The 56865-nt window shown below is 73.7% G+C and carries 51 protein-coding genes (1 of these 51 only partly in view); 24 read left to right on the forward strand and 27 right to left on the reverse strand.

Annotation, left to right across the window (positions count from 1 at the left end):
• Positions 1-54 precede the first annotated feature (54 nt).
• Genes F2B26_RS01070 through F2B26_RS01080 form a run of 3 tightly spaced genes read right to left on the reverse strand, consistent with a single transcriptional unit; the run spans position 55 to position 2701 of the window.
• Entirely contained in the window at positions 55-744 is a 690-nt protein-coding gene (locus tag F2B26_RS01070; RefSeq protein WP_159805516.1) for a type 1 glutamine amidotransferase, read from the reverse strand.
• Positions 741-1241, reverse strand: coding sequence for a ribonuclease E activity regulator RraA (rraA, locus tag F2B26_RS01075; protein WP_201292553.1), 501 nt, complete (start codon positions 1239-1241; stop codon positions 741-743). The genes F2B26_RS01070 and rraA overlap by 4 nt, the downstream gene beginning before the upstream one ends.
• Before the next feature lie 5 nt (positions 1242-1246).
• The gene (locus F2B26_RS01080; protein ID WP_159805520.1) at positions 1247-2701 is read right to left on the reverse strand and encodes a GuaB1 family IMP dehydrogenase-related protein; all 1455 of its coding nucleotides are present in this window, start codon (positions 2699-2701) and stop codon (positions 1247-1249) included.
• A 124-nt stretch (positions 2702-2825) separates the two neighbouring features.
• Between F2B26_RS01080 and F2B26_RS01085 the strand changes: the two genes are divergently transcribed.
• From F2B26_RS01085 to pflA, 4 genes are all read left to right on the forward strand, one after another.
• The gene (locus tag F2B26_RS01085; protein WP_159805522.1) at positions 2826-3428 is read left to right on the forward strand and encodes a DUF4126 domain-containing protein; all 603 of its coding nucleotides are present in this window, start codon (positions 2826-2828) and stop codon (positions 3426-3428) included.
• Positions 3429-3563: 135 nt separating this feature from the next.
• Entirely contained in the window at positions 3564-5444 is a 1881-nt protein-coding gene (dxs, locus tag F2B26_RS01090) for a 1-deoxy-D-xylulose-5-phosphate synthase (protein WP_159805524.1), read from the forward strand.
• A 101-nt stretch (positions 5445-5545) separates the two neighbouring features.
• Positions 5546-7423 (forward strand): pyruvate formate lyase family protein, encoded by a 1878-nt coding sequence (locus F2B26_RS01095; protein WP_159805526.1) that lies wholly within the window; start codon positions 5546-5548, stop codon positions 7421-7423.
• 99 nt (positions 7424-7522) lie between these two features.
• Positions 7523-8407: a pyruvate formate-lyase-activating protein gene (gene pflA / locus F2B26_RS01100; protein WP_159805528.1), complete on the forward strand. Its 885-nt coding sequence runs from the start codon at positions 7523-7525 to the stop codon at positions 8405-8407.
• A gap of 97 nt (positions 8408-8504) precedes the next feature.
• Here the strand turns inward: pflA and F2B26_RS01105 are convergent, their stop codons facing one another.
• From F2B26_RS01105 to F2B26_RS01125, 5 genes are all read right to left on the reverse strand, one after another.
• Complete coding sequence (locus F2B26_RS01105) at positions 8505-10622, reverse strand: 3-hydroxyacyl-CoA dehydrogenase NAD-binding domain-containing protein (RefSeq protein WP_235929425.1); 2118 nt, start codon at positions 10620-10622, stop codon at positions 8505-8507.
• Entirely contained in the window at positions 10619-11839 is a 1221-nt protein-coding gene (locus tag F2B26_RS01110; RefSeq protein WP_159805530.1) for a thiolase family protein, read from the reverse strand. The genes F2B26_RS01105 and F2B26_RS01110 overlap by 4 nt, the downstream gene beginning before the upstream one ends.
• Positions 11840-11940: 101 nt before the next feature.
• Positions 11941-13206: a ribonuclease D gene (locus F2B26_RS01115; protein ID WP_159805532.1), complete on the reverse strand. Its 1266-nt coding sequence runs from the start codon at positions 13204-13206 to the stop codon at positions 11941-11943.
• Between the two features lie 124 nt (positions 13207-13330).
• The gene (locus F2B26_RS17615; protein WP_159805534.1) at positions 13331-13858 is read right to left on the reverse strand and encodes a helix-turn-helix transcriptional regulator; all 528 of its coding nucleotides are present in this window, start codon (positions 13856-13858) and stop codon (positions 13331-13333) included.
• A 40-nt stretch (positions 13859-13898) separates the two neighbouring features.
• Positions 13899-14477: a DUF3000 domain-containing protein gene (locus F2B26_RS01125; RefSeq protein WP_235929426.1), complete on the reverse strand. Its 579-nt coding sequence runs from the start codon at positions 14475-14477 to the stop codon at positions 13899-13901.
• Positions 14478-14593: 116 nt separating this feature from the next.
• Here F2B26_RS01125 and gnd point away from each other — a divergent pair, with 116 nt between their 5' ends.
• Positions 14594-16039 carry an NADP-dependent phosphogluconate dehydrogenase gene (gene gnd / locus F2B26_RS01130; protein ID WP_159805538.1) on the forward strand — a complete coding sequence of 482 codons (1446 nt, stop codon included), beginning with the start codon at positions 14594-14596 and terminating at the stop codon, positions 16037-16039.
• Positions 16040-16072: 33 nt separating this feature from the next.
• On the opposite strand, the gene F2B26_RS01135 is transcribed toward gnd, so the two are convergent.
• The gene (locus F2B26_RS01135; protein WP_159805540.1) at positions 16073-17059 is read right to left on the reverse strand and encodes a lipid II:glycine glycyltransferase FemX; all 987 of its coding nucleotides are present in this window, start codon (positions 17057-17059) and stop codon (positions 16073-16075) included.
• A gap of 136 nt (positions 17060-17195) precedes the next feature.
• On the opposite strand from F2B26_RS01135, the gene F2B26_RS01140 reads away from it, so the two are divergent.
• Positions 17196-18452 carry a carboxylate--amine ligase gene (locus F2B26_RS01140; protein WP_159805542.1) on the forward strand — a complete coding sequence of 419 codons (1257 nt, stop codon included), beginning with the start codon at positions 17196-17198 and terminating at the stop codon, positions 18450-18452.
• 27 nt (positions 18453-18479) lie between these two features.
• On the opposite strand, the gene F2B26_RS01145 is transcribed toward F2B26_RS01140, so the two are convergent.
• Positions 18480-18965 (reverse strand): hypothetical protein, encoded by a 486-nt coding sequence (locus F2B26_RS01145; RefSeq protein WP_159805544.1) that lies wholly within the window; start codon positions 18963-18965, stop codon positions 18480-18482.
• A 66-nt stretch (positions 18966-19031) separates the two neighbouring features.
• Between F2B26_RS01145 and zapE the strand changes: the two genes are divergently transcribed.
• On the forward strand, positions 19032-20123 hold the full coding sequence (gene zapE / locus F2B26_RS01150; protein ID WP_438939154.1) for a cell division protein ZapE: 1092 nt from the start codon (positions 19032-19034) through the stop codon (positions 20121-20123).
• Between the two features lie 54 nt (positions 20124-20177).
• On the opposite strand, the gene treZ is transcribed toward zapE, so the two are convergent.
• From treZ to F2B26_RS01185, 7 genes are all read right to left on the reverse strand, one after another.
• Entirely contained in the window at positions 20178-21959 is a 1782-nt protein-coding gene (gene treZ, locus F2B26_RS01155) for a malto-oligosyltrehalose trehalohydrolase (protein WP_159805546.1), read from the reverse strand.
• Entirely contained in the window at positions 21956-24463 is a 2508-nt protein-coding gene (treY, locus tag F2B26_RS01160; protein ID WP_159805548.1) for a malto-oligosyltrehalose synthase, read from the reverse strand. Before treY ends, treZ begins: the two co-directional genes overlap by 4 nt.
• Positions 24460-26700 (reverse strand): glycogen debranching protein GlgX, encoded by a 2241-nt coding sequence (gene glgX / locus F2B26_RS01165; protein ID WP_159805550.1) that lies wholly within the window; start codon positions 26698-26700, stop codon positions 24460-24462. The genes treY and glgX overlap by 4 nt, the downstream gene beginning before the upstream one ends.
• Positions 26701-26782: 82 nt before the next feature.
• On the reverse strand, positions 26783-27574 hold the full coding sequence (locus F2B26_RS01170; RefSeq protein ID WP_159805552.1) for a transglutaminase-like domain-containing protein: 792 nt from the start codon (positions 27572-27574) through the stop codon (positions 26783-26785).
• Between the two features lie 73 nt (positions 27575-27647).
• On the reverse strand, positions 27648-28445 hold the full coding sequence (locus tag F2B26_RS01175; protein WP_328698640.1) for an amino acid ABC transporter ATP-binding protein: 798 nt from the start codon (positions 28443-28445) through the stop codon (positions 27648-27650).
• Entirely contained in the window at positions 28442-29428 is a 987-nt protein-coding gene (locus tag F2B26_RS01180) for an amino acid ABC transporter permease (RefSeq protein WP_159805554.1), read from the reverse strand. Before F2B26_RS01180 ends, F2B26_RS01175 begins: the two co-directional genes overlap by 4 nt.
• 4 nt (positions 29429-29432) lie before the next feature.
• On the reverse strand, positions 29433-30356 hold the full coding sequence (locus F2B26_RS01185) for an ABC transporter substrate-binding protein (protein ID WP_159805556.1): 924 nt from the start codon (positions 30354-30356) through the stop codon (positions 29433-29435).
• A gap of 199 nt (positions 30357-30555) precedes the next feature.
• On the opposite strand from F2B26_RS01185, the gene glsA reads away from it, so the two are divergent.
• A complete protein-coding gene (gene glsA, locus F2B26_RS01190; RefSeq protein WP_159805558.1) occupies positions 30556-31518 on the forward strand; it encodes a glutaminase A in 963 nt (320 codons plus the stop codon).
• 28 nt (positions 31519-31546) lie between these two features.
• Here glsA and F2B26_RS01195 read toward each other — a convergent pair whose 3' ends face one another.
• Both F2B26_RS01195 and F2B26_RS01200 read right to left on the reverse strand, forming a co-directional pair.
• Positions 31547-32956, reverse strand: coding sequence for an NAD(P)/FAD-dependent oxidoreductase (locus F2B26_RS01195; RefSeq protein ID WP_159805560.1), 1410 nt, complete (start codon positions 32954-32956; stop codon positions 31547-31549).
• A gap of 130 nt (positions 32957-33086) precedes the next feature.
• Complete coding sequence (locus F2B26_RS01200; protein WP_159805562.1) at positions 33087-33365, reverse strand: metal-sensitive transcriptional regulator; 279 nt, start codon at positions 33363-33365, stop codon at positions 33087-33089.
• 102 nt (positions 33366-33467) lie between these two features.
• On the opposite strand from F2B26_RS01200, the gene F2B26_RS17785 reads away from it, so the two are divergent.
• From F2B26_RS17785 to F2B26_RS01220, 5 genes are all read left to right on the forward strand, one after another.
• Positions 33468-33584, forward strand: a complete 117-nt coding sequence (locus F2B26_RS17785; protein WP_499679444.1) for a DUF8730 family Cys-rich protein — start codon at positions 33468-33470, stop codon at positions 33582-33584.
• Positions 33581-35257: an FAD-dependent oxidoreductase gene (locus F2B26_RS01205; protein ID WP_328698641.1), complete on the forward strand. Its 1677-nt coding sequence runs from the start codon at positions 33581-33583 to the stop codon at positions 35255-35257. The genes F2B26_RS17785 and F2B26_RS01205 overlap by 4 nt, the downstream gene beginning before the upstream one ends.
• A gap of 195 nt (positions 35258-35452) precedes the next feature.
• Entirely contained in the window at positions 35453-36670 is a 1218-nt protein-coding gene (sqr, locus tag F2B26_RS01210; protein WP_235929427.1) for a type III sulfide quinone reductase, selenoprotein subtype, read from the forward strand.
• A 25-nt stretch (positions 36671-36695) separates the two neighbouring features.
• Entirely contained in the window at positions 36696-37010 is a 315-nt protein-coding gene (locus F2B26_RS01215; RefSeq protein ID WP_159805568.1) for a TusE/DsrC/DsvC family sulfur relay protein, read from the forward strand.
• Between the two features lies 1 nt (position 37011).
• Positions 37012-37530, forward strand: a complete 519-nt coding sequence (locus F2B26_RS01220) for a DsrE/DsrF/DrsH-like family protein (RefSeq protein ID WP_159805570.1) — start codon at positions 37012-37014, stop codon at positions 37528-37530.
• An 84-nt stretch (positions 37531-37614) separates the two neighbouring features.
• On the opposite strand, the gene F2B26_RS01225 is transcribed toward F2B26_RS01220, so the two are convergent.
• A complete protein-coding gene (locus tag F2B26_RS01225) occupies positions 37615-39651 on the reverse strand; it encodes an NAD(+) synthase (RefSeq protein WP_159805626.1) in 2037 nt (678 codons plus the stop codon).
• Positions 39652-39884: 233 nt separating this feature from the next.
• Here F2B26_RS01225 and F2B26_RS01230 point away from each other — a divergent pair, with 233 nt between their 5' ends.
• Positions 39885-41141, forward strand: a complete 1257-nt coding sequence (locus tag F2B26_RS01230; protein WP_159805572.1) for a methyl-accepting chemotaxis protein — start codon at positions 39885-39887, stop codon at positions 41139-41141.
• 94 nt (positions 41142-41235) lie between these two features.
• A complete protein-coding gene (pcp, locus tag F2B26_RS01235; RefSeq protein ID WP_235929428.1) occupies positions 41236-41877 on the forward strand; it encodes a pyroglutamyl-peptidase I in 642 nt (213 codons plus the stop codon).
• Positions 41878-41970: 93 nt separating this feature from the next.
• Here the strand turns inward: pcp and F2B26_RS01240 are convergent, their stop codons facing one another.
• Positions 41971-43248 (reverse strand): glycosyltransferase, encoded by a 1278-nt coding sequence (locus F2B26_RS01240; RefSeq protein ID WP_235929429.1) that lies wholly within the window; start codon positions 43246-43248, stop codon positions 41971-41973.
• Positions 43245-45467 carry a glycoside hydrolase domain-containing protein gene (locus F2B26_RS01245; protein ID WP_235929430.1) on the reverse strand — a complete coding sequence of 741 codons (2223 nt, stop codon included), beginning with the start codon at positions 45465-45467 and terminating at the stop codon, positions 43245-43247. The genes F2B26_RS01240 and F2B26_RS01245 overlap by 4 nt, the downstream gene beginning before the upstream one ends.
• Positions 45468-45558: 91 nt before the next feature.
• Between F2B26_RS01245 and F2B26_RS01250 the strand changes: the two genes are divergently transcribed.
• Positions 45559-46476, forward strand: coding sequence for an aldo/keto reductase (locus tag F2B26_RS01250; RefSeq protein ID WP_159805578.1), 918 nt, complete (start codon positions 45559-45561; stop codon positions 46474-46476).
• Positions 46477-46500: 24 nt separating this feature from the next.
• Here the strand turns inward: F2B26_RS01250 and F2B26_RS01255 are convergent, their stop codons facing one another.
• The gene (locus F2B26_RS01255) at positions 46501-46998 is read right to left on the reverse strand and encodes a YbaK/EbsC family protein (protein ID WP_201292554.1); all 498 of its coding nucleotides are present in this window, start codon (positions 46996-46998) and stop codon (positions 46501-46503) included.
• A gap of 351 nt (positions 46999-47349) precedes the next feature.
• Between F2B26_RS01255 and F2B26_RS01260 the strand changes: the two genes are divergently transcribed.
• Positions 47350-47550 (forward strand): hypothetical protein, encoded by a 201-nt coding sequence (locus F2B26_RS01260; protein WP_159805580.1) that lies wholly within the window; start codon positions 47350-47352, stop codon positions 47548-47550.
• Here the strand turns inward: F2B26_RS01260 and F2B26_RS01265 are convergent.
• Positions 47547-48686: an App1 family protein phosphatidate phosphatase gene (locus tag F2B26_RS01265; protein ID WP_159805582.1), complete on the reverse strand. Its 1140-nt coding sequence runs from the start codon at positions 48684-48686 to the stop codon at positions 47547-47549. The two genes, F2B26_RS01260 and F2B26_RS01265, sit on opposite strands and share 4 nt — an antisense overlap.
• Positions 48687-48812: 126 nt before the next feature.
• A complete protein-coding gene (locus F2B26_RS01270) occupies positions 48813-49262 on the reverse strand; it encodes a CGNR zinc finger domain-containing protein (RefSeq protein WP_159805584.1) in 450 nt (149 codons plus the stop codon).
• A 49-nt stretch (positions 49263-49311) separates the two neighbouring features.
• Here F2B26_RS01270 and F2B26_RS01275 point away from each other — a divergent pair, with 49 nt between their 5' ends.
• Both F2B26_RS01275 and F2B26_RS01280 read left to right on the forward strand, forming a co-directional pair.
• Positions 49312-50193, forward strand: a complete 882-nt coding sequence (locus F2B26_RS01275) for an EamA family transporter (protein ID WP_159805586.1) — start codon at positions 49312-49314, stop codon at positions 50191-50193.
• Between the two features lie 24 nt (positions 50194-50217).
• Positions 50218-51267, forward strand: a complete 1050-nt coding sequence (locus F2B26_RS01280) for a threonine aldolase family protein (RefSeq protein ID WP_159805588.1) — start codon at positions 50218-50220, stop codon at positions 51265-51267.
• A gap of 60 nt (positions 51268-51327) precedes the next feature.
• On the opposite strand, the gene F2B26_RS01285 is transcribed toward F2B26_RS01280, so the two are convergent.
• Both F2B26_RS01285 and F2B26_RS01290 read right to left on the reverse strand, forming a co-directional pair.
• A complete protein-coding gene (locus tag F2B26_RS01285; RefSeq protein WP_438939155.1) occupies positions 51328-53103 on the reverse strand; it encodes a DEAD/DEAH box helicase in 1776 nt (591 codons plus the stop codon).
• 139 nt (positions 53104-53242) lie between these two features.
• Positions 53243-53665, reverse strand: coding sequence for a CoA-binding protein (locus F2B26_RS01290; RefSeq protein ID WP_159805590.1), 423 nt, complete (start codon positions 53663-53665; stop codon positions 53243-53245).
• 85 nt (positions 53666-53750) lie between these two features.
• Here F2B26_RS01290 and F2B26_RS01295 point away from each other — a divergent pair, with 85 nt between their 5' ends.
• The 5 genes from F2B26_RS01295 to F2B26_RS01315 all read left to right on the forward strand — a co-directional run.
• Positions 53751-54332 carry a CDP-alcohol phosphatidyltransferase family protein gene (locus F2B26_RS01295; RefSeq protein ID WP_159805592.1) on the forward strand — a complete coding sequence of 194 codons (582 nt, stop codon included), beginning with the start codon at positions 53751-53753 and terminating at the stop codon, positions 54330-54332.
• Between the two features lie 44 nt (positions 54333-54376).
• Entirely contained in the window at positions 54377-55255 is an 879-nt protein-coding gene (locus F2B26_RS01300) for a DUF881 domain-containing protein (RefSeq protein WP_159805594.1), read from the forward strand.
• Positions 55252-55584 (forward strand): small basic family protein, encoded by a 333-nt coding sequence (locus F2B26_RS01305; RefSeq protein WP_159805596.1) that lies wholly within the window; start codon positions 55252-55254, stop codon positions 55582-55584. Before F2B26_RS01300 ends, F2B26_RS01305 begins: the two co-directional genes overlap by 4 nt.
• Positions 55581-56351 (forward strand): DUF881 domain-containing protein, encoded by a 771-nt coding sequence (locus F2B26_RS01310; RefSeq protein WP_159805598.1) that lies wholly within the window; start codon positions 55581-55583, stop codon positions 56349-56351. Before F2B26_RS01305 ends, F2B26_RS01310 begins: the two co-directional genes overlap by 4 nt.
• A 104-nt stretch (positions 56352-56455) precedes the next feature.
• Positions 56456-56865, forward strand: partial view of an FHA domain-containing protein gene (locus F2B26_RS01315; protein ID WP_159805600.1) — the 5' portion only. Its footprint extends 55 nt past the window's final position; 410 of the gene's 465 nt are visible here — the first part of the coding sequence; its start codon is at positions 56456-56458; its stop codon lies beyond the right edge, outside the window.

Raw genomic sequence — 56865 nt, forward strand, 5'->3', positions numbered from 1 at the left:
CGACGCCGAGCCGGGCGAGGGCGGCGACCTGGGCCCGTGCGTCGGGCGACGCGGTCATCCGCGCGCCCGGACCTGCTCCCCGAACAGCCCGAGCGCCGTGGTCGCGGCGGGTGTCAGCCGGGGGAGCACCCGGGCCCCGTCGGCCGCGATCTGCGCGCGCTGCTCGGCATCGACGAGGTCGTCGGGCGTCGACAGCCACAGGTCGAGCATGGGGGCGTCGACCTCGAGGTGGAACTGCAGGCCGAGCGCCGACCCGATCCGGAACGCCTGGACCTGCGTCGTCGGGTTGCTGGCCAGCAGGGTCGCGCCGTCCGGCAGCTCGACCTGGTCGACGTGCCAGTGCAGCACCTCGGGACTGGCGCCGAGCGGTGCGAGCACCGGGTCGTCGCCGACGAGCTCGATCGGGGCGAACCCGATCTCGGTGCCGGCGCGCCGCAGCAACCGGGCCCCGTGGGCGAGGGCCAGCAGCTGCGCGCCGAGGCACACCCCGAGCGTCGGCACATCGGCGGCGACGGCCTGGGCGAGCAGCGCCCGCTCGGCGGCCAGGCCGGGGTGGTGCGCGTCGTCGTCGGCGTCGCTGGGCCCGCCCATGACGACCAGACCCGCGATCTCGTCGACCGCGGGGAGCCGCGGGTGCTGCTCGTCGAGCACCGTGCGGACCCGGTAGGGGTGGTCCAGCGCCGCGGCGACCAGGCCGGGTCCCTCGGTGGGGGCGTGTGTGAGGACGAGGACGGGGCGGCTCATGCGAGACCGATCTCGGCCGGCGTGACCTGCGCAGGCAGCACGACGACGCCGTCGTCGTCGGACACGACGAGCGCACCGGGGGTGAAGCGCGCGCCACCGAACTCGACGACCACGTCGCGGCTCCCGACGCCGTCCTTGGCGGACTTGCGCGGGTTGGTGCCCAGCGCCTTGACCCCGAGGTCGAGGGTGGCGAGCACGGCGCTGTCGCGCACGGCGCCGTGGATGACGACCCCGGCCCAGCCGTGCGCGACCGCGGCGCCGGCGATCATGTCGCCCATCAGCGCGGTGTGCAGCGACCCGCCGCCGTCCACGACGAGCACGCGGCCCGCGCCGGGCTCGTTGAGCGTGGCCTTGACCAGGCCGTTGTCCAGGTGGCAGGAGATCGTGACCGCCGGGCCGGCGAACGCGCGACGTCCGCCGAGCTGACGTAGCTGCAGGTCGCAGGACTGCAGGTCGTCGCCGTAGCGGTCCACGAGGTCGGCCGTGGCCAGGAGCACGCCGATCACCACCCTTCCGGGAGCGGACGCCCCTCGTCGTAACCGGCCGCCGACTGGATGCCGACGACGGCCCGCTCGTGCAGCTCGGCCAGGGTGCTCGCGCCCACGTAGGTGGCGGCCGAGCGCACCCCCGAGGTGATCGCGTCGAGCAGGTCCTCCACGCCGGGCCGGCGCGGGTCGAGGTACATCCGCGAGGAGGAGATGCCCTCCTCGTAGAGCCCCTTCCGGGCCCGTTCGAACGGCGAGCCGCCTCGGGTGCGGGCCGCCACGGCGCGGGCCGAGGCCATGCCGAACGACTCCTTGTAGAGCCGGCCGGTGCCGTCGTCGTGCAGGTCGCCGGGGGACTCGTGGGTACCGGCGAACCAGGACCCGATCATCACCTGCGAGGCACCGGCGGCCAGTGCCAGGGCGACGTCGCGGGGGTGACGCACCCCGCCGTCGGCCCACACGTGCCCGCCGAGCTCACGTGCGGCGGCCGCGCACTCGAGCACCGCGGAGAACTGCGGGCGACCGACCGCCGTCATCATGCGCGTCGTGCACATGGCGCCGGGACCCACCCCGACCTTGACGATGTCCGCACCGGCGGACAGCAGGTCACGCGTGCCCTGCGCGGTCACCACGTTGCCGGCGACGACAGGCACCTGCGGGTCGAGCGACCGGACGGCGGCGAGCGCGTCGAGCATCTTGCGCTGGTGCCCGTGCGCGGTGTCGACGACGAGCACGTCGACACCGGCCTCGAGCAGCTCGGCCGCCTTGGCCGTGACGTCGCCGTTGATCCCGACGGCCGCCGCGACCCGCAGCCGACCGGCATCGTCGAGCGCCGGGGTGTAGATCGACGAGCGCAGCGCGCCGATGCGGGTGAGCACTCCGACGAGCGCCCCGTCGCGGACCACCGGGACGAACCGCCGCCGGGTGGCGTGCAGCCGATCGAAGGCCGCCTCCAGCCCGCGCGTGCCGCCGTCCTCGAGCACCGCCAGGTCGAGGGTGGTCGGCTGGGCCGCCATCACCTGCCCGACCTGCGTGAACCGGTCGACGCCCTGGCAGTCGGTGTCCGTGACCACCCCGACGGGCCGGCCGTCGGCGACCACGACGGCCGCACCGTGCGAGCGCTTGCCGATGAGGGTGAGCGCCGTGTGCACGGTGTCGTGCTCGGTGACGACCACCGGCGTCTCGACGACGGTGTGCCGTCCCTTGACCGAGGCGACGACCTCGGCCACGACGTCGCCGGGCACGTCCTGGGGCAGCACGGTGATGCCGCCGCGGCGGGCGATCGTCTCGGCCATCCGACGGCCCGCGACGGCGGTCATGTTGGCCACGACCACCGGGATCGTCGTGCCGGTGCCGTCGGTGGTCGACAGGTCGACGTCGAAGCGGGAGGTGACCTCCGAACGCGACGGGACGAGGAAGACGTCGCCGTAGGTGAGGTCGGTGGTGGCCTCGTGGCCGGGCAGGAAGCGCATTGCACCAATCGTACCGGCGACCTGCTCGACGCACCCTGGTGCGGGGGACCGGTTCCGCCGTCGGCGCACGACCTCGTCGCCCGCCCGCCCCCGCGTGCGCCCACGCCCCCGCTACCCTCACGCCATGGTGGCGCTCACGGGTCTCGGCCTGTCCGCAGCGGCGGGGCTCAACGCCTACATCCCGTTCCTGGTGATGGCCCTGCTCGCACGGTTCACGACGGTGGTGGTGCTGCCTCCCGGCTTCGAGTGGATGACGAGCTGGTGGGCGCTCGGCATCGGCGCGCTGCTGCTGGCCTCCGACGTGCTGCTGGACAAGATCCCCGCGGTCGACTCGCTCAACGACGCCGTCCAGACGGTGCTGCGACCGGCGACGGGCGGGCTCGTGTTCGCAGCCAGCCAGGCCGCGGCCCAGCTCGAGCACTCCACGTGGATGGGGGAGCACCCGTGGGTCGGTGTGCTGGCCGGTGTCGTGGTCGCCGCACTCGTGCACTCGGTGAAGGCAACGGCGCGACCGGTGGTCAACGTGGCCACCGGGGGCCTGGGCGGCCCGGTCGTCAGCGCGGCCGAGGACGGCGTGAGCCTGGGCGTGTCGGTCGTCGCCGTGCTGGTCCCGGTGCTCGTCGTGCTCGTCATGGTGGCGATGGTCGCGGCGGGTGTCTGGGTGCTGCGCCGGCGGGCCGCTCGACGGCGGGCGGCGCAGCAGCCACCGCAGGGGACCAGCTCCTGACGGGGACGGTGCCGACGCGGTGCTGCCCGGTTCGACCGGACCGGACGGCCTGCGCCGTCTAGAGTGGGACGACCCGGGACGCTTCGGTCCCGTGACCCGTACGGCGCGGGTGCCGTACGTGGAGGAGGGACGGGCGTGGGACTGCTCGAGGGCATCCGTTCGCCGGCGGACGTGCAACGGCTGTCGGGCCGGCAGGTGGGACGTCTGGCGGACGAGATCCGCGCGTTCCTGGTCGACCAGGTCTCGCGCACGGGCGGGCACCTGGGCCCGAACCTCGGCGTCGTCGAGCTGACGATCGCGCTGCACCGCGTCTTCAGCTCACCGCGCGACACCTTCGTGTTCGACACCGGGCACCAGTCGTACGTGCACAAGCTGCTCACCGGGCGCACCGACTTCTCGGGCCTGCGCAAGCGGGGCGGGCTGTCCGGCTACCCCTCTCGTGCCGAGTCCGAGCACGACGTGGTGGAGAACTCGCACGCCTCGACGGCGCTGTCCTGGGCGGACGGCATCGCCCGAGCGAACGCGATCACCGGGCAGGACGACCGTTCGGTCGTCGCGGTCATCGGTGACGGGGCGCTCACCGGCGGGATGGCGTGGGAGGCCCTCAACAACATCGCCGACGGCGACGACCGGGGCATCGTCATCGTGGTCAACGACAACGGGCGCTCGTACGCGCCGACCATCGGCGGCCTGGCCCGGCACCTGGACGCGTTGCGCACCGCCCGCGGGTACGAGTCGATGCTCGAGTGGGGCAAGTCGACCCTGCGCCGCTCGGGCCCACCCGGACGGTTCGCCTACGACGCGCTGCACGGGCTGAAGAAGGGCATCAAGGACGTCGTCGCGCCGCAGCAGGGCATGTTCGAGGACCTCGGGCTGAAGTACATGGGTCCGGTCGACGGGCACGACGAGCCCGCGGTCGAGCGGGCGCTGCGGCTGGCCAAGGCGTACGGCGGGCCGGTGATCGTGCACGTCATCACCCGCAAGGGGAAGGGCTACTCACCCGCCGAGCAGGACAGCGCCGACCGGTTCCACGCCGTGGTGCCGATCCACCCGGAGACCGGGCTGCCGCTCGCACCCTCGCGCTTCGGCTGGACCGCCGTGTTCGCCGACGAGATCGTGCAGATCGCGCGCCGCCGCCCCGACGTCGTCGCGCTCACCGCGGCCATGCTCCAGCCGGTCGGGCTGGCGGGGTTCGCGGCCGAGTTCCCCGAGCGCGTCGTCGACGTCGGCATCGCCGAGCAGCACGCTGCGACGGCCGCGGCCGGGATGGCGTTCGCCGGGCTGCACCCGGTGTTCGCGGTCTACGCGACGTTCCTCAACCGGGCGTTCGACCAGGTCCTCATGGACGTGGCGCTGCACAAGGCCGGGGTGACCTTCGTGCTCGACCGTGCCGGGCTCACCGGTGACGACGGCGCGAGCCACAACGGGATGTGGGACCTCGCGCTGCTGTCCCTGGTGCCAGGTCTGCGGCTGGCCGCCCCGCGCGACGAGCGGACGTTGCGCGCGGCGCTGCGCACGGCGGTCGACGTCGACGACGCCCCGACCGTGGTCCGCTACCCGAAGGGCGCCCTCGGCCCGGAGCTGCCCGCCGTCGACGAGCTCGACGGGGTGGACGTGCTGGCACGGCACGAGGGCCGGGCCGACGAGCCCCGGGTGCTCGTGGTCGGCATCGGCTCGATGGCGGCGACCGCGCTCGGCGTCGGCGAGCTGCTGGCCGCGCACGGTCTCGGGGTGGAGGTCGTCGACCCGTGCTGGGCCCTGCCGCTGCCCAGTGCGCTGGTCAAGCTGGTGGGTGAGCGCGACTACGTGGTGACGATCGAGGACGGCCTGGTCGAGGGCGGGATCGGGACGTTGGTCGGTGCGGTCGGGGCCCGCACGGGCACCCGGGTGCAGTCGTTCGGGGTGCCCCGACGGTTCCTCGACCACGCCAGCCGGGACCAGCTCGTGGCCGAGCTGCACCTGGGCCCGCACGAGATCGCAGGCCAGGTGCTGGCGGGGCTCGCCGACACCGACTGAGCCGACCAGTCGGGCCTTTGGTCCCGCGCGCGGGCCCAACGTCCCGGTCGTGCGAGCCGCCCGCTCCGTAGGGTCGAGACGGACCCCGACCTGGAGCTGCGATGAGCATCGACCTCACAGGGACGGCCGTCGCCGCCGCCTGGGCCGGCTTCGCCGCCGGCCCGTGGCAGGAACAGATCGACGTGCGCGACTTCGTGCTGCGCAACGTCGCGCCATCGTCATGCCGCGACGTGCCCCTCGCAGGGCCCTCCACCCGGGTCGCAGCCCTCGTGCAGCGCACCTCGGGTGAGGTCGGCGACTGGGTGGCCGAGCTCATCGTCGGGCTGCCCGCACAGGTCTGGCGCACGCTCGGCTCGCACAGCGCCTTGTCGCAGGAGTTCGACGACATCGCGCCGCAGGTGGTCCGCGCGGCCCGTGCGGCGCACCTGGTCGACGGGCCGGCCGACGGGGGCGGGCGGGTGCTCGGGGACGTGCGTCGGGTCGCCCTGTACGGCGTGGGGACACTGGCCGCGGCGAAGCGGGCCGAGCGCAACGACCTGGACCTGGTGGCCAGCACCGAGCAGGTGGTGCGGCAGCGGGCCGACCTCGCCGAGCAGCTCATCGGGCTGACGCGGCTGGCCGAGCTCGGTGACCTCGCCGGGGTGGACCTCACCCAGCCGGCCAGGACGGCACGGGAGGCCGCGCAGTGGATGCTGCTCGCCTACCTCGCCGGGATGGTGGAGCACCAGACGGCCGAGACGGCCTGGGGCCGCAACGCGGCGTTCCTCGACGTCTACATCCAGCGGGACCTGGTCAGCGGCACGCTCACCCCGGCCAGCGCGCAGGAGATCTGCGACGACCTCGTGCTCGTGCTCGGCATGGTCGGGCGGCTGCGCGCGTGCCGGCCGGTGGTGCTCACGCTGGGCGGGACCGCCGAGGACGGGCGGCACCTGGTGACCGACACCTCGATGCGGTTCCTCCAGGCGTTCCGCAACGTGGCGGACGGTCCGCTGCCGGCCCTTGCCGTGCTGTGGTCCGCGCGGCTGCCCGAACCGTTCCGGCGGGGCTGCGCCCGGGCGAGCCTGGACGGCGTGCGGGTCACGTACGTCTCGGACGACCTGGTGCGCGCCTCGTGGGGGGACGACGCGGCGATCGTCGGCAACGCCTCGACGGCCGTCCGGGTGGGCCGGCAGGTGACCTACGGCGGGGTGCGGGTCAACCTCGCCAAGGCGTTGCTCTACGCGATCAACGGTGGGCGGGACGAGCTGACCGGGCGGCAGGTGGGGCCGGTGGCCTCGGCGGTCACCGGTGACCTGCTCGAGTTCGACGACGTGGTGCCGCGACTGCGGGCGACGCTGGACTGGCTCGCCGGAGTGGCGGTCGACGCGCTGGTCTGCGCGCACGCCACCCGCGACCGGTACGGCTACGAGCGGGTCGCGATGGGGCTGTCCGATGCGATCGTGCTGCGCTCGCTCGTGTGCGAGGTCGCGGGGGTGGCGATCGCGGCGGACGGGCTCGCCGCGATCCGGCACGCCAGGGTGCGGCCGGTGCGCTCCACCGACGGTCTGGTGGTCGACGTCGAGGTCGAGGGTGTCGTGCCGCGTTTCGGCACGGACGACGACCGGGCCGACGACCTCGCGGTGTGGCTGCTGCGGACGTTCATGACGGCGTTGCGCGGCCGCCAGACCTATCGCGGGGCGATCCACGCCCAGGGCCTGGTGCGTCCGGCGGCGCAGGACGGGACCGCGACCGGTGCGACCCCGGACGGCCGGCCGGCCCAGGCGCCGCTGTTCGCCTGGACGGGCACCCCGGACGAGCTGGTGGCCTCGGTGGCGAAGATGCCGTACCCCGAGGCGCAGGCGGGGCTCGCGTGCCCCTACCCGGTGCACGCCGCCGATCTGGGCGAGACCACCGCGGCCCGCGGCGAGCGCCTCGTGGGGCTGGTGGACGCCGCGATCTGCCGGGGCGGGGCGTACGGACTGCTCGTCATCGTGCGCTGAGGCTCACGGAGGTCGACCGGGACGCGCTGAGGTCCGGTGCGGCGCACCGAGGGACGAGAGTCCTGGGATGAGTGCGGCGCCGGGTGACAGAATCAACCCATGAATCTTCCGGTGGTGCCGGCCCAGGGGGCTCCCGTCGTGGAGCTGGGGCTGCCGATGGTCGCCGGGTCGAGCACGAGGACGGCCGGTCACGGCACCGCCGGGCTCGTCGAGCACGAGCTGGCGCGGACGGAGCGGTTCGCCGCGCTGCGTGCCGGCGACCTGGGCTCGGTGCACTCCTGGGAGCTCGTCACGGCCGTGGACGGACCCGGTACCCGGATGACCGTGTTCCTGTCCGGGTGCCCGCTGCAGTGCCTCTACTGCCACAACCCTGACACGATGCAGATGCGTCGCGGCACCCCGATCGAGGCCGATGAGCTCATCGGGCGGATGCGCCGCTACCGGGCCGTCTTCCGGTCCACCGGCGGCGGTGTGACGGTCTCCGGCGGCGAGCCGCTCATGCAGCCGGCCTTCACCGCACGGCTGCTGCGCGGCGCCAAGGAGCTCGGCATCTCCACCGCGCTCGACACCTCGGGCTTCCTGGGTGCGGCGTGCACCGACGCGATGATCGACGACCTCGACCTCGTGCTGCTCGACATCAAGTCGGGTCTGCCCGACACCTACCGCAAGGTCACCGGCCGGGACCTGGCGCCGACGCTGGAGTTCGGCCGTCGGCTCACCGAGCACGGCACGCCCATCTGGGTGCGGTTCGTGCTGGTCCCGGGCCTCACCGACGCCGTGGAGAACGTCGAGGCGGTCGCCGACCACGTCGCCGCGCTGCCGACCGTGACCCGCGTCGAGGTGCTGCCGTTCCACCAGATGGGTCGCGACAAGTGGGCCGACCTGGGGATGCGCTACGAGCTGGCGGACACCCGCCCGCCGAGCCACGAGCTCGTCGACCGGGTCCGCGGCCAGTTCCGGGCCCGGGGCATCACGACCTTCTGAGCACCGGCCCGACGGCCCGAGCTCTCGGACCGTCGGGCGCCTGAACCTGTCGGCGGCTCCTCAGGGAGCGGCTCGGTGGCTCAGCGGGTCCGGTGGCTCAGCCCACCGCGGCGACCTCGGGGACGTCGGCCACGCCCGGTTCCAGCAGCCGGTGACCCAGGACGCGGGTCGACCAGCCCGTGCGGTCCAGATAGGGGCAGATGCCGCCGAGGTGGAAGCCCCAGCCCGCGCCCAGGATCATGCACAGGTCGATCTGGCGGGGGTCGCTCACCACGCCCTCGGCGAGCATCCGTCCGATCTCGGTGGACAGGGCCGCGAGCACGGCGTCGCGGACGCCGGCCTCGTCCAGCGGGACCTGCTCGCCCGTGCGGTGCGCGGCGAACACGGCTGCGACGGCCGGGTCGACCCGGCGCGGCAGGCCCTTGCCACGGGCCGGCAGCACGATCGGCACCCGGTCGGCCACCACGGTGGTGAGCCCGGCGGACACCGGGAAACGCGGGCCGAGCTCGTCGTGCAGCGACTGCAGCACGTGCAGGCCGACGGCGGGGCCCACCAGGTCGAGCAGCTCGAACGGGGGCATGGGCAGGCCGAGCGGGTCGAGCGCCCGGTCGGCCACCTCGATGTCGGTGCCGTGGTCCACCGCATCGACCACGACGCCGAGCAGCAGCACGAGCAGCCGGTTGACGACGAACCCGGGGTGGTCGGTCACGAGGACGGCGGTCTTGCGCAGGCGTGCGACCACCTCGAAGGCCGTCGCGAGCGTCTCGGGCGAGGTCGCCTCGGCCTGCACCACCTCGACGAGCGGCATCGCGGCCACAGGGTTGAAGAAGTGCAGTCCCACGACGCGTTCGGGGTGCGAGAGGTGCGCCGCCATCGCCGTGACGGACAGCGCGGAGGTGTTGGTCGCCAGGACGGCGCTCGGCGACACCACCTGTTCCAGCTCGGCGAACACCCGCTTCTTGACGTCGAGCAGCTCGGTGACGGCCTCGACCACGAGGTCGCACCCGGCGAACACGGACAGCTCGGTGCTGCCGGTCACCTGCCCGAGGAGCCGCTGGGCCGCGTCCGGGGTCAGCCGGCCGCGCTCGACCTGGGCCTCGACCTGCCGTCGCACGGCCGCCAGGCCCGCGGCGACGCGGTCGGCGTCCAGGTCCCGGATCACGACGGGGACGGCGAGCCGCTGGGCGAGGAGCACCGCGATCTGGGCCGCCATCAGCCCGGCGCCGACCACACCGGCGCGGGTGACCGGGGTGGCGAGCGACCGGTCTGGCGCACCGACGGGTCGCTTCGCGCTCCCGACCAGGGAGAACGCATAGACGCTTGCCCGCATCTCATCGGACATGATCAGGTCGGCGAGCGCCTCGTCCTCGGCGGCGAACGCCTCGTCGCGGCTCGCGGTGCGGGCGGCTGCGACGAGGTCGAGCGCACGGGCCGGTGCGGGTCGCGACCCGTGCACGACCTCCTCGAGCCGGGCGCGGGCGGCCGCGGTGGCGGCGTCCCAGGTGGCCTGGTCGTCGAGCGGACGGCGGGGGACCTCGACCTGGCCCCGCACCACAGCAGCGGCCCACCGGATCGACTGCTCGAGGAAGTCGGCCGGGTCGAGCACGACGTCGACCAGACCGATCTGGGCCGCCTGGGCCGCTGTGAACGGCTTGTTCGCGGCGGGCCGGGTGAGGATGACGTCGAGCGCGGCGACCACGCCGACGAGGCGAGGCACCCGGTAGGCACCGCCCCAGCCGGGCACGAGGCCGAGGCTCGTCTCGGGCAGGCCCAGGGCGCGCACGTCGGCCGCGGCCGTGCGGTACCCGGCTGCCAGCGCGAGCTCGAACCCGCCGCCCAGGGCGACCCCGTTGACGAACGCGAAGGTCGGCACGGGAAGGTCCGTGAGCAGGTTGAACACGCGGTGCCCGGCCTGGGCGAGGGCGAGGGCGCTGTCGCGGTCGGCGGCGGTGGTGACCTGCTTGAGATCGGCCCCGGCCGCGAAGACGTACGGCTTGCCGGTGACGGCGACCGCGGCGACACCGCCTGCGGCCACCCGTTCGCCGACGGCGCGCAGGGTGGTCTCCAGCTCGGCGAGCCCGGCGGGTCCGAACGTCGTGGGCCGGGTGTGGTCGAACCCGTTGTCCAGGGTGACGAGCACCATCGTCCCGGCGCCGTCGGGCAGCTGGACGTCGCGGGCGAACGCGTGCGTGACGAGCTCGGTGTAGGTGCTCACTTGCCGGCCTCCGTGTGGTGCGGGTTCTCCCAGATGACGGTGCCGCCCTGCCCGAGCCCGACGCACATCGCCGTGAGGCCGTAGCGGACCTCGGGGTGCTCGGCGAACTGGCGCGCGAGCTGGATCATGAGGCGCACGCCCGAGGAGGCCAGCGGGTGCCCGACGGCGATGGCCCCGCCGTAGGGGTTGACGCGGGGGTCGTCGTCGTCGATGCCGAACGCGTCGAGGAAGGACAGCACCTGGACCGCGAAGGCCTCGTTGAGCTCGAACAGCCCGATGTCGTCGATGGTGAGCCCGGCACGGGCCAGCGCCTTGTGCGTCGAGGGCACCGGGCCGAGCCCCATGAGCTCGGGCTCGACCCCGGCGTAGGCGTAGGTGACCAGCCGCATCCGCACCGGCAGCCCGAGCTCGACCGCGGTCGCCTCGTCGGCCAGCAGGCAGGCCGTCGCACCGTCGGTGAGCGGGGACGACGTGGCCGCGGTGACCCGACCCCCCGCGCGGAACGGGGTGGGCAGGTCGGCGATCGTCTCGAGCGTGGTGTCGGGACGCGGGGGTTCGTCGGCGGTCGCCAGGCCCCAGCCGCGCTCGGGGTCACGCAGCGCGACGGGCACCAGGTCGGGGTCGATCTTCCCGGCCGCGAGGGCGGCGGCGTAGCGCTGCTGGGAGGCAACGCCGAAGGCATCGGCCCGGGACCGGGTGAGCGCGGGGAACCGGTCGTGCAGGTTCTCCGCGGTGGCACCCATGGTGAGCGCGTCGGGGGCGACCAGGCGCTCGGCGACGAACCGGGGGTTGGGCTCGAACTCGGCGCCGAGCGGGTGATGGCCCATGTGCTCGACGCCGCCCGCGACGACCACGTCCTGGGCGCCGGCGGCGATCCCGGAGGCGGTGGTGGTGACGGCGGTCATCGCGCCGGCGCACATCCGGTCGATCGCGTACCCGGGGACGGTCGTCGGCAGCCCGGCGAGCAGGCCGACGGTGCGTCCGAGCGTGAGGCCCTGGTCGCCGGACTGGCTGGTCGCGGCCAGGGCGACCTCGTCGACGCGGTGGGCGGGGAGCTCCGGGTGCCGGCGCAGCAGCTCGCGGACGCAGCGCACGGCGAGGTCGTCGGCGCGGGTGTGGGCGTACAGGCCGTCCTTGCGGGCCCGTCCGAACGGGGTGCGGACCCCGTCGACGAAGACCACGGTGCGACCGTGCAACGGGGTGGCGGCGGGCGACATGCGGCCTCCTGGGACGTCGGTGTCCGGTGACAACGTACTGAAGAGTAACCGGGACCTTCGTCCTTTTCTAGTACCTCGGGTACCAGAATCCTGCCGCGGGGTCAGCCGATGTCGGCCGGTGCCGCCAGGGCCTGCGCGAGCTCGTCCGCCAGCAGCTCCACCTGCCACGGGCGGGCGCCCCCGGCCAGCAGGAAGTCGCCCACCGAGGCGGTGTCGAGCCCCGGAGGGGGGCTCCAGCACAGCCGGCGCAGCAGATCGGGCTGCAGCAGGTTCTCCGTCGGGACGTCGCGCTGCTCCGAGAGCCGGGTGACCACCGTCCTGGCCGCGGCCAGGCGCGCGGCCGCCTCGGGGTCGCGGTCGGCCCAAGTGCGCGGCGGCGGCGGGGCGTCCGTGCGCGGACCGCGCATCGGCGGCAGCGCGTCGTCGGGCAGCGCCAGGGCACGGTCGATCGCTGCCTGCCACAGCGGCGCCCGCCGGTTCTGACCGCGGCCGGAGAACTCCGGGAGCGCCACGAGCTGGGCGACCGTGCGGGGCAGGGCCTGGGCGGCGGCGACGATCGCGCGGTCCGGCAGCACCCGCCCGGGGGAGATGTCGCGCTCCTGGGCGTTCTGCTCCCGGGTGAGCCACAGCTCGCGGGCCACCGCGAGCCGGCGCCGGTCACGCACCGTGTGCAGCCCCGAGGCCCGACGCCACGGGTCGACCCGTGGTGGTCGGGCCGGAGCCGTCCGCTCGGCATCGAACTCCTGGGCCGCCCAGTCGGCCTTGCCCGCGACCTCGAGCTGTTCGGCGAGCCGGTCGCGCAGCTCGACGAGGACCTCCACGTCCAGGGCCGCGTACCGCAGCCAGTCGAGCGGCAGCGGGCGGGTCGACCAGTCGGCCGCGGAGTGCTCCTTGGCCAGGCCGCGGCCGAGCACCTGCGCCACCACCGCGGCCAGCCCCACGCGCTCGAAGCCGAGCAGCCGCGCGGCCAGCTCGGTGTCGAAGACCCGGGACGGCGTCAGCCCCACCTCGGCCAGGCACGGCAGGTCCTGGGAGGCGGCGTGCAGCACCCACTCGACCCCCGCGAGCGCCTCGCCCAGGGCCGACAGGTCGGGCAGCGCCGCCGGGTCGACGAGTGCCGTGCCGGCACCCTCGCGCCGCAGCTGCACCAGGTAGGCCCGCTGGCCGTACCGGTAGCCCGACGCCCGCTCCGCGTCGACCGCCACCGGACCGGTCCCTGCGGCGAACGCGGCGACCACCTGGGCGAGACGTTCGGGGGTGTCGACGACGTCGGGCACGCCGTCCGCGGGTTCGAGGAGCGGCACGACCGGGGGGACCGCCTCCGCCTCGTCCTGGGGCTGCGACGTCGGGGGCGTTCCGTTCTGCACGGCCCCACGCTAGGCCCGGCCCCACCGGGGGCGTGCGAGGCGTGCCGGGCCCAGGGCGAACCGGTCACGACCGGACGTCGAGGTGAGGGGAGCGGCGCACTGCGGGTCGAGGCGGCGTACGTCCCTACTGCAGCACGCCGGCCCGCAGCACCATGGCCACGAGCTCCGCCCGGTCGCCCGTGCCCAGCTTGCGGGAGATGCGCGCCAGATGGCTCTTCACCGTGAGCGCCGACAGGCCCAGGTCCTCGCCGATGAGCCGGTTGCTGCGCCCCTCGGCGACGAGGCGGAGCACACCGAGCTCGCGCGCGGACAGCTCCGGCAGGCTCGGTCGAGGCCGGGTCTGCGGCACCTGCGCGGGGCGCACGAGGCTGGGCAGGAGCTGACCGGCGACCGCGCCGCGCACCCCGCCCGACAGCAGCACGGACAGCTCGTCACGGGACGCCCGTCGAGCCAGCACCACGGCGCGCGGTACCCCGCGTCGGCGGAGCGCGAAGAGGAGGGCCCGCCCCTCGCTGTCGGCGATGTCCTGGACGGTGACGCAGGACGGCGCTCGGGTGGGCTGCTCGGGGGCCGTCCGTGCGCTCGGGAGCGGACGGCCGGCCCGGGCGGCGCCGTAGCGTCGTTCCGGTGTCTGCACTGGCTCGAAGGTCACGTCAGTGTCATCGGCCGGGTGGCCGCGGGAGTGAAGGGTCTCAGGTCCTCGGGGTCAGGGCGACCACCCCATCGGGGAGCGGCGGGAGCCCGGCGGCGGTGCACAGCAGCGTGGTCCAGGCGACCAGGTGCGGGGCGAGGTCCTCGTCCCGGGCCGTCCAGGAGGCCCGGATCTCCAGCTCGGTCTGCTCCTCCCGCTCGGCCAACGACCCGAAGGTCTGCGAGAGCACCCGGGTCACCGTGCCGCCGGCCGCGTGCGGGTCCAGACCGGCGTGCTCGAGGGAGTCGAGGAACCAGCTCCAGGCCACCTCGGCCAGCAACGGGTCCGTGCCGACCTCCGGTTCCAGCGGGGCCCGCACGAGCGTGACGAGCCGGAAGCAGCCGTCCCACGCCTCCTGCCCGGCCGGGTCGTAGAGCACGACGAACCGGCCCGATGCCAGCTCGGTCGCCTCCACGGATCGACGGGCGGACCGCACCTCGGCGTTGAGCGCGGCGGAGAAGGGGGCGATCCGGGTCGGGCCCGGCACCTCGTCGAGCACCACCTCGGGCCGCACCGGCACCCCTCGCAACGTGCGGAGCGCGCGGACGAACTGCGCGGGGTTGTCCTCCGGGCGGCTCACGGCGGCAGCGTACGCACGGGCCCGCCCACCAGGTCCTCGGCGCGCCGGGTTACAGTGGCCGCTCGTCATGCGCGGCCGGCGAACCGGGTCGCGTCCGGTTGCTGGAGAGGACCCCGATGGTCGAGCAGGACGGCGTGAAGGCCCAGATCGGTGTCACCGGGCTGGCGGTCATGGGGCGCAACCTGGCCCGCAACCTGGCCCGCCACGGGTACCGGGTCGCGCTGCACAACCGCAGCTGGGAGAAGACCGCCTCGCTCGTGGCCGAGCACGGCGACGAGGGCACCTTCGTGCCCGGTCGCACGATGGCCGACTTCGTCGCGTCCCTGGAGCGTCCGCGCACGGTGGTCGTCATGGTGAAGGCCGGCGCCGCGACCGATGCGGTGATCGACGAGCTCGTCGAGCTGCTGGAGCCGGGCGACATCGTCGTGGACGCCGGCAACGCGCACTTCCCGGACACCGCACGGCGCGAGCAGGCGCTGTCCGCACGCGGGCTGCACTTCGTCGGCACCGGGGTCTCCGGCGGTGAGGAGGGTGCGCTCAACGGGCCGTCGATCATGCCCGGTGGCACCCCCGAGTCGTACCGCACGCTCGGTCCGATGCTCGAGGCGATCTCCGCGAAGGTCGACGGTGTGCCGTGCTGCACGCACGTGGGCCCCGGTGCGGCCGGGCACTTCGTCAAGATGGTGCACAACGGCATCGAGTACGCCGACATGCAGCTCATCGCCGAGGCCTACGACCTGCTGCGCCAGGGGCTGGGCGCCGACGCCGCGCGGATCGCGGGCATCTTCGCCGACTGGAACACCGGCGACCTCGAGTCCTACCTCATCGAGATCACGGCCGACGTGCTCGCGCACACCGATCCGGTGACCGGTGCGGCGTTCGTCGACGTGGTGCTCGACCAGGCCGAGCAGAAGGGCACGGGCCGCTGGACCGTGCAGGCCGCGCTCGACCTGGGCGTCCCGGTCACCGGGATCGCGGAGGCGACCTTCGCCCGCGGCCTGTCGGGGTCGGTGCCGCAGCGGGCGGCCGGTGCGGGGCTGCCGGCCGACGTCGAGCCGTGGGCGGTGGCGGACGCCGAGGCGTTCGTCGCCGATGTGCGGGCCGCGCTGTACGCCTCGAAGGTGGTGGCCTACTCCCAGGGCTTCGAGCAGATCGCCGCCGGGTCGGCGCAGTTCGGCTGGGGTATCGACCGCGGTGCGATGGCGCGCATCTGGCGCGGCGGCTGCATCATCCGGGCCAAGTTCCTCGACCGGATCACGCAGGCCTATGCGCAGGACCCGGAGCTGCCGCTGCTCATCGCCGACCCGTACTTCGCGCGGGTCGTCGGCGACGGGCTGGCGGCGTGGCGTCGGGTGGTGGCTGCCGCGGTGACCCACGGTGTGCCGACCCCGGCGTTCTCCTCCTCGCTGGCGTACTACGACGGGGTGCGCGCCCCGCGGCTGCCGGCCGCGCTCATCCAGGCCCAGCGGGACTTCTTCGGGGCGCACACCTACCGGCGCACCGACCGCGACGGGGTGTTCCACACCGACTGGTCGGGCGACCGGGCCGAGCGCCAGGCCTGAGCCGGGCCGCAGACCGCGCGCCGCGGGGACGGGTCAGTGCCGTCCCCGCAGGGCGCGCAGCACGCGCTTGCCGGCCGGCGCGGCCACGGTCCACAGCCGGTAGGTCGCGCCGAACGGGATGTCGATCGCGCCGACGAGGTGGTCCTCGTGATCGGCGAACGACCGCTTGAAGGTCGAGATCCCGTCGTTGAGCAGGCCGTTCATGTCGTACTCGGTGAGCCCGCGGTCGGCCATCGCGCAGATCGCGGTCCACTTGAGCGAGAAGTTGGCGTGCAGCTCCTGGCCCTCCTGGCTTGCGCCGCCGTACAGCTCGAACGCGGTGCGGTCGGACGCCGCCAACCACAGGAGAGCCACCGGGCGGTCGCCGTCGAACGCGGCGAACACGGGGGAGTGCTCCGCGCCCAGCTCCGCGCGCACCCGCAGGTAGTACTCGTCGGGGTGCAGCGCGAACCCGGCCCGGGAGGCGACCTCGTGGTAGACGTCGAGGCAGGCGGGCAGCTCGGCGTCGGTGGCCTCGCGGTAGACCAGGTCGGTGCGTGCCGAGCGGCGGATCTGCTTGCGCGTCGTCTTGCTCATCGCCTGCTGCAGCTCGTCCGGCGTGCGGGTCAGGTCGAGGACGAGCGTGTCGGGCACGAGCACCCGCTGCGCGGCGGCCCGCGCCCCGGGGACGGCCAGCGTCGTGCCGGCGGGCCACTGCGGCTCGAGCGTGATCGCGGCACCACCGACGTGGCGGGCGGTCCAGTCGACGACGGCACCCGTGACGGCGTCCCGGTCGGCGCCCTCGGCGAGCACCGGTCCGCGCGGCACGTAGCTCAGCCGGCGCAACGGCCACGGCAGCGCCCGGACCAGCACCTGCGCGGCGCCGACGACGGCGCCGTCCGCGCGCACCAGGATGCGGCGCGCCGTCCACGCGCCGGCCGACTTGACCTCGCCCCAGCCCCACAGCTGCAGCGGGTGCCCGCCGAGCGCCAGCACCTGGGTGTCCCAGGCGGCCCGGTCGGTCACCTCCTCGACGGTCATGGAGGCGGTCTGCGGGGAAGAAGGCACGACGGCCACCCTACCGAGCGGCCCGGGCGGGGGCGGCGGTGCACCCGGTCCCGGCGGTGCCAACTACGCTGGCAACGCCCGTCCACCCGACCCCCGGAGCCGGTCCCGCATGCCTTCCGCCCCCGCCACCACCGATCTGCTGCCCGTCGCCGTCGGCGGTGACATCGGCGTCTACGCCTTCCTGCGTGCCTTCCACGAGGCCTACGGCTGCCCGGCGGTCGTCGTCTCCGCGGTGGCGACCCGGCCGATGCAGCGCTCGTCGTTCATCACCAACGTCGTGGTGCCGGGGATCGACGACGACCAGGTGCTGGTCGACGCGCTCGAGACGATCGCCGCGCAGCACCCGGGGCGCACGCTCGTGCTGCTCACCAACACCGACTGGTTCGTGCGCGCCGTGGTGACGAACGCCGAGCGGCTCTCGGCGCACTACCTGCTGCCGTACTGCACGCAGCCGGTGCTCGACGAGGTGTCGAGCAAGGAGGGCTTCGCGGCGATCTGCGCGCGGCTCGACATCCCGACGCCGCGCACGGTGCCCGTCGACCTGGCGGCGCTGCGCGCGGCCGGCGGTCGGGCCGCGGTCGCGGACCTCGTCGTCGACCTCGACTTCCCCGTGGTGGCCAAGCCGTCGTCGAGCGCCGAGCACCACTACCTGCAGATGGCGGGCAAGAACAAGGTGGACCACCTCGACTCCCGGGCCGAGCTGGACGACCTGCTGGGCCGGCTGCTGGACGCCGGGTACACCGGCACCTACCTCGTGCAGGACCGCATCCCCGGCGACGAGACCCAGATGCGCTCGCTCACGGCCTACCGGGACACCCGCGGTGTCGTCACGCTGCTGGCCACCGGTCGGGTGCTGCTTGAGGAGCACACCCCCGGCACGCTCGGCATCCCCGCAGCGATCCTCACCGAGCCCTACGAGGACGCGATGGACGCGGCGACCCGGTTCCTGGACGCCGCGGGCTACACGGGGTTCGCCAACTTCGACTACAAGCTGGACCCGCGCACCGGCCGGCACGTGTACTTCGAGATGAACCCGCGCATCGGGCGCAACAACTACTACGTGACCGCCTCGGGGGCGAACCCGGCGCGGGCCGTCGTCGCCGACCTGGTCGAGAAGCACAGCACACCGGTCGTGCGCGGCACGCGTGAGGTGCTCTACTGCGTGGTCCCGTTCGACCTGCTGCTGCGGTACGTCACCGACCCGCAGCTGCGCACCCGGCTGCGCCGCGCCCGGCGGGAGCACCGTCTGGTGCACCCGCTGCGGTACCGCGCCGACGCCGGTGCGGTGCGGCGGCTGCTGGTCGAGGGCATCACGCAGGTCTACCGGCGCAAGTACCGCCAGTACTACCCGCGGCCGGTCGCCTGAGGCACCGGCCGCGGGTCGCGCGGTCGCTCAGCCCAGCTCGGACGTCCCCGAGTACAGGTGCAGCACCGGCACCTTGAGCTCTTCGCGGGCCCGGGAGGCCCAGTCGGTGTGCAGCGTGTCCTCGACGAGGTGCGGGTAGGTCACGACGACGACCTCACGCACGTCGGGGTCGGTGACGGCCGCGCGCAGCGCGGGCAGCGGGTCGTCCTGCGTCACCTCGCCGGAGGCCTCGCGGCCGGCGGCGGTGAGGGCCCCGAGCGTGCGGGTGAGCCGGTCGGACGCGGTGGCGCGGGCGCGGCTCGGGTCCGGCTCGTGGCCGGCGGCACGGCGCAGCGCGTCGCGCAGGTCCCCGAGGCCGAGCTCGTCGAGCACGGTGGCCAGCAGCGGCTGGTCGGTGTCGGCCGGGACGAGCACCCGGTAGACGAGGTCGTCCTCGGGGTGCAGCTCGAGCAGGTGCGCGACGTCGGCCTCGGCCAGGGAGTCCTCGGTGAGGACCACGATCGTGTCGGTCATCCCTGCAGCGTATTGCCCGCAGAGCGGAGCGCCGCGCGGGTGTCGCGGTTTCGTATCCTGAGGCCCGTGCAGATCCCCGACGAGCAGGTGCCGCGACTCGTCGACCGGTTCCCGCAGGTGCCCACGGACCGGCTGCTGGCCCAGCTGGTGCCGCCCCGGCACTTCGCGCACGCCACCTTCGACGGCTACCTGGCCTCGCCGGACCATCCCAGCCAGGCCCAGGCCCGCGGACGGCTGCGCGAGGTCGCGCACGAGATCGTCCGACCCGCCCGCCGCCGGTGGGGCCGGGCCCGCCGGGAGCCGGTGCCCGCCGTCTACCTGGACGGCGGGTTCGGCGTGGGCAAGACCCACCTGCTGGCCTCGCTCGCGCACGCCGTGGGGGTCGAGCGCACCGCCTACGGCACGTTCGTCGAGTTCACCCATCTCGTGGGTGCGCTGGGGTTCGCCGCGACCGTGGACGCCCTGGCCGCCCGCTCGCTCGTCGCGATCGACGAGTTCGAGCTGGACGACCCCGGCGACACGCTCATCGTCACCCGGCTCGTGCGCGAGCTCGCGGACCGCGGCGTGGCGGTGGCGGCCACGTCGAACACGCTCCCGGAGTCGCTGGGCGAGGGGCGGTTCGCCGCGGAGGACTTCCTGCGTGAGATCCAGGCGCTGGCCGACCGGTTCGAGGTGCTGCGGATCGACGGTGAGGACTACCGGCACCGTGCCGTGCGCACCGACGAACCACCGCTGGCCGACGCCGATGTCGCCGCGGCGGTGGTGGGGCGTCCCGGCGCCACGCTCGACGACTTCGCCGCGCTGACCGCCCATCTGGCGCAGGTGCACCCGAGCCGGTTCGGTGCGCTGCTGGACGACGTGCCGCTGGTCGGGCTCATGGCGGTGGGGCCGGTGCCGGACCAGGACGTGGCGCTGCGCCTCGTCGTCCTCGTCGACCGCTTGTACGACCGTGACGTGCCCGTGCTGCTCGGCGGGACGGGGGAGCACGGGCTGTTCAGCCCGGCGATGCTGCGCGGCGGCTACCGCAAGAAGTACTACCGCGCGCTCTCGCGTCTGGGCGCCCTGGCCGAGGAAGGGCGCGTCCTGGTCGAGCAGGCCGCGGCCGGGGGCGAGCACCCCGCCGCCGGGGTCGACCGTCCTGCCGCCGGGCAGGACTGAGTCGGCCCACCCCGGCCATCCGGGGCCGGGCCTCGCCCGTGCGCCGAGCCAGGCTCAGACGAGCACTGCGACGCCCGCGCCCTCGAGCAGCACCTCGGCACCCCGCGGACCGACCTCGAGCCGGGACGGGCCGAACTGCGCCACGACCGCGAGCCCGGGCGGCGCCGAAGGCAGCGGCACCCGCGTCGGCCCGGGGACGAGGCTGACGACGAGACGCGCCCGACCCCGGGTCATCACCAGCCAGCCCTCGAACGGTCCGGTGGCCCCGACACCCGGCTGAGCGGTGAGCTCGCAGCGGCTGCGGTCGCCGTCGGACAGGTCGGGCACGACCCGGCGCAGCGCCAGCAGCGTCCGGTACCAGTCGAGCAGGCGGGCATGGGAGCCCGCGGTCGGCTCCGACCAGTCGAGGTGGCTGACCGCGAAGGTGTGCGGGTCCTGCGGGTCGGGCACCTCGACGTCCACGGGCTCGGCACCGGGCGCGGGGGGCAGGCCGTGGTCGGCGAACTCGGCCCGTCGGCCCTCGCGCACCGCGGCGGCCAGCACCGGGTCGGTGTGGTCGGTGAAGTACTGGAACGGGGTGCGTGCACCCCACTCCTCACCCATGAAGAGCAGCGGCGAGAACGGCGCGAGCAGCACGAGCGCGGCCTCGCCGGCGAGGGCCGCGGGCGCCAGGTGCGCCGAAGGCCGGTCGCCGAGGGCGCGGTTGCCGACCTGGTCGTGGTTGCTCGCCGCGACGACGAAGCGATGCCCGTCGACGTCGTCCGGGACCGGCCGCCCCCACGTCCGACCACGGAAGGTCGACTGCTGACCCTCGTGCACGAAGGCGTGGCGAAGCGCGTGCCGCAGCACCTGGGGTGAGCCGAAGTCGACGTAGTACCCCTGGCGTTCGCCGGTCACGAGGGCGTGCACCGCGTGGTGCACGTCGTCGGCCCACTGCGCGCTCATGCCCCAGCCGCCCTCGGCGGTGGGTGTCACGCAGACCGGGTCGTTGAGGTCGGACTCGGCGACCAGCGACAACGGTCGCCGCAGCGCGCCGGCGAGGGCCGCGACCTCGTCACTGAGCTGGGCGAGCAGGTGCGGGGTCGAGGTGTCGAGCAGGGCGTGCACCGCATCGAGCCGCAGCGCGTCCAGATGGAACTCGGCGAACCAGCGCAGCGCGTTGTCCACGAGGTAGCGGCGCACCTGCGCGCTGTGCGGTCCGTCGAGGTCGACGGCGTCACCCCAGGGCGTCGTGCGGCGGTCGGTGAAGTACGGGCCGAACTCGCGCAGGTAGTTCCCGGACGGGCCGAGGTGGTTGTACACGACGTCGAGGCAGACGCCGAGCCCGCGGCGGTGGGCGTCGTCGACGAAGCGCTGCAGCGCAGCAGGTCCGCCGTAGGGCTCGTGCACGGCGTACGGCGCGACGCCGTCGTACCCCCAGCCGTGCCGGCCGTCGAAGGCGGCCAGCGGCATGAGCTCGACCAGGTCGACCCCGAGCTCGACGAGGTGGTCGAGCCGCGCCGCGGCGGCGTCGAGCGTGCCGTCGGGGGTGAAGGTCCCCACGTGCAGCTCGTAGGTGACGGCGCCCGGTGCCGCCAGCCCGGCCCAGTCGTCGTCCGCCCACACGTGGCGGGCCGTGTCGAACACCCGGGACGGGGCGTGCACGCCGTGCGGTGCCCAGGCCGACCGTGGGTCCGGGCGCGCCGGGCCGCCGTCGAGCGAGAAGGCGTAGTCGGTGCCGTGCGGAAGGTCCACCTCGCCGGTCCACCAGCCGTCCGGCTCCGCGCGCAGCGGCACGCGCGAGGTGGTGACGACCTCGACGGTGCGCGCCGCGGGCGCCCAGACACGGGGGATCATCCGGCCACCAGGAGGGCGACGGGGTACCGGTCGAGGAGCGTGGCCACCGGGGTGAGGCCGCCGGTGAGCTCGGTGCCGGTGAGCTCGTCGTGCCAGCGCCCCTCGGGCAGCGCCACGGTGTGGTCGGACCAACCGCCCAGCCGCTCCACCGACCCCGCCAGCCGGGTAGCGACCACGACGACGGCGGCCTCGTCCCCGACGGTGCGGGCGAAGCCGAGGCAGGTGCCGGCCGAGTGGGCCAGCGGCCGGAAGCCCGCCGCGACGCCGGTGAAGGCCTCGGGCAGCGCACGTCGGACCCGCAGCGCGCGGGAGGTGACGAGCAGCTTCTCCTCGTCCAGGGTGCGCGGCGTCGCGCCCTCGTCGAGCCGCGCGAGCAGCCCGTGGAGGTGGTCGAAGTCCACCGGTCGACGGTTGTCCGGGTCCACGAGGGTGGTCGCGCACACCTCCGTCCCCTGGTAGACGTCGGCGACGCCCGGCAGTGTGAGCTGCACGAGCTTGGTGCCGAGGGCGGCGGCGCGCACGCTGCTGCGGGTCCGCCGCTCCCACCCGGTGAACGCCTCGACCACCGTCGGGTCGAGCAGTGCCTGCCGGGCGCTGTCCAGCACCGCCTGCTCGTACGCCGTGTCGGGTGCCGACCAGGACGTGTGCGAGCGGGCCTCGCGCACCGCCTTGAGCAGGTAGTGCTCGAGCCGGTCGGGCTCGATCGGGCCGTCCGCCGTCCAGGTACCGGCGAGGGTCTGCCACAGCAGGTTCTCGGTGCGCCCGTCGAGCAGGGCCGAGCGCCGGGCCGCCGTCGCCGCGTGCAGCCGCAGCACGAGGGTCGCCCACTCCCGGGCGTGCTCGGACAGCACGCCGAGCCGGGCCCTCGTGTCCTCACCACGTTTGGTGTCGTGCGTCGAGGACGTCGTCATGCCGAGCGGGAACGCCGCCTGGGCGTGCTGGGCCCATGCCGCCAGCTCGGTGGGCGTGAACGCGAACCGGGCCGGGTCACCGCCGACCTCGCACAGCCCGACGAGCTGGGTCCAGCGGTAGTAGGCGGTGTCCTCGACGCCCTTCGCCTGCACGGCCGCGCTGGTCTGCGCGAACCGGACGACGAGCTCGTCCCGGCGCTGCCCCCGGGTCCGGCCCGCGCTGCCCACCTCGCGGCCGAGCAGCAGGTCGACGAGCACCGTCATCGTCTCGCCGCGCTCGGGGTCGAGGTGCTCACGGGCACGCGCCGCGGCGGCCTCGAGCGCCTCGATCGACTCGGCAGGGGTCGGCTGCCCGGGCACCACGTAGGTGCGGTACCGGTCGAGCTCGACGAGCAGCTTGACGAGGCAGTCGGCCAGCGCACGCCAGGTGTGGTCGCGCAGCCGCAGGTCGTCGCGGCAGATGCTGGCCGCCAGCTCGGTGAGCCGGTGCACCTCGGCGTAGAGCTGGCCGTCGACCACCTCGGACTTGGCCTGCTCGACGAGGGCCGCGAACTCGTCCGACGCGTCACCGGTGAGCCGGTGCATGAGCGCACCGAGCACGGCCGCGCCGGACGGGTCGACGAAGGTCTGCTGCACCCGCCACAGCGCGTCGTACCCGGTGGTGCCGGCGCAGTCCCAGTCGCCCGCCAGCTCCTCGGAACCGGCGAGGATCTTCTCCACGACCACCCAGACTCCGCCGGTGACCTCGCGCAGCCGGGACAGGTAGCCTGCCGGGTCGGCGAGCCCGTCGGGGTGGTCGATGCGCAGCCCGTCGACCACGCCGGTGCGCACCAGGTCGACGATGAGCCCGTGCGTGGCGTCGAAGACCTCCGGGTCCTCCACCCGGACCGCCACAAGGGTGTCGACGTCGAAGAAGCGCCGGTAGTTGAGCTCCTCGTCGGCGACCCGCCAGTAGGCGAGCCGGTAGTGCTGGCGGTCGAGCAGCTCGGTGAGGGGCAACGACTGCGTGCCCTCCCGCACCGGGAACACGTGCTCGTGGTACCGCAGCACCGGGCGCGGGCCGGCGCCGTCGACGTCGAGCAGGTCGAGCTCGAGCTCCCCGCGGGCCAGGACCGTGCCGAGCCGGTCACCCAGCACGGGCATCATGAGGGCACCGTCACCGAGCGACCAGTCGACGTCGAACCACCGGGCGTACGCCGAGCCGGGTCCGTCGCGCAGCACCGACCACAGTGCCGTGTTGTGCCAGGCCGGCACGGGGACCGCCATGTGGTTGGGCACGATGTCGAGGACGAGCCCGAGCCCGGCCGCATGCGCCGTGGCGGCCAGACGCTCCAGCCCGGGACGGCCGCCGAGCACCTCGGAGACCTCGTCGTGCGCCACGACGTCGTACCCGTGGGTCGACCCCGGCGCGGCACGCAGCACGGGGGACAGGTAGAGATGGCTCACCCCGAGCGAAGCCAGGTAGGGCACCTGCGCGGCCGCGTCGTCGAATGTGAGACCCGGTCCCAGCTGGAGCCGGTAGGTCGAGAGCGGCACGACGGCATCGGCAGCCGGTCGGCGGCGGGCGGACGTGGTGCGGGCCTCCCCGGTCATCGCAGGGGCGCCCGGCGTGCGCCGTCCGCGGTGGGGCGTCCGCCGCCGCCGGCAGGGCCGTGCACGACGGCGGCCTCGCTCGCCGCCACCTCGGCGGCCCCGATCCCCGAGACGGCCGGCGCGTGCCGCTCCGGCGGCCGGGTGAGCACGACCACGGACCGGTGCTCGAGCGTGAGCCGGGTCCGGGACCGGTGCACCCGCCCGCGGTTGCGCATGGCATGGGTGTCGAGCACGACGGTCCACTCGGTGCCGTAGTCGGCGCCCGGCAGGGTGAACAGCACCTTCTTGTAGTGGCCGTTGAAGAGCACGAGGAACGAGTCGTCGACCACCCGCGAGCCGCGGGCGTCGGGCTCGCGGATCGCGTCGCCGTTGAGGAACACCTGGACCATCCGCGCCTGGTCGCCCTGCCAGGCCCCGGCGTCCATGTGCTGCCCGCCCGGGCTCAGCCACACGACGTCGCCGAGGGCCGACTCGCCGCCGTGCTCGGCCGACCCGGCGAAGAACCGCCGCCGCCGGAAGACCGGGTGCGCCGCGCGCAGACCGATGACCAGCCGGGTGAACGCGAGCAGGTCCACCTGGTCGGCGTCGAGGTCCCAGTCGACCCACGAGGTGGCGTTGTCCTGGCAGTAGACGTTGTTGTTGCCCTGCTGGGTCCGGCCCAGCTCGTCGCCGTGCGCGATCATCGGCACGCCCTGGCTCAGCAGCAGCGTGGTGAGGAAGTTGCGCTGCTGGCGCGCCCGCAGCCGGGTGATCTCGGGGTCGTCGGTCGGACCCTCGACGCCGCCGTTCCACGACCGGTTGAACGACTCCCCGTCCCGGTTCTCCTCGCCGTTGGCCTCGTTGTGCTTGTCGTTGTAGGAGACCAGGTCGCGCAGCGTGAAACCGTCGTGCGCGGTGACGAAGTTGACGCTCGCGAGCGGCCGGCGCCCCGTGTGCTCGTACAGGTCGGACGAGCCGGAGAGCCGGCTGGCGAACTCCCCGAGGGTCGACGGCTCGGAGCGCCAGAAGTCGCGCACCGTGTCGCGGTACTTGCCGTTCCACTCGGTCCACAGCGGCGGGAAGCCACCCACCTGGTAGCCGCCGTCGCCCAGGTCCCACGGTTCGGCGATGAGCTTGACCTGCGAGACCACCGGGTCCTGCTGCACCAGGTCGAAGAAGGCCGAGAGCCGGTCGACCTCGTGGAACTGGCGGGCCAGGGTCGCGGCGAGGTCGAACCGGAACCCGTCGACGTGCATCTCCTGCACCCAGTAGCGCAGCGAGTCCATGATGAGCTGCAGCACGTGGGGGGAGCGCATGAGCAGCGAGTTCCCGGTGCCGGTGGTGTCGAAGTAGTGCGTGCGGTCCTCGTCGACCAGGCGGTAGTAGTTGGCGTTGTCGATGCCGCGGAAGCTGAGGGTCGGGCCCAGGTGGTTGCCCTCGGCGGTGTGGTTGTAGACGACGTCGAGGATCACCTCGATGTCGGCCTCGTGCATCGCCTTGACCATGGCCTTGAACTCCTGCACCTGCTGGCCGGAGGACGCGAACGCCGAGTAGCCGTTGTGCGGGGCGAAGAACCCGATCGTGTTGTAGCCCCAGTAGTTGGTGAGGCCCTTGGCCGTGAGCGACGGGTCCTGCACGAACTGGTGCACCGGCATGAGCTCGACCGCCGTGACCCCGAGCGACGACAGGTGGCCGATGACGGCCGGGTGGGCCATCGCCAGGTAGGTGCCGCGGTACTCGGGCGGCACCCCGGGGTGCTGGGCGGTGAGGCCTTTGACGTGCGCCTCGTAGATCACCGACTCGTGGTACTCGTGCCGGGGCGGGCGGTCGTGGCCCCAGTCGAAGTACGGGCTCACGACGATCGAGGTCATCGTGTGCGAGGCGGAGTCCAGGGTGTTGCGCTGCGCCTGGTCGGCGAACCGGTAGGAGTAGAGCGACTCGTGACCGTCGACCTGCCCCGAGATCGCCTTGGCGTACGGGTCGAGCAGCAGCTTCGACGGGTCGCAGCGGTGCCCCGCGGCCGGGTCGTACGGTCCGTGCACCCGGTAGCCGTAGCGCTGGCCGGGGGCGATCGCCGGCAGGTACCCGTGCCAGACGAAGGCGTCGACCTCCGGCAGGTCCACCCTGGTCTCGGCACCGTCCGGCTCGACGAGCACGAGCTCGATGCGGTCGGCGACCTCGGAGAAGATCGCGAAGTTGGTCCCGGAGCCGTCGTACGTGGCGCCCAGCGGGTAGGGACGCCCTGGCCAGATGTGCATGCCCCCACCCTGCCAGCCCCCGCCGACAGCCGCCCGGGGGTCGGTGCCGGACGTCGACGTGAGACAGGCGCGGGCCGTCGGGTCACGCCAGTGCGACGAGCACCCGCAGGTCGTCCTCCGGGAGCGTGTCCGCCACGGCGCTCACCTCGAGGTGGCTCAACGTGGCCAGCCCGTGGTGCACCGAGAGGAAGGCCGTGTCCGAGGCGTCGCGGCCGGTCGCGATCCGCACGAGGGCGCCGCGCGGCGCGAGCGTCGTGGCGTCCACGACGTGCCAGCCGCCGCCGACGTGGGCCTCGGCGACGGCGTGGAAGTCCATGGGGGCCAGCCCGGGGGCGTAGACGGCCGCCAGCCGGGCCGGCACGTCGAGCGCCCGCAGCAGCGCCACGACGAGGTGGGCGTAGTCGCGGCACACGCCCTGGCGGGCCAGCAGCGTGCGGACCGCGCCGTCCGTCGGTCCGCTGGACCCAGGCACGTAACTCAGGCGCGTCCCCACCCAGGACGAGACGGCGGCGAGCAGGTCGACGCCGGTCAGCCCGGCGAACTCGGCGCGGGCCGTCGGCCCCAGGGTGTCGGACTCGCAGTACCGGGACGGGCGCAGGTACGTGAGCAGCTCCGCCTCGTCCGCGGGTAGAGGTGGCGCCGAACCCGTCAGGTCGGCGGTGTAGGTCGCGTCGAACTGTCCCGCAGGTGCGTCGACGACGTGCAGGCGGGTGCCGTGCGGGCCGGCCAGCGCGCGGGGCCGCACGGGTGTGCCGTCCACCTGGAGCGTCATCGACTCGACGAGGCCGGGCTGCTCTGCCGCCGCGATCTGCAGCACGACCGTCGTCGGGCGGGCGACGTCGAGCCGGAGCGTGGCAGCGACCTGTCGGAGCATCGGGCCATGCTGTCAGTCGTGCGGCGGGCCCGCCCGCGCGGGGCGGCGCGGGGGACCCCGCCGACGCTGACTCCTAGAGCACGCGGGCGAGGAAGTCCCGGGTGCGCTGCTCGCTCGGTGCGCCGAGGACGGCCTCGGGCGTGCCGTGCTCGACGACCTGCCCGTCGGCCATGAAGACGACCTGGTCGGCCACCTCGCGTGCGAAGCCGATCTCGTGCGTGACGACGATCATCGTCATGCCCGAGCCCGCCAGGTCACGCATGACCGCGAGCACCTCGCCGACCAGCTCGGGGTCGAGCGCCGACGTCGGCTCGTCGAAGAGCATGAGCTCGGGGTCCATCGCCAGGGCGCGTGCGATGGCGACCCGCTGCTGCTGACCGCCGGACAGCTGGGCGGGGTAGAAGTCGACCCGGTCGGACAGCCCGACCTGGTCGAGGATCGCCCGCGCCCGGGTGTCCGCATCGGACTTGGTGCGGCCGAGCACCTGCACCTGGGCCTCGACCACGTTGCCCAGCGCGGTCATGTGCGGGAACAGGTTGAAGCGCTGGAACACCATGCCGATCTTCGCGCGCTGGGCCGCGATGGCCTTGGGGTGCAGCCGGAACAGCGTCGGCTCACCTCGGCGGGTGCCCTCGCGATAGCCCATGAGCTCGCCGTCCACGTGGATGGCGCCCGCGTCGATCTCCTCGAGCTGGTTGACGCAGCGCAGTGCGGTGGACTTGCCTGAGCCGGACGGCCCCAGCACGACGGTCACCGACCCGCGCGGCACCACCACGTCGATCCCGCGCAGCACGTGGTGCTCGCCGAAGAACTTGTGCACCCCGGTCAGCTCGACCATGGGCCCGTGCCCCTCGGAACGCTGCTCGTTCATCCCCAGCCTCCGGCGGGTCGGCCCATGTCGTCCACCGTGGAGATCTCGGGGGTGGTGCGGGCGGCGTTGATGGCGGCCTGCCGCGGGCCGCGGCCGGAGCGCTGCGGGCCGGCGTTGCGGGTCGGGTCGAAGCCGCGCCCGTAGTACCGCTCGAGGTAGTGCTGGCCGACCATGAGCACGCTCGTGATCGCCAGGTACCACAGGGCCGCGACGAGCAGCAGCGGCACCGGCTGGAAGATCCGGTTGCCGATCGCGTTCGTGGCGAACTGCAGGTCGAGCGTGAACGGGACCGCGAGCACGAGCGAGGTGGTCTTGAGCATGGAGATCGTCTCGTTGCCGGTCGGCGGCACGATGACGCGCATCGCCTGCGGCAGCACGATCCGGCGCAGGATCGGGCCGTCCTTCATGCCGAGCGCCTTGGCGGCCTCCTGCTGGCCACGGTCGACGCTCTCCAGCCCGGCGCGGACGATCTCGGCGAGGTACGCCGCCTCGTTGAGCGCGAGCCCGATGAGGGCGGCCACCGCGGCCGTGAACACGTCCTTGGTGCTGAAGCTCCAGAACTCCGGGCCGAACGGGATGCCGAGCGAGAGACGGGGGTAGAGCACCGAGATGAGGCCCCAGAACACCAGCTGGGTGAAGATCGGCGTGCCGCGGAAGAACCAGATGTAGAACCACGCGACGGCGCGCAGCACCGGGTTCGTCGAGTCGCGCATCACCGCCAGGGTGATGGCGAGCACGACGGCGATCGCCATCGACCCGACCGTGAGGGCCAGCGTCCAGCCGACGCCCCGCAGGACCGGGGTGGCGAACAGGTACTGACCGACGGTGGGCCAGGCGAACTTCGGGTTCGTGAGCAGCGCGTGGACGGCCATCGCCGCCAGCACGAGGACGACGACGGCCGAGACCCACCGGCCGGGGTAGCGCACAGGGACCGCGTGGATCCTGCGCACCCCGGCCGGCGGCTCTGCCGGACCAGCACTCACGAGGTCAGCTCACCGCGGGGTTGAGCTCGGCCTTGGTGACGGCGCCGGACTCGTTGCCCCAGGCGGTGAGGATCTTGGCGTAGTCGCCGTCGTCCATGAGCTTCTGCAGCGCCTTCTGCACGGCCGAGGTGAGCGCCGCGTCGTCCTTGGAGACGACGACGCCCTGCGGTGCGGTCGCGAAGACGTCGCCGAGCTGCTCGAGCTGGCCGGAGGTCTGGGCGATCGCGTAGGCGATGATCGGCGAGTCGGCGTACATGAGGTCGACCTTGCCGCCGACGAGGGCGGTCGTCACGTCGGACTGGTGGTCGTACTTGAGCGGCGAGATCGCCTTCTTGCCGTCGGAGACGCACTTCGCGCTGGCGGCGTCGAGCTCCTCGTCCTCCACCGTGCCGGTCTGGACGCCGACGGTGAGACCGCAGATGTCCTTCGCGTCGACCTTGTTCGGGTTGCCCGCCTGCACGGCGTAGGCCTCGCCGGCCGAGAAGTAGCTGATCATGTTGACCTGCTTCTCCCGGTCGGGGTTGATCGTGAAGGAGGAGACGCCGATGTCGTACTTGCTGCCGATCGCCGGGATGATCGAGGCGAAGGTCGCGGTCTGCACGTCCACCTTGACCCCGAGCACCGCGCCGAGCGCCTTGGCCAGGTCGACGTCGTAGCCGACCGGGGTGGTGCCGTCCTCGGCGATGTACTCGGCCGGGGCGTACGTGGTGTCGGAACCCACGACGAGCGTGCCGGCCGACGTGATCCTGGCCGGCAGCAGGGCCGCGATGGCCTCGTCCTTGGCGATCGAGGTCGGGTCGAAGGACGCGGCGCCCGAGGCGGCGGCCTTCGTCGAGCTCGAACCGGAGGCCGAACCGGACGAGGAGCACCCGGTGAGGGCGAGCGCGGCGACGAGCGTCGTCGTCAGGACGAGGGGGGTGGAGCGCACAAGATCCTCCAAGGGGGGCGCGGCGGGCCGCGCAGATCAGCTGTGCACCGGCCCCGCGGTCGGTGCGACGTCGACGGTAGCGAGCGGATGTTACGCCGGGGTGTCCTGGCGCGTGACCTGGTCGCGGACGTGGCCGATGTCACGTCGTGGCGCATGACTCTAGGGTCGGTCGGGTCCGACGTCGACGCAGGAGGCCGTGATGAACCGTCTGGTGTCCACCGGTGCGCTGCCCGCCCACGGGGTGGTGGCCCGTGCGCTGCGGGCCGCGCACGCGCTCGTCGAGGACGAGTCCGGCGGGCAGGTGAGCACCGTCTACCCGAGGCTTGCCAGGGCGGACCCGTCGGCGTTCGCCCTCGCGGTCACGGCGGTCGACGGTGCGAGCACGGCGGTGGGGCTCGCTGACGCCCGGACCACGCTCATGAGCGTCTCCAAGCCGTTCGTCATGGCGCTCGTCGCCCAGTCGTGCGGGCTGGAGCGGGTGCGCGCGGCCGTCGGCGTGAACGCGACCGGGCTGCCGTTCGCCGATCCCGAGGCGATCCTCCGGGGCCCGGGCGGGCGGACGAACCCGATGGTGAACCCCGGCGCGATCGTCACCAGCAGCCTGGTCCCGGGCGCCGACCGCGCGCAGCGCTGGGCCTTCGTGTGCGACGGCCTGTCCCGGCTCGCCGGTCGTCGCCTGGAGGTCGACGAGGAGGTGCTCGACTGCGCGCTGGCGAGCAACGGGCGCAACCGTGAGCTGGCGCGGATGCTGGCCGATCGCACGGCCCTGGCGTGCGATCCGGACGACGCGGTCGACCTCTACACCCGGCAGTGCTGCCTCGAGGTCGACGTGCAGGACCTGGCCCGGATGGGCGCCGTGCTCGCGACCGGCGGTCTGGACCCGGTCGACGGGCACCGGCTGCTCGACGCCGACGTCACGCGGGCGGTGCTCGCGGTGATGGCGACCGCCGGGCTCTACGAGGCCTCGGGGGACTGGTTGGTCGACGTCGGGGTCCCGGCCAAGAGCGGGATCAGCGGCGCCCTGGTCGCGGTCGCGCCAGGCAAGGGGGCGCTCGGTGCGTGGTCGCCCCCGCTGGACGGTGCGGGCACGAGCGTGCGCGGCGGTCGGGCGGCGGCGTTCCTCGCTGGTGAGCTGGGCCTCGACCTGTTCGCCGCCGGCTAGGAGGCGACGGGTCTCGGGGTCGACGAGGTCAGGAGTCGAACCCGAGCCCGACGGCGTCCAGCGCGCGCAGCAGCAGGTTGCGCTGCCCCTCGCGGTGGTCGGCCTGGTCGAGAGACCAGCGGGTGGCCTCGACACCGATCGTGGCGAACGGTTCGGGTGGGAACGGCAGCGGCTTGCGGCGCACCATCTCCAGCTCGGTGCGTTCGGTGACCTCACCGGCGAGCCGGTCGAGCATCACCTGCGCGGCGAACCGGGTGGCGCCGACGCCCAGCCCGGTGAACCCGGCGCTGTAGGCCACCCGCCCACCGGCGGCGAGCCCGTGGAACGCGCAGAACTGCGTGCAGGTGTCGATCGCACCGGCCCAGCGGTGGGTGATCTCGATGCCCTCGAGCTGGGGGAACGTGGTGAGCAGGTGCGAGGCGAGCGTGCGGAAGGTGGCGGGTCGGTCCTCGTGGGCGACCCGCACCTGCCGGCGGAAGATGGCGTCGTACCCGCCGAACACGATGCGGTCGTCCTGGGTGCGGCGGTAGTAGTGGAAGTGGTTGGCCAGGTCGGCGATGCCCTCGCGGCCGGCCCAGCCGATCGAGCTCAGCTGGTCGCTCGTGAGCGGGGCGGTGGCGATCACGTAGTCGTACACCGGCACCGTCATGAGGCGGGTGCGGGCCAGCAGCGACGGGAACACGTTGGTGGCCAGGGCGACGCGCGGCGCCCGCACGAGCCCCGCCGCGGTCTCCACCACGACGGCGGCCGAGTCGCGCAGCGGTCGCACGGCCGTCACCGGGCTGTGCTCGAAGACCTGCACGCCGAGCCCGGCGGCGGCGCGGGCGAGCCCGGCCGCCAGCTTGGCCGGGTTGACCAGGACGCCGTCGCCCTCGTGCCGCACGGCGCCGAGGTAGGTGGGGGAGTGCACGAGCGCCTGGACCCCGGCCTCGTCGAGCAGCTGCGCCCCGCCGTCGGCCTCCAGCCACGCCAGCTGGTGCGGTTCGGTCGCGACGTCGAGGAACCCGACCTTCTCCAGCTCGGCGTCGATGCCCAGCTCGGCGACGTCCTGCACGAGGGCGTCGAGGTTCTCCTGGCCCAGCCGTTCGAGCAGGTCGTACTCGTGCGGCCAGCGGCGGCGGCCGTTGTCGGCGCCGTGCGTGAGGCTGGCGTCGCAGAACCCGCCGTTGCGTCCGGAGGCCGCCCAGCCGATCTGCTGCGCCTCGAGCAGCACCACCCGGGTACCGGGGTTGCGGCGCACGGCCAGCAGTGCGGTCCACAGCCCGAGGTACCCGCCGCCGACCACGACGAGATCGGCCTCGAGCCGCCCCTCGAACGTGTCGAACCGGGGCACGTCGGCCAGCTCGTCCCGCCACAGGACGCGCTGCCGACTGCCCGCCAGGGCTGCGTCGACGAGGCGGGGGTCGGGTGCCTGACGTTCGAAGACCGGCGTGGACATGGCGGTGCGTGCTCCTTCGGACCGTCGGACGGGCCTGGTCCGGGCACGCTATCGCGCGAGGCGGTCAGCGGGTGGGGACCATCCTGCAGGCGGGACCGTGGGTGCGGGCCGGTCAGGCCAGCGAGGGGAGTCAGGCCAGCGAGAGGAACAGCCGCTCGAGCTTGGCCACGTCGAGGGACTGCGTGACGTCGCCGTCGGGCGCCTCGGACTCGACGAGGCACTGCTGCATCCCGGTCGCGATGATGGCGAACCCGGCCTTGTCGAGGGCTCGGCTGACGGCGGCGAGCTGGACGACGATCTGCTCGCAGTCGCGTCCCTCCTCGACGGCGCGGCGCACGGCCGAGAGCTGTCCCTCGGCACGGCGCAGCCGGTTGACCACGGCGGTCATCTTCTGCGGGTCGAGCTGCATGGGTGTCTCCCTCCGGTGCTGGTTCATCCTACGGCGACTGGTGTGGCATACCCCCGGGGGTATATGGTGAGGGCCACGGACGACATTCGAGGAGGACAGCTCATGTGTAGTGCAGTGCGATGCGGTCAGTGCGGCAAGGTGACCTGGGCCGGCTGCGGTCGGCACGTCGACGCGGTGATGGCGAGCGTTCCCGACGCCCAGCGCTGCACCTGCCGGTGAGCCGTCGGCGCCTCGTCGTGGTCGGCGGCGTCGCGGGCGGCATGAGTGCCGCCGCCCGCGCCCGCCGGCTCGACGAGAACCTCGAGATCGTCGTGCTGGAGGCAGGCCAGTACGTCTCGTTCGCGAACTGCGGTCTGCCGTACCACCTGTCCGGTGACGTCGCCTCGGTCGACTCGCTCCTGCTGCACGACCCTCAGTCCCTCGCCGAGGAGCTCGCGCTCGACGTCCGCCTCGGACACGAGGTGACCTCGATCGACCGCGTGGCGCGCACGGTGACCGTGCGCACGGCCGCCGGCGAGGAGCAGCTGTCCTACGACGCCCTCGTGCTCGCACCCGGTGCGGTGGCCGTGGAGCCGCCGATCACCGGCCTGCACGCCGCGCACGTTCACCACCTGCGCACCATCCCCGACGTCGCCGCCGTCGCGGGCCAGCTCGACGAGCTGCTCGCGGACCGTCCGGCTCCCGTGGCCGTCGTCGTCGGAGCCGGGTTCATCGGGCTCGAGGCCGTCGAGGCTCTCGTCACCCGCGGGCTGCACGTGCACCTCGTCGAGCTGGCTCCGCAGGTGCTGCCTCCGCTCGACGCGGAGCTCGCGGCTCGCGTCGCCACCGAGCTCACGCTGCACGGCGTGGAGCTGCACCTGGGTGTCTCGGCGACGAGCGTCGACCCCCAGGTCGTGCTGTCCGACGGCACCACCCTCGACGCCGACCTCGTGCTGGTGAACGTCGGGGTGCGCCCGGCCAGCGGCCTGGCCGCAGCCGCCGGGCTCGAGCTCGGCGCCCAGGGCGCCATCGTCGTGGACGGCGACCAGCGCACGAGTGACGAGGCCGTCTGGGCCGTCGGCGACGCCGTCCAGGTCACCCGGTACGGGGACGTCCCCCCGGGCGTGGTCCCGCTGGCCGGTCCGGCGAGCCGGCAGGGCCGACGTGCGGCGGACTCGATCTGCGGGCACCGGACGACCCCCCAGGCGCCCGTGCTCGGGACCGCGATCGTGCGCGTGTTCGAGCTCACCGCCGCCGTCACCGGTCTCTCGCAGCGTCAGCTGCAGCAGGCTGGGATCGCCCATGAGGTGGTCCGGGTGCACTCGGGCAACCGGGTCGGCTGGCTGCCGGGGTCGCAGATCGTGCACCTGGTCGCCTCCTTCGCCCCGGACGGGACGCTGCTCGGCGCTCAGGGCGTCGGCATCGACGGGGTGGACAAGCGGATCGACGTGCTCGCCACGGCGATCCGGTCCGGGATGCGCGCCGACGACCTGGCCGAGCTTGAGCTGGCCTACGCCCCGCCGTACGGCGCGGCCAAGGACCCGGTCAACATGCTGGGCTTCGTGGCGCAGAACGCGCTGGACGGGACGATGCCGCAGTGGCAGCCCGCCGAGCTCGACGACGTGCGTGCGAGCGCCCTGGTGCTCGACGTCCGCTCGCAGCGCGAGTGGGACCGCGGGCACCTGCCCGGTGCGCTCCTCGTGCCGCACACGCAGGTCCGCGACCGGCTGGAGGAGATCCGCGAGGCGGCCGCCGGCCGGCCGGTCGCGGTGCACTGCGCGAGCGGGTTCCGGTCGTACCTGGCCACGAGGATCCTGCTGCAGGCCGGTCTGTCGGCACGGAACCTGTCGGGCGGCTGGATGACCCTGTCGGTCGCGCGACCGGAGGTGCTGGCCGCCCCGGCGCACGTCTGAGCCGCACGTCACGAGGCCCCGCCCCTTCACCTGGGGGACGGGGCCTCGTGGCGTGAGCCGGGCCCTCGTGCGGTCGAGCCGCAGGTGGCACCGCACGGCCGGGCCTTTCGGCCCGCCTATACCCCATGGGGTACTCCTACGCTTCAGGCAGCGGCTCCACCAACGGTGATGGGGCCCCAGGCCTCGGGAGCTGTGATGGAGGTTCTCATCCTCGGCGCCGGCACTGCCGGCACGATGGCCGCGGCAGGGTTGCGCAAGCGCCTGCCTGCCGGCAACCGCATCACCGTCGTCGACACCGACGACCGGCACGTCTACCAGCCGGGGCTGCTGCTGCTGCCGTTCGGCGTCTACTCGGAACGGCAGATCGTCCGTTCGCGCCGGGCCGTGCTGCCTCGCGGCGTCGACCTGGTGACCGGGCAGGTCGAGCTCGTCGACCCGGACGAACGTGCCGTGCACCTGGTCGACGGGCGCGTGCTGCGCTACGACCAGCTCGTCATCGCCACCGGGACCAGCCCCCGGCCCGACCAGACCCCGGGGATGGCCGAGACCCCGGGCGTGCACGAGTTCTACACGCTCGAGGGCTCGAAGGCCCTGCGCGAGGCCCTCGCCGGGTTCTCCGGCGGCAAGCTCGTCGTCGGCATCACCGAGATGCCGATCAAGTGCCCCGTCGCCCCGCTGGAGTTCGCCTTCCTGGTGGACGCCCACCTGCGCAGCCGGGGGATCCGGGACCGCACCGAGCTCACCTACGTGACCCCGCTGGACGGCGCGTTCACCAAGGCCGTCTGCTCGCGCGAGCTCGGTCACCTGCTCACCGAGCGGGGCATCACGCTCGAGACCGACTTCATGCTCGAGCACATCGAGGACGGCACGCTCGTCTCCTACGACGAGCGGGAGATCGACTTCGACCTGCTGGTCACCGTCCCGATCAACATGGGCGCCGACTACGTCGCGAAGTCCGGGCTCGGCGACGAGCTCAACTACGTGCCGACCGACAAGCACACCCTGCGGGCCGAGGGGCACGACGACATCTGGGTGGTCGGCGATGCCGGCAACCTGCCCACCTCCAAGGCGGGGTCGGTGGCGCACTTCTCCATGGAGGTCTTCCTCACCAACTTCATGGACGTGGTGGTCGGTCGCGCCCCGACGGCCTCGTTCGACGGTCACTCGAACTGCTTCATCGAGTCCGGCGACGGCAAGGCACTGCTCATCGACTTCAACTACGACGTCGAGCCGCTGCCCGGCACCTACCCGCTGCCGACCGTCGGACTGCCGTTGCTGCGCGAGAGCCGGTTCAACCACCTGGGCAAGCTCGCGTTCCGCTACCTGTACTGGTACGCGCTGCTGCCCGAGCGCAAGCTCCCCATCCCGTCCGCCATGTCCATGCGCGGCAAGAAGCAGGTCGCAGGCGTCTGACCTGCGAGGACGAAGGAGAACGGCCATGCCTGTCACCACCATCGCCGATCACGAGGTCCATGTCGACGGCGAGGGCTTCCTCACCGAGTACGACGAGTGGGACCCCTCGCTCGCACCCGTCCTGGCCAAGGCCATCGGGATCGAGCTCACCGACCGCCACATGGAGGTCATCGAGTTCCTGCGCGCCGACTACAAGACCCAGGGCGAGACGGCCACGACCCGTCGCACCCAGGCCGTCGGCGGCTTCCCCATCAAGGAGCAGTTCGCCCTGTTCCCCGGCAAGCCCGGCAAGAAGATGGCCTACATCGCCGGTCTGCCCAAGCCGAAGGGATGTGTCTGACATGAGCGAGGACTTCGTCGTCCCGGACTTCGGGTCGAGCGAGAGCAGCGGCCGTCACCTGGCGATCATCTGCTCGAAGGGCAACCTCGACATGGCGTACCCGGGGCTCATCCTGGCCAACGCCGCCCTCGGTGAGGGGGTGCAGGTCGACCTGTTCTTCACCTTCTGGGGCTTCGACATGATCATGCGCGACCGGGCCGACGAGATGGCGTTCAGCCCGGCCGGCAACGCGGCCATGCGGATGGGCAACGTCCGGATGCCGCAGGCGCTGGCCCCGGCTCCCGGGATGACGGGCCTGGCGACCCGCATGCTCAAGAAGCAGATCGCCGACCTCGGGATCCCGACCGTGCCGGACTTCCTCGAGCAGATCGTGGCCTCGGGCGGTGCGTTGTGGGCCTGCAAGATGTCGGCCGACATGTTCCACGTCACGGAGGAGGACCTGCGTGACGACCTGTCCGGGATCATCAACGCCGCCACCTTCATCGAGATGACCGACGGGGCGCAGATCCTGTTCATCTGAGCGACGGCCCTCGGGCCCGCGCTCCCCGCGGGGGGCGCGGGCCCGAGGCGCGTCACGGGCGGTCTCGCGCGGTGCCGCCGGCCCTCAGAACGTCTCGGGGACGTTCTGCTCGAGGTCGGCCAACCACGCCGCGGGCGAGGCGTCCGAGGGCATCCGCCAGTCGCCGCGCGGCGACAGCGTGCCCCCGGCGGTGACCTTGGGCCCGTTCGGCAACGCCGAGCGCTTGAACTGGTGGGCGAAGAACCGCCGCACGAACACCTGCATCCAGGCCCGGATGGTCGCTAGGTCGTAGGCGGTGCGGCGCTCCTCGGGCCAGCCGGGCGGCCAGGTCCCGGCCTGCGCGTCGTGCCAGGCGTGCCAGGCCAGGAAGGCGATCTTGCTGGGGGAGTATCCGCGGCGCAGCACGTGGTAGAGCGTGAAGTCCTGCAGCGGGTACGGGCCGACGATGTCCTGCGTGCTCTGCATTCGCTCGCCCGGGGCTACCGGCACCAGCTCGGGAGAGATCTCCTGGTCGAGCACCCGGGCCAGGACGGCGTTGGTCGCGGCGTCGAAGTGGCCCTCGTCGATGACCCAGCCGATGAGGTGCTGGATGAGCGTCTTGGGGACGCCGGCATTGATGCCGTAGTGCGACATCTGGTCGCCGACGCCGTAGGTGCACCAGCCCAGGGCGAGCTCGGACAGGTCGCCGGTACCGAGCACGATCCCGCCGCGCTGGTTGGCGGCCCGGAACAGGTAGTCGGTGCGCAGCCCGGCCTGCACGTTCTCGAACGTCACGTCGTACACCGGCTCGCCGTCGGCGAACGGGTGCCCGAGGTCGGCCAGGAGCTGGCGGGCGGCCGGCCGGATGTCGATCGTCTCGCCCGTCGTGCCCAACGACTCCATGAGCGCCAGCGCACTGGCCTTGGTCTCGTCGCTGGTGGCGAAGCCGGGCAGGGTGAAGGTGAGGATGTCGCTGCGCGGCCGGCCCAGCCGGTCCATCGCCCGGGCGGCCACGATGAGCGCGTGGGTGGAGTCCAGACCGCCGGACACGCCGATGACCACCTTCGGCGACCCGATCGCCGTCAGCCGCTTCTCCAGCGCGCTGACCTGGATGTTGTAGGCCTCGTAGCAGTCCTGGGCGAGCCGCGTCGCGTCGTCGGGCACGAACGGGAACCGGTGCACCGCACGGCGCAGGCCGATGTCCCCGGCCGGCGGGTCGAGCCGGAAGGTCACCCGACGCAGCGGGTCGCTGCCGAGGGCGCGCCGGTTGTCGTCGAAGGTGCCGGTGCGCAGCCGCTCCTGCCGGATCCGGTCGAGGTCCACGTCGGCGAGCGTGCGCACCGCGTCGGGGGAGAACCGCGGCCCCTCGGCGAGCAGCTCGCCGAGCTCGTAGACCATCGTCTGGCCGTCCCAGGCCAGGTCGGTGCTCGACTCGCCCTGACCTGCGGCCGCGTAGACGTAGGCCGCCAGGCACCGCGCCGAGGCCGAGCGCACGAGCAGCCGGCGGTCGTCGGCCCGGCCCACCGTGATCGGGCTGCCCGACAGGTTCGCGAGCACGGTCGCGCCGCCGAGCGCTGCGGTGGACGACGGCGGGACCGGCACCCACATGTCCTCGCAGATCTCGACGTGCAGGCTCAGCCCGCGCACGTCGAGGGCGTCGAACAGCAGGTCGGTGCCGATCGGTACCTCCTGACCCGCCACCACGACGGTGCCCCGCACATCGTCGCCGGGGGCGAACCAGCGCCGCTCGTAGAACTCCCGGTAGGTCGGTAGCGAGGACTTGGGCACGACGCCGAGCACCCGCCCGCGATGGATCACGACGGCGGTGTTGAGCAGCCGGTTCCCGTGCTGCAGCGGCGCGCCGACGACGAGCACCGGCCGCAGGTCGACCGACGCGTCGAGCACGGTCTGCACGGCGGTCTCGACGGCGGCCAGCAGCGGGTCGGCGAGGAACAGGTCGTCGAGGGCGTACCCGGACAGGCACAGCTCGGGGAAGACGGCGACGGCAACCCCCTCGTCGTGGCAGGTGCGCGCCTGGGCGATGACGGCGGCGGCGTTGGTCGCGGGGTCTGCGATCCCCACCGGCAGCGTGCAGGCGGCGATCCGGGCGAAGCCGTGGGCGTAGGCCGAGGTGAACTCCACGTCCCGAGTGTTCCACGGCTGCGGGAGCTGGCTCACGGGCCGCGTCGTCCTGGGTCTTAGGTCCTTGGGGACGTGCCTGGGTCGATGCGGATGTCCGGTCGAGCGCCCACCGCCTGCAGGGCGCCGGTCATCTGGTGCGGCGCGTGGTCGATCGGGTCGGCGACCCACTCTGCCCGGCCACCTTCCCGCTCTGATCAGTCGCGTGGTGGGGCGCAAGACGAAGGAGCTGCCCCGTGTCCGTCCTGCATCGTGCCCATCCGTCCGAGCTCGTCGAGCACCCTGACGAGGACCGACGGCGGATCGATGCGCTGCGTGGACGCAACGACGAGATGAGCCTGGGCGTCGAGGACCTCGAGGAGTCGATCGACGCGATCGCCTCCTCGACCGGTGACACGGTCGCGTCGAGCGCCGTGGCGCGCGGCGCGACCGATCATGTGGCGAGCGCCGCCGCAGCAGTGAGCGCAGCCGCCGAGGAGCTCGAGGCGAGCATGCGCGAGGTGGGCTCCACGGCCGTGACCTCGCTGTCCGTGGCGGTCCGCGCCCAGGAGGCGATGCACGAGGTCACCGAGCGGGTCGACCACCTCACCGGCTCGGTGGACGACATCTCCTCCGTGGTAGGTGCGGTCTCCCGGATCTCGAGCCAGACCCGGATGCTCGCACTGAACGCGACGATCGAAGCCGCCCGGGCCGGGGAGGCCGGCCGCGGCTTCGCGGTGGTCGCCGGTGAGGTCAAGGACCTCGCCGGCCAGACGGGCGAGGCGACCGAGCAGATCACGGCCCGGCTCGCGTCGCTGACCACCGACACCGATGCGGTGAAGGCCGCCGTCGCCACGATCGCCGAGGTGCTGGGGCGGGTCGAGGAGCTCCAGCACACCATCGCCGCGGCCGTCGAGCAGCAGACGGCGGCGATCGGTGAGCTCAACCGCTCGGCCGCCGAGTCGGCCGACGCCGCCTCCTCGTTGCAGGAGTCGGTGACTGCGTCCGCCTCGGCGGCCGCGACAGCGCAGGCAGCGGTGACCCGGTCACGAGAGTGGCTCGGACGGGTGACCCGGACCCTCGAGGCGCAGCAGTCCGATGTCGAGGTGCTCGCCGTGGGTGTGCCGCGCCATCCGCTACGGGCCGCGGTGGCGGCGCACGGTGCCTGGAAGCGGCGCCTGCGGCACGCGATCGAGACCGGGCGGCTGCCGGAGGGCACGAGCGTCGAGCAGGCCCGGCGGGACGACGTGTGCGACTTCGGACGCTGGCTGCGGGACGGCGGTGGTGATGCCCTCGACCCTCGCCGCGCCGCCGACGCCGCGGAGCTGCACACGGCCTTCCACCGGTACGCGGCTGGGATCCTGGCTGAGGTCGTCGCAGGTCGCAGCGCCCGGGCGACGGAGCTCCTCACCGCGGACGACGGGTACGCGGGGACCGCGCGGGCGCTCACCGATGCGCTCATCGAGTGGTGTGCCCATGTGTCCGGGTCGGTGCGCGAGTCGCAGCGCGCGTAGCCTGCCACGGGCCGGTGCTCGAGGTACCGGTCCGGGTGCGCGGCGCCGGCGTGCGGCGGTGACCGGGGTGCTCGGTGCTCGCGAGGAGGGTCACGTGGACCGGACGGTGCTGCTCACCGGCTTCGCCCCGTTCGACGGCCAGCAGGAGAACGCCTCCTGGCTCGCGGTCCGGCGCGTCGCGGAGCGCTGGTCGGGGCCGGGTGCCCTCGTCACGGCGCTGCTGCCGGTCTCGTTCAAGGGCGTCGGCCCGGCGCTCGACGCTGCGGTCGACGCATGCCGGCCGGACGTGGTCATCTGCACCGGGCTCGCGGAGGGGCGGGCGACGATCGGCCTGGAGCGGACCGCCGTCAACGTCATGGACGCGCGCATCCCCGACCAGGACGGTCGCTCACCGATCGACGAGCCGGTCGTGCCCGACGGGCCCGTCGGCTACTGGTCGACCCTGCCGATCAAGGCGTGCCAGGCGGCGGTCGCCGGCGCCGGGGTGCCGGCCGAGGTCTCGGGCTCCGCGGGCACCTACGTGTGCAACGCGGTGTTCTACCGGCTCATGCACCGGCTGCGTGGGGCGGCCGACGTCCGTGCAGGCTTCGTCCACGTCCCGCAGGCGGCCGAGACGGCGCGCTCGCAGGGCCCGACGCTGCCGCTCGACGTGATCACCCGCGGGCTCGAGCTGGTCGTGCAGACCTCGCTCGCCGTGCCGCGCGACATCCGGGCCGCCGGCGGCACCGTCCACTGAAGGTCGCCCGCACCCCGCCCGCCGGTGGAGACGTCCCCCTCGGCGGACGGGGTGACTGGGCTCAGGACCGATCGGTCGTGCCCGGCCGGACACTCAGCACGGCACCGGCTCGAGCGCCTGCACCTGGTCAAGGATCGCGTCGAGCACCACCGTCCGGTCGAACTGCCGGGCGTAGTCGCGGGCCGCGTGCTCGCGCCTGGCTCGTTCCTCGGGCGTGAAGCCGAGCACCTGGTCGAGCGCCTCTGTGAGGCTCGCGGGGTCGCCGGCCGGGACGATGACCGCGTGCTCGCCGACCGCCTCGCCGATCCCGCCGGTCGCGGTGGTGATCACCGGCCCGCCGCCGGCCAGCATCTTCTCGACCAGCGCGATCCCGAACGTCTCGGTGAACTCCGGGCGCGGTTTGCTCGGCAGCGCGAACGCCGCGCAGCCGGCCATGAGGTGCACCTTCTCGTCGTCGTCGACGTCGTCGAGGAAGACGATCCGGTCGGCGGCGGGTGAGGCCGCGGCCTGTGCGCGCAGGCTGGGCCCCTGCGGACCGGTCCCGGCGACGACGAGCTGCAGCCCGGCGGCGCCGTGCGAGCGGGCGAATGCCTCGATGAGGTCGTCGACGCCCTTGGCGTGCGCCAGCCGGGACAGGAAGAGCACGTAGCCGTCGCGCACCAGCCCGCGTCGCACGAGCTCGCGGTCGGTCGCCGCCTCGTCGTGCACGACGTAGGACGCCGTGTCGATCGCCGGGTAGGAGATCGCGACCCGGCCCGCGAGCCGTTCGGCGAACCGGGTGCCGTGCCGAGCGTCGACCTCCGCGGCCTCGGCCAGGATCACCTCGCGGGTGTACGCCGAGACCGCCAGGCACACGTCGTGCTCCAGGTAGGTGGCCAGCACCTGGGCGGCCGCGCCGAACTGGTCGGCCTCGACGGCGGCGCGGACCACGTTCGTCACATCGGAGCCGACGGCCTCGGCGATGGTCGTCACGTCGACGGGCAGCCCGGTCGAGCGGGCGATCCGGACGGCGTCGGCCACGGCGGTCGCGTGCGGTGTGAGGTACAGCGACATCGCGAGCGTGGGGACGCCGTCGGTGAACAGCTCGACGAGCCGACCGGTGAGCCCGGCCAGCCAGCGTCCGTCGGGCACCTTGTAGTCGCCGACCGGACCGGGCCGCTCGACCGTGATGCCGGGGGAGTAGGGGAGCACCCCGTGCAGCGGCTTGAGCGGGAGCCCCGAGCGTTCGAGCACGTCGAGCGGCCAGGTGACGATGCGCACGTCGTCGAACCCGCGGGCCAGCGCGGCCTCGGCGAGGTTGCGCGCCTCACCCGAGTGGCCGCAGATCACCGGGTCGGCGCGGACGACGAGGACGAGCCTGCGTGCGGTCATGGGAGCCATCCGTTCGTCGGAGGGACGGTGGTCGACGGGGGGCGGGACGCGGTTGCGGTGCCCCAGCCCGACGGCGTCGGGCCGAGCTCGACGACCAGCCGGCCGCCGCGGCGCAGCTCGTCGCCGCTGATCCAGCTGCGGTCGAGCGGCCGGCCGTCGAGCGTGACGGTCTGCACGTGGTTGACCGGTCCGTCGGGTTCGGGCTCGACGAACCCGGTGGTCTCCAGTTCCAGGAGGGCGTCGCCGACGGACAGCCGTCCCGCCCGCCAGGTCGGGGCGTGCAGCAGGTACAGGTCCTGCCCGGCGACCGGGAAGAGCCCGAGGCTGGCCCACACGTACCAGGAGGACAGGCCGCCGGAGTCGTCGTTGCCGGGCATCCCGCCGCGACCCGTGCCGAACTGCTGGGTGACGACCGCCTGGACCACCTGCGCGGTCCGGTCGGGCCGCCCCGCGTAGTGGTAGCCCCACGGGGCCTCCATGTCGGGTTCGTTGTTGAGCCCCTCGAACCGGTTGAGCGCGTACCCAGCCGCCATCTGCGACGCCGACGGCGCCAGACCGGGCTGGCGGACGGCGGGGGCGCCGAAGCCGAAGAAGCGGTCGAGCAGCCCGACGTACCCCTCGTCGCCGCCGGCCAGGGCGATCCGGCCGGCCATGTCGTGCAGCAGCCGGAAGGAGTAGTTCCACTTGCCGCCCTCGTAGAACTCCGAGTCGACGAGCAGCCCGGTGGCAGGGTCGAAGGCGTTGCTCCAGCGCGCGGCCAGTGGCGTGAACTGGTCGGCGAGCGTCCGGTCGCCCACCCGCCGGGCGAGGATGCAGGTGCACCAGTAGGCGAAGGCCAGGTCGAGGGTGTGGCTGATGGGGTGCGCCCGGCCGCGCAGCAGGAAGTCCTCACCGTAGGTGCGGCGCAGGTCGTTGTGCAGGTGGACAAGTGCCCAGTCCCAGTCGATGCCGTCCAGCCCGGCCCGGCACAGGTCGGCGAAGAAGGTGTGCGCGAGCGCGCTGCCCTGCCGGGAGAACCGGTCGGCGCCGCGGGCCATCCGGTAGCCGATCGGCAGGTTGCCCTCTTCCTCGGCGATGTGCAGCAACGCGTTGGCCAGCTCGACGGCCTTGTCCGGGACGAGCGCCGTGAGCAGCGGCAGCTGGGTGCGGTAGATGTCCCACATCGTCGCCAGGTCGAAGGCGAACGGTCCGGGGGTGGGCCAGAACGGCGACTCGTCCGGCGCCAGGCACGGCTTGATCGACGCGTGGTAGAGCGCGGTGGCCATCACGGTGGCGCGGTCGGTGTCGTCGGTGTCGACGGCGACCTTGCCCAGGTGGCTGCGCCAGTGCGCGGTGGTGCGCTCCCGACGCCCGTCGAACCAGGAGCTGCCGCAGTCCGCCTCGAGGTTGGCGCGCGCCTGCTCGACCCCGCGCAACGAGAAGCCGATCCGCAGCTCCACGACCTGCCCGGGTTCGGACGGACCGGCCCACATGAGGCCGAACGGCCGCAGGGTGGTCGGGCGGATGCGGTCGAAGTCGAGCCGGGTGCCGCCGGGCATGAGCCGCCGGTCGTACCAGAGCATCTGCCGCCAGCGCGTCGCGTCGCACTCGACGTGCACCGCCAGCGGCGCGCCCTCGACGACGATCTCACCCTGCGCGACGCCGGGGCCGAGCGCCTCGAGGTGCGCCCGCAGCGGCACGGTCCGGCCGTACGGGATCGTCAGGCCCCCGGTCGACAGGTCGATCACCAGGCGGGCGTCGCGGTGCGCCGGGAACGTGTAGCGGTGCACCGCGCTCTTGGGACCGACCGTCACCTCGCACCGGATGCCCGAGCCGAGGGTCGCGGCGTACCAGCCGGGCTCGGCCTTCTCGTCCGACAGGTCCCACAGCTGACCCAGGTCGTCCAGCGGCTGCAGCATGGGCGTGACCCGCAGGTAGTTGTAGTACTTGCGGATGGCCCCGGTGCCGGACTGCTGGAAGTGCGTGAACCCGGAGGCGACGGCGCGCTCGTGCAGCACCGGAGGCAGGCCCTCGGTGGACAGGTCGTAGCGGCCGTACCCGGTGGGGTAGGCGCCGGAGAACGCGCAGGCGGAGACCATGCCGAGCGGGTACGTGGCACCCGGATGGGTGTTGCCGACCTGCGGTTTGGGCCACCACCACGCCGCAGCCAGTCCCCGGGCCGGCGGCAGGGCCGTCGCCTCTGTGCCGATGAACGGGTCGACCTGGTCGAACACGTCCACCTCCCCTCGTCGCGAGCCGTCCGGCGGACGCTACGGCCCATGTGTGTCCAGCAGGTTGCACAGGGGTGAAGGTGTGGGCGAGCGTGGGGTCATGACATTCCCCGTGGGTCTTCGTCTCGTGCTCGGTGGCAACGTGTTCGGCTGGACGGCCGACGAACCGGGCAGCCGCGCCGTCCTGGACCGGTTCGCCGCGGCCGGCGGCACCCTGGTCGACACCGCCGACGTCTACTCCGCCTGGGCACCGGGCCACACCGGTGGCGAGAGCGAGGTCATCCTCGGTCGGTGGCTGGCCACCCAGCCGGCCGAGCGGCGCCCGCAGGTCGCGACGAAGGTCAGCCAGCACCCGCAGTTCCCGGGGCTGTCCGCGGCCAACGTCCGGGCCGCCGCGCACGCGTCCCTGCAGCGGCTCGGCGTCGAGCGGATCGACCTGTACTACGCCCACTTCGACGATGCGGCGACGCCGCTCGACGAGACGGCCGGTGCGTTCTCGGCGCTCGTCGACGAGGGGCTGGTCGGGGCGATCGGGATCTCCAACTACACCGCGGAGCGGATCGACGAGTGGTTCGCCGCCGTGCAGCGCGACGGCCTGCACGCCCCGGTGGCGCTGCAGCCGCACTACAACCTGGTCGAGCGTGGCTACGAGGGCCCGCTCGCGGAGCGGGCGCGTCGCTACGACCTGGCGGTGTTCCCGTACTTCGGCCTGGCCCGGGGCTTCCTCACCGGCAAGTACCGGGACGGCGCCGCCGCCGTGGACAGCCCGCGGGCCGAGGGTGCGCTGCCGTACCTCAACGACCGGGGCCGTGCGGTGCTCGCGGTGCTCGACGAGCTCGCGGCCGCGCACGGCACGTCGCAGGCGGCGGTCGCGCTCGCGTGGCTGCACGCCCAGCCGACCATCACCGCACCGATCGCGAGCGCGCGGACGCTGTCCCAGCTCGAGGACCTGCTGGCCTCGGCGACCCTCGACCTGGCCGCCGACGAGCTGGCGGCGCTCACCGCGGCGTCGGCCTGACCGGGCGCGCCCGTCGGGACCGGTTCAGTCGCCGACCACCGACGGGCGCCCGCCGGTGAGCCGGACCAGCTCGGCGAACGTCGTGGGGAAGACGGTGTGCGGGGTGCCACCGGCGGCCCACACCTGCGCGTAGGCGTCCAGCGCGACGTCGACCACGGTGCGCAGCGGTGCGGGGTGGCCGACGGGGGCGACCCCGCCGATGGCCTGCCCGGTGGCGGTGCGCACCTGCTCGGGGGTCGCCCGGGTGATCGCCTCGACCTCGAGCGTGGCAGCGAGCGCCGTGGTGTCCACCCGGTGCGCACCCGAGGTGAGCACGAGCAGCGGTTCACCGTCGGCGAGGAAGACGAGGGAGTTCGCGATCTGCCCCACGTGGCAGCCGAGCGCCTGCGCCGCCTGCGCAGCGGTGCGGGCCGAGTCCGGCAGCTGGCGGACCCGGCCGGTCGCACCGGCGGCGGCCAGGGCGTCGGCCACCACCTGGGCGCGGGGCGGCAGCGGCTCGTCGGCGGGCTCCTCGCCAGGCAGCGGCCAGCTCACCAGTCGTGGGATTCCCGGCGGGGCGACCTGCGCGAGCGCGAGGAACCGTGCCTCGGCGCGGTGCAGCCGGATGTGCTCGTCGAGCGACCACCCCGGTCCGTTGGTGAGGGTCATCCCGCAGGCGCAGTCGATCGTCATGGTCCCGTCGGGGTGGGTGGCGACCTGGCTGACGGTCGTGTGCTCGGTGTGGGCGCGCACCTTGGCGCCACGCATCACGGCGCTCACCGGGACGGCATGGGGCAGGTCAGGGGGCTGGGTGGGCTGCACGTGCCCGACCGTACCGTCGGGCGCCGGGGCGGCGTCGTGCATCGAGGCGGCGGGCCCGGTACAAACGACGCCATGACCCGCGACCTGACCTCTGACCCCGCGGCCCAGCACCTCGCCGAGGCGGTCCCCGCCGAAGGCGTGCTGGCCGGCGCCGATGCGCGCACCGGCGGCGACCCCGCCCGCGCCCCACGCTCGCTGTCCGCGTCGGAGCTCGAGCCCGACGACGAGGCGGTGGCCAGCTCCCAGGAGTACGACGAGCCCGAGGCTCTCTAGCTCTCCCGGATCAGCCCGGCCCGCCGCGCCTGGCGGAGCAGGGAGTGCCCGTCGGGCCCGGACAGCACGGGCACCGGACGGGGTGCGCGCGGCCGGTGCCCGATGAGGTCCGGGGCGATCGCGGTGCCCGAGGAGAGCACGTGCTCGGCGAACGTGAGCTGGCGCAACAGCACGCCGGCGACGTGGTCGCCGAGGATGCGTGCGGCGCCGGCGTAGATCGTGGGGTCGTGCTGGCCGTCGTCGCCGATGAGGAACCAGCGGACCTGGTCCAACCGGGCGAACAGCCGCCGGAGCTGGGCGACCTTGTGCCGCGGTCCGCTGCGGAACCAGCCGGTGTTCGTCGGGCCCCAGTCGGTCATGAGCAGGGTCCCGGCCGGGAAACCGTTGACCGCGAGGAACCGGGCGACCGTCGGCGCGGTGTCCCACGCCCCGGTCGACAGGTAGACGACCGGCATGCCCGGGTCCTGCGCAGCGAGCTCGGTGAGCAGCTGGGCCATGCCGGGCACGGCCTCGCGGGCGGCGGCCTTGCGCACGAAGCTGTTCCAGAACGCGACCATGAGGCGGGGGAGCCGCGTCACCATGACGGTGTCGTCGATGTCGGCGACGATCCCGGAACGGGCCTGCGGGTCGACCACCTGGACGGGGGCGTGCACGGCCTGGCCGCCTGCGGTGCTCAGCTCGATCTCCTGCCACCCGACCGGCAGGGTGGCCTCGACGACCGTGTCGATGTAGCCGGCACGGTCGGCGACGAGGTGGTGGGTGGTCTCGCCGATCCGCACGTCGACGCCCGTGCCGGCGACGGGTGCGGTGAGGAAGCTGCGCCAGCCGCGCACGTCGGCGAGGTCGCGGTCGCGGTGCTCCGCCTGTGCGGTGGCACCGGAGTCCGGCAGGTCCGAGTCGGCGACGTACGGGGGAGCGAGCACCGTGCGCGCCAGCACCCGGACCCAGCCCGGCCCGGCGAGCCCGGCGTAGGGAACGATGCGCACCGTCCAGCCGCGCCGCACGAGGGTGCCGGCGATCCGGGCGTCGACGGCGTCCTCGATCCGGGCCGCGATGTGCGGTCGCTCGAGCTGGGCGAGCGGGTGCTGCGAGCCTCGGCGGCCCCACTGGGCGGCGAGAAGGGGCCGCGGGCTCACGCTCGCGCGGCCCGGGTCGCCTGCGCCATGGCTCGTCTCCCTCGAACTGCGGTCGGTCGGACGTGTTCTACCGTGCCAGGCCGCGGGTGCGTGCGGCAACTGCGCTGCTCGCGAGGTGGCACGGGCTCAGGCGTGTCGGGTGCGGTAGGAGCGCAGCTTGGCACGGTTGCCGCAGCCGGCCATGTCGCACCAGATGCGTGACCGGTTGCGGGAGCGGTCGTAGAAGGCCTCGAGGCAGTCGTCGGCCGGGCAGAGCTTGAGGCGTGACCAGCAGCCGGTGGCGGTGAGCGTCGTGGCCGCCGCCAGCACGGCGTCGAGGGCGTCGGACCCACCCAGCAGCACCCCGCCCGCCGCGGGGTGCACGGGGACGGTGAGCGTCGGGGCGTCGGCCCACTGCTCACCGGCGACGAGGGTGCGCAGACCGTCACGCAGCTGGCGGGCGCGGGTGCGCGGCCCGGCGACCAGCCCGCGCCGGGTGCACCAGCGGGTCCAGCCTGCGTCGTCGTCGAGCTGGTCGGTGCCGGTCTCGAGGTCGACCGTGTTGAGGAAGTCGACGAGGAGCTCGGATGTGTCCACCCGTGGAGAGTACGCCGCCGTAACCGGCTATTCCTCTATGCTGGTTGGCGTGATCGTCCTAGGCCTGTCTCTCGTCTCGAGCGTGCTGTGGGGGCTGTCGGACTTCCTCGGCGGCGTCGCGGCCCGGCGCACCCGCGTCCTGCGGGCGACCGCCCTGAGCTACGTCGCGGCGACCGTCGTCCTGCTGGGCGCCGCGCTCGTGGTGCCCGGGACCTTCTCGCAGGCGGCGCTGAGCACCGGCGTCGTGGCCGGCGTCGCGACGATGGTCGGCTTCCTCACCTTCTACGCGGCCTTCGCCGCAGGGTCGATGGGCGTCGTCTCGGCGGAGGTCGCCGTGCTGCAGTCCGTCGTCCCGGTCGCCGTGGCCGTCACCGTGGGCGGCGAGCAGCTCGCGCCGACCGGCTGGCTGGGCGTCGCGCTGGCGGTCGGCGCCGGGGTGCTGCTCGGCCTCGGGGGAGAGGAAGGCCGTGGGCGCATCAGCCGCACCGCGCTCACGTTCGGCGCGGTCTCCGGCGTCTCGTTCGGGGTGGCCGTGGTCAGCCTCGACGCCGCGCCGTCGCAGGCAGGCGTGCTGCCCGCGACGGTCGAGGCCGTCGTCGGGCTCGTCCTGCTCGGTGCGCTCGTGCTCGCCTCGGCCCGCAGCAGGCGGGTGGCCGCCGCGGTGGCCGTGCTCGACGGCGACGGTGCCGGGTCCGGTGGCCGGGCGACCGGGCTGGCGCTCGGCTCCGGGGTCGTGCTCGGGCTGGCGAACGCGCTGCTGCTGCTCGCCCTCGCGCGGGGAGCCCTCGCGGTGGTGGCGGTCGTCATCGCGCTCTACCCGATCGGGACTGTGGTGCTCGCACGGTTCGTGCTGCACGAGCGGCTGCACCCGCGCCAGACGGTGGGCATCGGCATCGCCCTGGTCGCCTGCGGGCTGCTCGCGCTGTCGTGACGGGAAGCACCCGCAGGGTGCGAGATGATCGGGGTCGTGCAGCTCCACGACCCTGACCACCGCGACTTCGGCTCCGACAACTACGCAGGGGTGCACCCCGCGGTGCTCACCGCGCTGGCAGAGGCCAACGGCGGCCACCAGCGCGGCTACGGGGACGACGTCTACAGCGCCCGGCTGGCGCAGGTGCTGCGCGAGCACTTCGGCGCCCAGGCCGTGGGCTACCCGGTGTTCAACGGCACCGGGGCGAACGTGGTCGCCCTGTCGGCGATGACCCCGCGCTGGGGCTCGGTCGTGGTGCCGTCCTCCGCGCACGTGCACACCGACGAGGCCGGTGCCCCCGAGCGGATGGCCGGGCTCAAGCTGCTCACGGTCGAGGCCCCGGACGGGCGCCTCACCCCCGACCTCGTCGCCTCCGTGACGGCGGGCGGGCACGACGTGCACTTCCCGCAGCCGTCGGTGGTGGCGGTCGCGCAGGCCACCGAGCTCGGCACCGTCTACACCCCCGATCAGCTGGGTGCACTCGCCGAGCAGGCGCACGGCCTGGGGCTGCGGCTCTACGTCGACGGGGCGCGGCTGGCGAACGCCGCGGCACACCTGGGTCTGCCGCTGCGCGCGTTCACCACGGACGTCGGGGTCGACGTCGTCGGGCTCGGCGGCACGAAGAACGGCCTCATGTTCGGCGAGGTCGTCGTCGTGCTGGACCCGGGCGCCGTCGACGGTCTGCCGTACGTGCGGAAGATGAGCGCCCAGCTGGCCAGCAAGAGCCGGTTCGCCGCCGCCCAGCTGCTCGCGCTGTACGACGGCGACCTGTGGCTGGACTCGGCCCGGCACGCCAATGCGATGGCCCGACGGCTCGCCGCCGGGCTGGCCGAGGTCCCCGGCGCGCGGCTGGTGCACGAGGTGCAGGCGAACGCCGTGTTCGCAGCGCTCCCCGCGGCCACCGTCGCGCGGCTGCGCGAGCGCTGGGCCTTCTACGACTGGACGCCCGACGGTTCGCAGGTGCGGCTCATGTGCGCCTGGGACACGACCGAGCAGGACGTGGCCGACCTCCTCGCGGTCGCCCGCGAGGGCTGAGCGCGTCAGCGCCGACCTGGCGGGCGGCGGACCCGCATGGTGGGGCCGCCGCCGGGGAGGTCAGCGGGTGCGCGGCCGGGTGTGCGTCACGTGCTCACGCGCGGGACCGCGACCGGACCGGGGCCCGGTGTCCACCCGGATGTGCAGCGGACGGCCGGCGACCCGGGTCCGCGAGAGCCGCTCGACCGCCTCGGGGGTCAGCCCACCGGGGATGTCGACGAGCGAGAAGCTGGCGAAGATGTCGATCTTGCCGACCTCCTTGCCGACCAGCCCGCCCTCACCGGTGAGCGCACCGACGAGCGCACCGGGCTGCAACCCGTCGCGGTGGCCGACCGAGACGCGGTACCGCGGGGCGGTGCTGTCGCCGCGAGGTGCCCGGCCCGGCCGGGGCGTGCCCTCGCGTTCGGCACGCGCGGGGACCAGGTGGGCCCGGGCGAGCGCGTCGTCGAGGTCGTCGCCCTCGGCGGTGCGCGGTGCGGGGCCGTCGTCGCCGACGGCGAGCGCCGTGACGAGCGCGAGCAGCTCCGCCGCATCGATCTCGGGGTGCGCGGCCAGGTGGTCGGCGACGGCGGCCCGGTACAGGTCGAGCCGGCCGGCCTGGCGGCGCAGCTCGGTGCGCCCGAAGAGCGAGGCGACGCGGTGCGCCGAGACGTCCGCGGGCGAGGGGATCGGCATCTCCTCGAGCGTGGTGCGGATGGTCCGCTCGACCTGGGCGAGCTTGCCCCGCTCGCTCGGGGTGACGAAGGTGATCGCGACCCCGTCCCGCCCGGCGCGCCCGGTGCGCCCGATGCGGTGCACGTAGGCCTCGGCCTCGCGCGGCACGTCGAAGTTGACGACGAGCCCGATGCGCTCGACGTCGAGCCCGCGGGCGGCGACGTCGGTGGCCACGAGCACGTCGAGGGCGCCGGAGCGCAGGCGCTCGACGATCCGCTCGCGTTCGGTCTGGGCGACGTCGCCGGAGATGTGCGCGGCGGACAGGCCCTTGGCGATGAGTGCGGAGCCGACCTGCTCGGCGGCCTCCCGGGTGCGCACGAAGACGATCGCCGCATCGGCGTCCGAGACGGCCAGCACGCGCTGCAGCGCGCCCACCTTGTGCCGGAACGGCACGACGGCATAGGCCTGGCGCACCGACTTGACGGTGGACGCCTGCGGCGTGATCGACAGCTGTACCGGGTCCTGCAGGTGCGCCTGCGCGACGCGTCGGATCGCGGGCGGCATGGTGGCCGAGAACAGCGCGACCTGCCGGGACTTCGGGGTGGCGTCGAGCACCCGGTCGACGTCCTCGGCGAAGCCCATCCGCAGCATCTCGTCGGCCTCGTCGAGCACGAGGAACCGCACCTGGTCCAGGTGCAGCGTGTGCCGGTCGAGGTGGTCGAGCACCCGGCCGGGGGTGCCCACGACGACCTGGGCGCCGCGGGCCAGCGCGCGCTGCTGCGGCAGGAACGGCGCACCGCCGTAGACCGGGACGACGGTGAGGTCGGCCACCTTGGACGCGAACGACTCGATGGCCTCGGCGACCTGCATCGCGAGCTCACGGGTCGGGGTGAGCACGATGGCCTGCACGGCGCCGAGCGCCGGGTCGACGGCCGCGAGCAGCGGAAGCCCGAAGGCGGCGGTCTTGCCGGTGCCGGTCTGCGCCACGCCGACGAGGTCGCGGCCGGACAGCAGCGGCGGGATGGCCTGGGCCTGGATGGCGGTGGGCACGGCGAAGCCGAGCCCTTCGACCGCGCGCTGCAGCGCGGGCGGCAGGCCGAGGTCGTCGAAGGTGGGCACAGCAGAGGTCTGTTCGGTCACGTCGAGCCGTTTCGAGCCGGGGGAGCCCTGACCGTGCGCCACGTCGGCGGACGGTTGGTCGCCGACCCCGGCACACCTGGCGGCCCGCTGGGCGGGCGCCGACACGGGAGGCGACGCATGAGGCGTGCACTCCGAAGGGGGACGCGACGAACTCCGGATTCGGTCTGATCCTACCGGACGATCATCCCAGGTCTCGTCGACGGCCCTCGATCGCCGGGCAGCGGTCGGTGACGACCAGCAGTCCTGCGGTGCGGGCGCGCGCGGCGGCGGCCTCGTCGTGCACCCCGAGCTGGAACCACACGGCACGTGCGCCGACCGCGATCGCCTCGTCGACGACCGGCCCCACCCGCGCGGAGGAGACGAACAGGTCCACCACGTCGACGGGCCCGTCGATGTCGCCCAGCCGCGCGACCCCGGGTGCGCCGTGCACCGTCGCGGCGCTCGGGTGCACGGGCGTGATCCGGTGCCCGATCCGCTGCAGGTAGGCGGCCACGTCGTACGCCGGCCGCGCCGTGTTGTCCGACAGACCGACGACGGCCCAGTGGCCGGGGGTGCGCAGCAGGTGGTCGACGGCCTGCTCGTCACCGACGGTTTCGCTGTCCATGCCGCCAGCCTCGCACGCCACCTGAGCCGGGCCCACCTAGGATCGGGCCGGTGGCACGGGGCCGCCACGCGGGTCGGGGGTGACGATGAGTGCGGACGAGGCGGTCTCGGACCGCGTCCTCACCGTGCCGAACGCGATCTCGGCCGCCCGGCTGGTGCTGGTGCCGGTGTTCGCGGTGCTGCTGGCCCGCCACCAGGACGTGTGGGCGCTCGTCGTGCTCGTGGTCTCCGCCGGCAGCGACTGGCTGGACGGGGTGCTGGCACGCCGGCTCAACCAGGTCTCCCGGCTCGGACGCCTCCTCGACCCTGCCGCGGACCGGCTCTTCATCCTCGTGACGATCGTCGCCCTCGCGGTGCGGGGGGTCGTGCCGTGGTGGGTGGTGGCGCTGCTGCTGGTGCGCGACCTGGTGCTCGGTGTCATGCAGCTCGTGCTGGCGCGAGCCGGCTGGGCGCCGCTCCAGGTGCACGTCGCGGGCAAGGCGGGGACGTTGCTGCTGCTCTACGCCTTCGCCCTGCTGCTGCTCGGCTCGCTGCTCCCGGGGGGCTGGGGCGTGGGCGTGGGTGCCCTGGGCTGGGCGGCGGCCCTGTGGGGCGTGGCCCTGTACTGGGTGTCGGGTGCGCTCTACCTGACGCAGGCGCGGCAGGTGCTCGCCCAGGCGCGCGCATGACGCCGCGGCACGGGGATGGCCCCGCACGTGAGCCGGACGCGTCGATGACGCTGCTGTCGGAGGTCTTCCGACGCCCGCTCGATCCCGGCTACCACGAGGCGGCTCGGCGCAAGGCGGCCCACCCCGACGCCCCCGTCGGTCGCACCCGCACGGTCGGGGTGCTGGTGCTCACCGTGCTGCTCGGCCTCGTGGTGACGGCCGCGACGCTGGCACTGCGCCAGCCCTCCCCGTCGGCGGTCGAGGCCAGGGCCCTGCTCCTGGGGCAGATCAAGGACGAGACCGCACGCGCGGACGAGGCCCAACGCTCGATCAGCGCGACGTCGGCGCAGCTCACCGCCCTGCAGGAGCAGGTGCTCGCGGGGGAGGACCCGAAGCTGCTGGCCCGCCTGCAGCAGGACGCAGGCGCGTCGGGCGTGGTCGCGGTGACGGGTCCTGGCCTTCGCGTCGAGCTGTCGGACGCCCCGGCGGCCGACGGGCAGGACGAGCCGGACCTGGACCACCGGGTGCAGGACGTCGACCTCCAGGTGGTCGTCAACGGGTTGTGGGCCGCCGGTGCCGAGGCCGTCGCGATCAACGGGACCCGCCTGACCACGACGACGGCGATCCGCTCGGCGGGTTCGGCGGTGCTCGTGGACCTGGTGGCGATGTCGAGCCCGTACGACGTCGACGCGATCGGTGACTCGGCGACCCTGCAGACCCAGCTCGCACTCGGTTCGGCGGGTCAGCACCTGGCCACGTTGCGGGACACGTACGACATCGGGGTTGCCGTGAGCGCCCGCACCGACCTGCGGCTGCCGGGGACGGGGCAGGTGACGTTGCGCTACGCCTCCACGCCGGCGCCCACGTCATCGGCCACCCCGTCCCCGTCGGCCGACGGCGGTGTGGCAGGCTCGTCCAGCACACAGGAGGGGAGGACGCCGTGATCGCCCTGCTCGGGCTGGCGCTGGGGGTCGTGCTCGGTCTGGTGCTGCAGCCGACCGTCCCGACCGAGCTGCAGCCGTATCTGCCGATCGCCGTGGTGGCTGCGCTCGACGCGCTGTTCGGGGGGCTGCGCGCGACGTTGGACGGCATCTTCGACGACCGGGTGTTCGTCACGTCGTTCCTGTCGAACGTCGTGCTCGCGGCCCTCATCGTCTTCCTCGGCGACCAGCTGGGGGTCGGGTCGCAGCTGTCCACGGCCGTCGTCGTGGTGCTCGGGATCCGGATCTTCTCCAATGCCGCCGCCATCCGCCGGCACGTGTTCAAGGCATGAGCCTGGACGAGCCGCAGCGTCCGCCTCGTCAGACGCGGGCGCCGGCGGACGGGTGGGATGCGGTGCGTCGCGTGCTGCGGCCACGGCGCAGCCGGTCCCAGCTGATCATCGGGGTGCTCTGCGCGCTGCTCGGCTTCGCCGTGGTCACCCAGGTGCACCAGACGAGCGAGACCAACCTGTCGGGACTCACCCAGGACGAGCTGGTGCGGATCCTCGACGAGGCGACGGACCGGGCAGACGCGCTCTCGGCCGAGGAGGCGGACCTGCAGCGCGAACGCGAGCAGCTCGCCTCGGGCTCCGACACGCGTGCGGCAGCGCTGGCGGCAGCCGAGCGCAACGCCGCGGCGCAGGGGATCCTCACGGGGCGGCTGCCGGCCACGGGACCCGGGGTGAAGATCACGGTGAGCGACCCGGACGGGCAGGTGCGCCCGCTCACGCTGCTCAACATGCTCGAGGAGCTGCGCAACGCCGGGGCCGAGGCGGTGAGCGTCAACGGGGTACGGGTGGTGGCGTCGAGCTCCTTCACCGGGTCGGCCGGGTCTGTGGTTCTCGACGAGCAGCTGCTCGAGGCGCCCTACCTGTGGGAGGCGATCGGTGACCCCGACACGATCGACACCGCGCTCGGCATCCCGGGTGGCGCCTCGGCCGCTGTCCGACGTGACGGTGGTCACGCGTCGGTGGCCAAGCTGGACTCGGTGACGATCACGGCAGTCACCCGTGCGGCGGATCCGCGGTACGCGACTCCCGTGCCTGCGAGCACCCCGTAGGGGCACCGGGCTGCTCGCAGGGCCCGGGGCCGCATAGGCTGTCCAGCAGGGAGTGCTCTGACGAGCACCCACGAGCGCAGATGGCACGGGACCCAGGAGGTGGCATGACGTGGGAGCGCAGTGAGGACGTGCCTGCGTCGTCGGGCGCCGACACGACGATCAACCTGGGTGGCCCCGCCGCCGCGGAGCCGGACCAGTCCGGCCCCGTCGGCCTGAGCCCGCAGGAGGCTGCGGCGGTGCAGGCACTGCCGCCGACCTCGGCGCTGCTCGTCATGCAGCGGGGTCCGAGCGCGGGTTCGCGGTTCCTGCTCGACGCCGACCGCACCACGGCCGGCCGTGGCACCACGTCGGACATCTTCCTCGACGACGTGACGGTCTCTCGCAAGCACGCCGAGTTCGTCCGGGAGCCGGGTGGCTTCGCGGTGCGCGACGTCGGCTCGCTCAACGGCACCTACGTCAACCACGACCGGATCGACCACGTGGTCCTGCACGCCGGCGACGAGGTGCAGATCGG

Origin of the sequence: Cellulomonas citrea, from assembly GCF_009829685.1 — a bacterium.
GTDB classification, from domain to species: Bacteria; Actinomycetota; Actinomycetes; order Actinomycetales; family Cellulomonadaceae; genus Cellulomonas; species Cellulomonas citrea.

Excerpts from the sequence above, each read along its gene's own strand:
- F2B26_RS01095 (WP_159805526.1), top strand. The coding sequence starts at position 5,546 with ATGAGCATCGACCTCACAGGGACGGCCGTCGCCGCCGCCTGGGCCGGC.
- F2B26_RS01300 (WP_159805594.1), top strand. The coding sequence starts at position 54,377 with ATGACGCTGCTGTCGGAGGTCTTCCGACGCCCGCTCGATCCCGGCTAC.
- F2B26_RS01240 (WP_235929429.1), bottom strand. The coding sequence starts at position 43,248 with ATGACCGCACGCAGGCTCGTCCTCGTCGTCCGCGCCGACCCGGTGATC.
- F2B26_RS01250 (WP_159805578.1), top strand. The coding sequence starts at position 45,559 with ATGACATTCCCCGTGGGTCTTCGTCTCGTGCTCGGTGGCAACGTGTTC.
- F2B26_RS01145 (WP_159805544.1), bottom strand. The coding sequence starts at position 18,965 with ATGACCGACACGATCGTGGTCCTCACCGAGGACTCCCTGGCCGAGGCC.
- glsA (WP_159805558.1), top strand. The coding sequence starts at position 30,556 with ATGAACCGTCTGGTGTCCACCGGTGCGCTGCCCGCCCACGGGGTGGTG.
- F2B26_RS01170 (WP_159805552.1), bottom strand. The coding sequence starts at position 27,574 with ATGCTCCGACAGGTCGCTGCCACGCTCCGGCTCGACGTCGCCCGCCCG.
- F2B26_RS01220 (WP_159805570.1), top strand. The coding sequence starts at position 37,012 with ATGAGCGAGGACTTCGTCGTCCCGGACTTCGGGTCGAGCGAGAGCAGC.
- F2B26_RS01195 (WP_159805560.1), bottom strand. The coding sequence starts at position 32,956 with ATGTCCACGCCGGTCTTCGAACGTCAGGCACCCGACCCCCGCCTCGTC.
- gnd (WP_159805538.1), top strand. The coding sequence starts at position 14,594 with ATGGTCGAGCAGGACGGCGTGAAGGCCCAGATCGGTGTCACCGGGCTG.
- glgX (WP_159805550.1), bottom strand. The coding sequence starts at position 26,700 with ATGCACATCTGGCCAGGGCGTCCCTACCCGCTGGGCGCCACGTACGAC.
- pflA (WP_159805528.1), top strand. The coding sequence starts at position 7,523 with ATGAATCTTCCGGTGGTGCCGGCCCAGGGGGCTCCCGTCGTGGAGCTG.
- F2B26_RS01295 (WP_159805592.1), top strand. The coding sequence starts at position 53,751 with ATGAGTGCGGACGAGGCGGTCTCGGACCGCGTCCTCACCGTGCCGAAC.
- F2B26_RS01175 (WP_328698640.1), bottom strand. The coding sequence starts at position 28,445 with ATGAACGAGCAGCGTTCCGAGGGGCACGGGCCCATGGTCGAGCTGACC.
- F2B26_RS01290 (WP_159805590.1), bottom strand. The coding sequence starts at position 53,665 with ATGGACAGCGAAACCGTCGGTGACGAGCAGGCCGTCGACCACCTGCTG.
- F2B26_RS01200 (WP_159805562.1), bottom strand. The coding sequence starts at position 33,365 with ATGCAGCTCGACCCGCAGAAGATGACCGCCGTGGTCAACCGGCTGCGC.
- F2B26_RS01260 (WP_159805580.1), top strand. The coding sequence starts at position 47,350 with ATGACCCGCGACCTGACCTCTGACCCCGCGGCCCAGCACCTCGCCGAG.
- F2B26_RS01085 (WP_159805522.1), top strand. The coding sequence starts at position 2,826 with ATGGTGGCGCTCACGGGTCTCGGCCTGTCCGCAGCGGCGGGGCTCAAC.
- F2B26_RS01080 (WP_159805520.1), bottom strand. The coding sequence starts at position 2,701 with ATGCGCTTCCTGCCCGGCCACGAGGCCACCACCGACCTCACCTACGGC.
- treZ (WP_159805546.1), bottom strand. The coding sequence starts at position 21,959 with ATGATCCCCCGTGTCTGGGCGCCCGCGGCGCGCACCGTCGAGGTCGTC.
- F2B26_RS17785 (WP_499679444.1), top strand. The coding sequence starts at position 33,468 with ATGTGTAGTGCAGTGCGATGCGGTCAGTGCGGCAAGGTGACCTGGGCC.
- F2B26_RS01280 (WP_159805588.1), top strand. The coding sequence starts at position 50,218 with ATGATCGGGGTCGTGCAGCTCCACGACCCTGACCACCGCGACTTCGGC.
- F2B26_RS01310 (WP_159805598.1), top strand. The coding sequence starts at position 55,581 with ATGAGCCTGGACGAGCCGCAGCGTCCGCCTCGTCAGACGCGGGCGCCG.
- F2B26_RS01110 (WP_159805530.1), bottom strand. The coding sequence starts at position 11,839 with ATGTCGCCCGCCGCCACCCCGTTGCACGGTCGCACCGTGGTCTTCGTC.
- sqr (WP_235929427.1), top strand. The coding sequence starts at position 35,453 with ATGGAGGTTCTCATCCTCGGCGCCGGCACTGCCGGCACGATGGCCGCG.
- F2B26_RS01215 (WP_159805568.1), top strand. The coding sequence starts at position 36,696 with ATGCCTGTCACCACCATCGCCGATCACGAGGTCCATGTCGACGGCGAG.
- F2B26_RS01140 (WP_159805542.1), top strand. The coding sequence starts at position 17,196 with ATGCCTTCCGCCCCCGCCACCACCGATCTGCTGCCCGTCGCCGTCGGC.
- F2B26_RS01135 (WP_159805540.1), bottom strand. The coding sequence starts at position 17,059 with ATGACCGTCGAGGAGGTGACCGACCGGGCCGCCTGGGACACCCAGGTG.
- F2B26_RS01070 (WP_159805516.1), bottom strand. The coding sequence starts at position 744 with ATGAGCCGCCCCGTCCTCGTCCTCACACACGCCCCCACCGAGGGACCC.
- treY (WP_159805548.1), bottom strand. The coding sequence starts at position 24,463 with ATGACCGGGGAGGCCCGCACCACGTCCGCCCGCCGCCGACCGGCTGCC.